We start from the raw sequence: 57671 nt of genomic DNA, 5'->3' as shown, positions 1-57671 counted from the left end.
AGGGAGAGATCGTCCGTTGCTTCCACACCGGGCTTGTCCGGCTCAGGAACCTTCCGGTGATGACGCTGGGCGGCCTGCAGCTCGGACGCGTATCCGATGTTTATTTTCACCAGGATGAGGGTACACCTATAGTAGGCTATGAATTAACGGATGGTTTTATTTCGGATCTTAGGGAAGGGCGCAGGTGGCTGCGAATTGCAGCGTACCCCGATCAAGTCACGCTCGGCGAGGATGCGATTCTCGTACCGGCGCGCGCTGAACAAGACCTGGAGCAGGCCACTTCGAATCGGTGATTAGGGAGAAATGCAAATGAGATGTCCAAATTGCAACTCAAAGGATATCGGCAAAATTGGATCCCATCAATTTTATTGCTGGGGCTGCTTTATCGAACTGAACGTCAGCGGCGAGAAAATGTCGGTCTACCAAGTGGAAGAGGACGGCACCCTCAGCTCGCTGGACGATTTGTTTTTTGAGGAAGAAATGCAGCACATCCAAGCCAACGGGATGTAGCAAAGCGCTAGACGGCCCTTTCATGGGCCGTTTTTTTTTGCACGCGCGAGCGGATCAAAAAATAGAGGCTCAGGCATCAAAAATTGAACATGCACGGCCGTTTGCAATCGGGTATCCTTAAGAAAGGAAACGGTTGCAGAAGGGGGGGGCTCGCCTTGCGTACGAAGCGCTCGGTATTCGCACAATTTTTCATCAGCTATTTTCTGCTGTTTCTCGTGCCGGTTATCGTCGTAGGCATCTTTACTTACGTCTATCTGACGCGCGCCGCCGAACAGGAGGCCGAAGCTTCGGCCTCGCAATGGCTGACCCATTATGCCGAATCGGTGGATGAGCAGTTGGCGCTGCTGCAGGAAGATATGATTCAGACGGTTGAATCCGCGTCGATCGGCACGTATTTGCGGCTGGCGCGGGAAGGCGACCTGGCGCGCAACCCGGACCGCGTGCCGCTGCTGCAGGAGCTGATGCGTCAGCTCTATCAGACCTACGACGACAAGCCGGCGATCGGACATGCCTATTTGTTGTTTGCTTCGACGGGCAAGGTGCTCGATGCCAACGGGTACTACGAGGCGGAAGCCTACTTTCGTACCCACAATCGCATCGAGGATGCGTCTGGCGAATTTGGCGATCCGATGTCGTCTGACACGGCGAAGCAAGCGCTATTTACCGGCAGACGGTTGCAGTATATTTTGCCTGCGACGGAGATCGGCGTCTATGACGCGTTTTTGGGTACTCTCCAAAGCCGCGAGCGCCGTGTCATGGTGATAACCGGATTCCCGCTGCATGCACGCGATCCGGACGGCTATCTGGTCGTGAACCTGCGCGAGGACAAGCTGCGGGAAGGGATGCTGCCGGTGGAGCAGGCCTCGCGCCACATAGTGGTGCTGGGGGAGGACGGTCAGATTATCACGCAAGGCGGTGCGCTCGGCGAGGCGGCGGCAGCGCTGCTCCGCAACAACGTCAATCGCGAGCTGACGGACTTGCTCGGCCAACCGGGCGAGATTGAGCTGGACGGCCGGTTGTATCGCTTGCAGTCCATCGCCTCCGGCTACAATGGCTGGACCTACGCCAGTCTGCTCGATCTGGAAGCGCTGCATTATCCGATGACCGTCATCACGCGGGTATTCGGCGGGCTGCTGCTGTTGTTTTTGATCGCCGGGCTGCTGATCGCGTACGGCTTCAGCCGGAGGATGTATCGTCCGATTCGCACGATTCGTCAGAGGTTGGATCATTTACCGGGCTCTCCAGTTGGAGAGGGGGACAATGATTACGATGTCATCACTGAGCGCTCGCAGGCGCTGATCACGAACAACCGGTCCATGCATCAGCAGATCGACGGCATGCGCCCGATGATCCAGGAGCATTTTTTGAGCCGGGTGCTGCTCGGCGAGTACAAGGATGATCTGGCTATCTCGATCTATGCGCGCGAGATCGGACTGCGACTGCCGGAGCGGACGCGGCACGAGGTTCTGGCGGTGGAGCTTCGCTATCACGGTGACGCCGCCGCTTCCCTCTCCGAGACGGCGAAGGCGTTTCAGATCATTGAGCTCAAGCACGCCATCCTGCGCATGCTCGCCGGGGCGGGCTGGGTCTGTCAGGTCGAGCCGCGTCGGCTGGCGGTGATCGCCGAGCCATGCAGCTCCGACGCGGACGGGAGCGAACAGAGCGGCGGGCGTAGCGTATGGGGAACAAGATTGCTTCAAGCTGCCGAGGCTTTTCAACCTTACTTCAAGGCGACCATTGCCGAGAGCGGTGCGGCAGTGCGTCCGGCGTTGCTGTCGCGGGCATATGACGAGGCGTCCAAGCTGCTGGAGAAGCGGCGCTTGGGACGTCTGCACGAGAGGATCGCGCCAAGTGACGGCGACTCGGATCACGGATCGCGCGAGAGCTGCCTGACGCAGAGCGAGGTTAACCGGGTGGCGCTCAGCGTCCAGGGCCGGGATGCGAGCGCTACGGCTGCTCTCGTCGCGCAGTTGCTGGACGAAGCGCTGCTGCGCGGTCTGAGCGCGCCCGAGGCGCAGTCCTGGGGACTGGATTGCATCAACACGCTGATTCGCAGCTGCGGAGGCGCGCAGCGGGCAGACTTCGCGCTGGAGCGCTGCCGCTTGTGGTATGATCGGCTCCAGCAATGCGGCGATCAGTCGGAGCTTGCTTCCCTTCTGAAAGAGGTATGCCAGGCGCTGGTTCGTTCACCGCAGGACGACGCGGCGCGACCTGGCATGTTCGATGAGGTGCTGACACATATTCACGCGAACTACGACAAGGACCTGACGCTGGAGCATTACGCTGCGCAATACGGCATGTCCATGGGGCATTTCAGCCGCTCCTTCAAGGAGGCGGTCGGCGAGAAATACATTGACTATCTCACGCGCTACCGGTTGCGTAAGGCCAAGGATATGCTGCTGAGCACGGATATGCGCATCGACGACATCTCCGCAGCGGTCGGCTATGTCGGACGCAATTCGTTCATCAATCTGTTCAAGAAATTCGAGGGCCTCACGCCCGGCAAATACCGTAGCCTGCACCAGGGCGGCAAGCCGGGGACAGCGGGCCAGGCAGAGCGGTCTGCCTGGCGAAATGGAGGGGAAACATACGATGGCGCCTAACAAAGACAAAAAGCCGGCAAGAGCGCTGCACGACGACATCGACTACAACCCGCGCTGGAACGCCGCCGTATCGGCCCGTCTGAGCGACAGCCCGATCTACGTGCAGAGCGATCGCCTGGCAGATCGCAGCAAGCGGCGGCTGCACCGCCAGCCGGGCATCGAAATTCATTTGACGCATCGGGGCGAAGCGGTGTTCGTCACCCCGGGCGGCATGATCCGACAGGCGGCGCGGCAAGTCATGCTTGTCGGCGACCGGGTGCCGCATCAGGCCATCGCCGACCCGGCGAGCGATTATCGGCGCACCGTCGTCTGTGCGGCATGGACAGCAGCTACGGCCGGTACGGAAGGACCGGACGTGGGATGGCTCCCGGCGGAGCCGTGGGAGAGTCTAATGCTGACGCCGGAGGCGTATTCGGAGGCGGCGTCGCTCTGCCGCCGTATGGAGCGCGAGCAGCAGATTCGCAGGCCGGGCTGGGAGCGCATGCTGCTGGGGTTGTTCCTGGAACTCACCGTATTGCTCGAGCGCAGTCGCGCCGCGCGGGATGCGGACGTCGCAGGGCTGGACAAGACGACGCAGCGCCCCGTCACGGAGCTGATTGCGGCTTGCGCCGCTTATGTGGAAGAGCGTCTGCACGAGGACCTGTCACTACGCGCCACGGCCGAGCACTTCGGCGTCAGCTCCGAGCACTTGACGCGCTCGTTTCAGAAGGAGCTGCACCTTAGCTATTATCAGTACGTGCTGTTGCAGCGCGTGCTCCGCGCCAAGCAGGAGCTGCGCGAGCAACCGCGCGCTTCGATTACGGAAATCGGCCTGATGTGCGGATTCTCCTCGTCCTCGCATTTCAGCCGCGTCTTCCGCGAGCTCACCGGCCAGGCGCCGCGCGACTATCGTCGCGAAGCATCCGGCCAAGAGGTCAACTAATCGCATCCCCGCAGTCAAGGAATCGCAAGCCTTTCCCCCCATAGCCCCGCTATACTGGAGCTATCCCGGCCCGCGCTAGACGCGAGCACATCTAACCAAGGAGAGGATAGCGAAATGCACACTTCACCCAACCCCCAGGAGACCCTCCATGAACAGGAGCGCGCGCTCGACGTCACGGCGCACTATGACGTCATCGTCTGCGGCGCCGGCCCGGCCGGCATCGCCGCAGCACTGGCCGCCGCACGCAGCGGGGCGCGTACTTGCCTGATCGAGCTGCACGGCTGCCTCGGCGGCATCTGGACAGCCGGGCAGCTCGCCTATATCATCGACGGCGCCAATAAGACGGGGCTATTGCCGGAGCTGCTGGCACGGCTGGAGCGGCACGATGCACGACAAGGCTTCGTCTGCGACGTGGAGGCGCTCAAGCTCGAGCTCGAAGCGATGTGCGCCGAGGCAGGCGTCACCGTGCGGCTCCATACCCGCGTCGCGGCGGCGCATTGCGATGCGGCCAAGCGGCTCACGCACATCGTGACCGAATCCAAGTCGGGCCGCGAGGCATGGCGAGCCGAGGTATTCGTCGATGCGACCGGCGACGGCGATCTCGCCGCCCAGGCCGGCTGCGGCTACAGCCTCGGTGAGGAGCACAGCGGGGCGATGCAGCCGATGAGCCTGATTGCGCTCGTCGCCGGCGTCGATCCCGAGGCGAGCCGGCCGTATACGCTCATCGAGCGCGCCTCGCGGCTGCGTCTGCTCGCCGATATCGAGCGCGGCGGCTATTCCCCCTCGTATCGCAGCCCGGGACTCTGGCATATCCGCGACGAACTGTACATGCTCATGGCCAATCACCAATATGGCCGTTCCGGATTGAATGCGGACGATCTGACCGCTGCGACGCTGCAGGCACGTCGTGAAGTGAATGAGGTCGTGGCGGCGCTGCGCGGGATCGGCGGCATCTGGGAGCGGCTGCGACTCGTCTCGACAGCCTCGCAGATCGGCGTGCGCGAGGGGCGCCGCATTCACGGCTTGTACACTGTGACCAAGGAAGACTTGCTCAGCGGCGTGCGGCATCCGGACGCCGTCTGCCGCGTCACGTTCAAGGTGGACGTCCATGCCCTGCACGGCGCCGGCTCCAAGAGCTTCGAATCGGCGAATCAGGAATATCGGGAGCGGGCGCAACCCTACGATATCCCGCTGCGGGCGCTGGTGGCACGCGACGTCGGCGGGCTCGTGCTGGCCGGTCGCTGCATTAGCGGCGACTTCCTGGCGCACTCGAGCTACCGCGTCACCGGCAACGCGGTGCAGACCGGACAGGCGGCCGGCGTGCTGGCGGCGACCTCGGCTGCGCAGGGCGTGCTGCCCGAGCGGACGGACTGGCCTGCGGTGAAGTCCGGGCTGGAGCGACTGCTGGCCGCTTCGACCGCATCCGCTGCCGCCGGCGGCTGAGTCGCGGCGACCCACACATGCAGAAAAAAGTAGTGATCGACGAAAAAATGCGCACGAGCGGCCGTTGCTTGGCCTCGGTTACCATTCCGGTACGGAACGGGCATGGTCTGCAGACGCAGCTTTGTGGCTGTGCATCACGCTTGCAACAATGAGTGATCGCGGAAAATATGAGGGCTGGCGCCGAGCGGCGCCGGCCCTTAGCATGGAAAGCGTAGGTACGGACGTCCGAAGCCGCGAAGTCGGTGCACGCTTCGCGCGATTGGCAAGGAAACGGAGGGTTAGCAGCATGAGAAAGGAGCATTGGCGCGCGCTGCGCCGCGATCAGGCGCTGTATTGGCTGATGCTGCCGGGCATTTTGTTTTATATTGTATTCAAGTATGTCCCGATGTACGGGGTGCTGATCAGCTTTCAGAACTATTCGATCGGCAAGGGCATCTGGGGAAGCGAGTGGGTCGGCTTCAAGCATTTCATCGATTTTTTCACGCGAACGCCGGACGCCTGGCAACTGATCCGCAACACGCTGCTTCTTAATGTATACGAGCTGCTGTTTGCATTTCCGGCGCCGATCCTGTTGGCGCTGCTGCTCAACGAGCTGCGGGTCGTGCTGTTCCGCCGCTTCATTCAGACGGTCAGCTACTTGCCGCACTTCCTGTCCACAGTCGTCATCGTCGGCATGGTGGTCAACTTCCTGTCCCCGTCCTCAGGCATCGTCAATCATGTGCTGGTCATGCTGGGGATCGAGCCGATCATGTTCATGGCCGAGCCGGGCTGGTTCCGTACGATCTATGTGGCCTCGGAGATCTGGCAGACGCTCGGCTGGGGCACGATCCTGTATCTGGCTGCCATCGCGGGCGTCGATCCGACGCTATACGAGGCGGCCCGAATGGATGGGGCGAACCGCTTCCAGCAGATCCGCCATATCACCTTCGTCGGCATGCTGCCGGTCGTGATCATCCTGCTCGTGCTCAATCTGGGCAAGATGATGGAGATCGGTTATCAGAAAATCATCCTGCTGTACAATCCGACGCTCTACGACACCGCCGATGTCATCAACACATTCGTCTACCGGCGCGGACTGATCAACGCGGACTTCAGCTTCGCCGCCGCGGTCGGACTGTTCCAGGCGGTCATCGGGTTCGTGCTGGTCGTCGCCGCCAACAAGCTGGCGCGCAAGACGGCGCACGGCAGTCTATGGTAGGAGGAGGCGCGCTGTGAAAATCAAAACAAGTATGGCCTCGCGCGTTTTCGACGCCTTCAATGTGACGCTGATGCTGATCCTGGCGGCTGTCATGTTGTATCCGATCGTCTACGTCGCCTCGGCCTCGATCAGCAATGTCGGCCTGGTCGTGAACGGTACGGTCAAGCTGTGGCCGCGGGACCTTACCTTCATCGCCTACGAGCGAGTCTTCGCCGATCCGTTCATCTGGCTGAGCTACGGCAATACGATTCGCTACACGGTGATCCAGACGGCGGCGACGCTGCTCGTGACCTCGATGATGGCGTATCCGCTGGCGAAGCGCCGCCTTCTGGGCAGGCGGACGATCCTGCTGTTCGCGGCGGCGACGATGCTGTTCAACGGCGGGCTGATCCCGACCTTCCTCGTCGTCAAGCAGCTCGGCCTGATCGACACGATCTGGGCGGTCATCGTGCCGACGCTGATCAATACGTGGTACCTGTTCATCATGCGGACGTTTTTCGAGCAGCTGCCGGAGGAGCTGGAGGAGGCGGCGCGCATCGACGGCTGCGGCGTGATGGGCACGCTGCTGCGCATTGTGATGCCGCTCTCGAAGCCGGTGCTGATGACGATCGGCTTGTTCACCGCGGTGACGCAATGGAATTCATTCTTTGACGCATTGATCTATCTGAATCAGAAGGAGCTCTATCCGCTGCAGATTCATCTGCGCAATATCGTGATCGCCGGCACGGCGGCCGCGCAATCGCAGGGCTCGGCGGGCGACGACGAGATCATGCTGCTGGAGACGGTCAAGTATTCGACGATCATGGTAGCAGCGTTGCCGATCCTGTGCGTATACCCGTTCATACAGAAATACTTCGTGCAGGGAACGATGATCGGCGGCATCAAGGGTTAGCAAGTAGAGCTTAAACCATCAAGGGGGACGATCGACATGAAAAAAATGAAAGCGGTCTATCAGAGCCGGACCCTGCGTCTGGTCGGGGGGGTGACGATGGCGGTCATGCTGGCCGCCTGCACCCAGAACGGCGGGGGGACGAACACGACGAGCAAGGAAGCTGTCGACGGCGGAAATTCGACGCCGCCTGCAAGCGCTATCGAATACGACCCGGCCCGCACCGGCGGCCTCGAGCTGCCGCTGTCGGCGGAGCCGATCACGTACAGCTTTTTTATCGCCGAGCGCGCCGACGCGGCGGTCAGCAGCGATTGGCCGATCTTCCGCGCGATGGCGGAGCGGACGGGCGTCGACATTCGCTTCGAGCCCGCGCCCGGCGCAGGCTTCGAGGAGAAGCGCATGCTGCTGCTCGCCACGCAGTCGGTGACCGACTTCTTCGGCTCGCTGACCGGCTCGCTGGCGCGCCAGTATGGCCCGGACGGGGTCTTCCTCGATCTCAAGCCGTACATGGACGAGGGACTGATGCCGAACATCAAGGCCTGGTACGAGAAGTACCCCGACGCCACGGTGGTCTCGACGGCAGCCGACGGCGGCATCTACAGCGTGCCGACGTTCTCGGAGGAGAATTACATCAGCTTCTCCTGGATGGCGCGCGGAGACGTCATGGACGAGCTCGGAATCGAGCAGCCCGGGAACACGGATGAATTCTACGACATGCTCAAGCAGATGAAGGCCGCTTATCCCGACGCATATCCATTCCTGCCGATCAGCACGGCTCCGATCGGACGCATCGGGCTGTACCGCGACTTCGCGCAGATGTTCACCGGCATCGACGGCATGCTCGGCTACGACCGCGAGGCGGACGAATATCGCTTTGCGGCGGAGGACGCGCGCTTCGTCGATATGCTCACCTACCTGCATCGGCTGTACGAGGAGGGGCTGATGGACCCGGAATTCGCGTTGCTGCAGTCCAATCAATTCGACGAGCGCATGCTGAGCGGCAAGTCGCTGGTGACCCATCACTTCAAGGGGCGGGTGTCGCAGTTCAATTCCAAGGCGAGACAGGCCGATGCCTCGACCGATTATCGGCTCGTGCCGATGGCGCCGTTCGCCGCCGAAGGGGTGAAGCCGTTCCAGTTCATCAAGCCGGTCGTCTTCGACGCCCAGAGTATCGCGCTGGCCGCCGATGTGAAGCAGCCGGAGATCGCTGTCCAATTCCTCGATTACCTGTATAGCGACGAGGGTACGGACTACACGAATTATGGCATCGCGGGCAAGAATTACGAGGTGAATGGCGGCGAGGTGCGCTATCTGGAGGAAGAGCCGGACCTGCTCGTGCCGAATCTGCGCAAGGAAGGCGTGCTCTACGACAGCATCCGGATGGCGGCCTTCGACAAGTCGCGGCAGGCGCGCGTCCTGTCGCCGGAGGATGCGGCGATCGACGAGCTGCAGCAGCCGTATATCGTCGATTCGGTGCCGCTGATGGTGGCGACGGAGGAGGAGGCCGAGCTGGAGAAGGAGAGGCTCGCCAATCTGACCAAGCATCTGGAGCAGAAGCTGACGGAATTCGTCATGGGCAAAACGGCGATCAACGACGAGTCGATCTCGCAATTCGTGCGCGAGGCGAATCAACTCGGCGCAGCGGAGCTGGTCGAGATGTATAATACGCAACTGGAGCGAGCAGGAGAGTAAGGCGTACCGCTTGAACCAGAGCAGGCTTGCCGGTGAGGAGGTATGATAGGCAGGCCTGCTCTGTAAGGGCATGGCCCTCGGAGCCGCAAACAGGCTTCAAAACGCAGATAAGCAGGATACACGGTCTACCATGTATAAATTGAGGAGGCGAATGATAGATGCGAAGACAACTCAGTACTTGGCTGGCCGCGCTGATGGTGATCGGCTGCTGGCCCTGGACGGGATTGCCTGCGCTCCCCGGGGAGCGCGCTTCGGCGGAGCCGACCGTCGCGGAGGAGACGTATTACCCGCTGCAGCAAACGGTCGTGAACCGGCTGCTGCCCGGCCTGATCGGCGGCGTGGGTATGCTGGCCAAGTACGATGACGAGGGGCCGGAGAGCGTCCGAATTCGGCGCACGACGACGCCCGCAAGCACGGAGCCCTTCGCGCCGATTACGCTGGCGCGCGTGTTCGGCCCGGATGGCGAACTGCTCGCGGTGGAGGAGCTGACCGACCAGTCGGCCGGTACGACGGAGACGATCATCGCGCTGCCGCCGGGCGGCGAGCCGGGCATCTACCGCGTGTCGCTCTCGGGCGGCCGCTCCGGCGACGTGCTGGAGATCGGCCTGCCGGATACGCCGATCTGGGGCGTGCGCGGCGAGATGGCGCTCTCGCTCGGGAGTACGCTGCCCTCGCCGGCGTACGTGTACTTGCCGCGCACGACCGAGGCAGTCGTGCTGGAGGCGCTGGGCGGCGCCACGGTCGAGCTGTTCGACGCGCTCGGTCAGTCGCTCGGCTCGCCCGCGGCGTCCGGGAGCCGGCGCCTGCTGACGGTAGAGCCCGCGGCCGCGGACGAGGTGTGGCGGCTGGAGCTGAACGCGCCGCGCAAGGGCGCCATCGTCTTCGACGGCGTGCCGGGTCTGCTCACGCCGTCTCCGGCGGCGGCGCTGGCGCTCAAGGGCGGGACGGCGGAGGCCGACGGCCTGCTCGTCGCCGGTCCGCTGCAGGCGCGGGTGCGCGAGGCGATGGTGGACCTGGCTACCGAACCGCTAGCGGTCAACCTGGACTTTTTTGACGAGGTGCCGGACGACCTGGAGCATCCAATTTTGGAAGCGCTACATTACGGCAAGTACGGGTTCATCATGGGCTCGGCTTCGCCGCTCAGCCGGCAGGTGCTCGATCCGAGCAATCCGTATTACGGTGCGATCACGCCTTGGGACCCGGACAATCCAGGGCAGCCGCGTCCCTTGCCGCCGACATGGGAGAGCTCCCTGTATCCCAAGATCTTCTCCACCTGGGACCCTCTCAATATGGCGGCGGCCGTCTCGATTCCGGGCGAGCTGAATCCGGCCTATGATCACGAGGGCTTGCGCAATCGGGCCACGCTGGGCGCGTTGCATCGGCTCGTCATGATGCAGGGCGACGACTATATTCGCGAGAACGACCTGCGCAGCACGGCCAATCCGTTGACGCACGCGTTCTTCGCCTACTATACGGTTGCGCATACCTACTACCTGTTGCACGACAGCCTGGACCCGGCGGTGGATGCGGTATTCCGCGAGGCGCTGATCGCAGCGGGCGATCGGATGGGCGATTACAAGGGGTACCAGAGCAACCAGTGGCTGCATACGATCGAAGGGCATCTGTTCACGTACATGGCGACCGGCGAGCCACGCTTCCTCGGCTACTTCGAGCGGATGATCACGTCCTATGTCGACGGCACGCACGGCGCCGCCTCCAAGTTCGGCCAGCATCCGGCAGGCTATTATCTGGAGGAGTACGGGGCGGACGGTCACTACGGCGCGATGAACGATACGATGATGCTCAGCATCTACTATCGCTACCGCGAGCTGCCCGGCGCCGACCCGGTGCTGACCGCCAAGCTGTACGATTCGATCGAGCGGGCGCTGGAGTTCCAGCAATACTACTGGCTGCCACAGCCGTCGGGCACGGCCAACAACAGCGCCATGGCGCCATCGGCGATGAGTACGCGCACCCAATCGCGGCTGGGCATCGCCTCGTATCCGGGCATGTACATGGCGCACCCGGACTTCCCGCTCGGGCGGGCGAAGTACGAGATGATCAACGATCCGCTCACCGGACCGGGCGACGCGATGACCTTCGCCCATCTGATCAACAACGACGATTGGGCGCTGCGCCTGCTGGAGTGGGCGCTGCCGCTGGAGGACCAGCAGTTCGCCGAGAGCAACACGAGCGGCGGCTGGATCAGCAATCTGTACCATATCTATTCGCAGTCGCAGCAGGCCCAAGCGGCGACGCTGCCGGTCTATGAGCAAGAGGGCACCTGGACGCTGCCCGGGCACGTCGCCTGGAAGCGGGGCGGGCTGTACGGCGTCGTCTTCTACGAGGTGGAGGGCGCGTCCAGCATCCGTCCGCAGTCCAAGGTGGGCGGCGGCCCGTCGGCATTCTGGAGCGAGGGTACCGGGGCTGCGCTGCTGTCCACCAAAAACCGCAAGAGCGGCACGGTGACGACGCCGGCGGATATGACGCATTCGGCGATCTACGGCGAGCTCACTGGCGGCGCCATGTTCCACACCGGACGCGAGCGCTCGACCTTCCACTGGATCGTCCAGGACGAGATCTTCGAGATTCGCAGCACGCTGACCAGCCCGGCCGGCACGCTCGTCTGGCGCTATGCGCTCGGCGACGAGCAGACGGACGTGACGGTGACGCTGGACAGCCCGGACGTCGCGGAGGCGTATCTCAATCTGCCGCTGTTCATGCGCGAGCCGGACGCGGAGATCGTCGGGCCGGCGAACGGCCAGGCCGCCTTCGTGTTGGACGATCACGCCATTGTGTTTGAGTGGCCGACTACGGTGAATGCATCGCTGCGAGCGCCGATCGACACGTTCGCAGGCGACATCGAGCCGCTGACGCTCGCCATTCCGTCCGACGGGACGTCGATCACGTTCAGCGTCTATGCCGCTGACGCCTGCGAGCTGACCTTTGTAGAGTAGGGCATGGAGAGCATGGAGGAATAAGTAAGCCAGAGGCGATTGGTCGATCAAGGTACCGGCTTGTTGCTAAGGGGAACAGATTCGATCATTCATAGAGAAAGCCCAAAAAAGCGCGATCGCTTTTATGGGTTTTCTTTTTTTGATCCAAATTAAATGAAATTTAGCATTGATTAATACCCATATTCGGCAACGGTGGCCGGCAGCACCTATGATGCCGCTCCCCAAAGCAGCGTAACAAAAAGCGTATACGGCATGTTGTCCGTTGACCAGTTATTGTGGAAACTCGACACCATGCTTGCAGAAGATCAAACCTATGAGAAACAACGGTATATCGTTCGCTTGCATGCTGCCACTGATATGAGTGAGCAAGCCGGCATGAATCGAAGTACATATCGCGCAGAGCCGCTGGACAGATTACGCGCACTCGCGCTAGATCTGGCCCCGGAACAAGTGAACATGCTGCTCCAGCAGAAGCTCGTCGCTTCGGTAGAACCGGATCGACCGATTGAAATCTCCGAATCGAACAAGGAGCCAATCGTCGATGCCGACATCAAAGAAAATTCCCAAACCATTCCATGGGGCATCCATTCAATATTGATCTCTGCGTAAACCTGAAGTGATTCGAACAATACTGCATAATCATGAGTGGAGATATTTTTGTAGCTGATTAAACCTTGTAGTACCGAGCAAATTTTTGTACGCTCGACTTGATAGACTTTTTCAAGCACATACACAACTTCTGCGAGAACTTCATTTGGGATATAAATCACGAAGCGTTCCATCTTTTCAGTGGCTTGTTCGATGAACGGTTCGGCATCCTGTAGAAGATACCTTAGGATAATATTTGCATCAAGCTCCTGGAGGAAAACAGATGTTTTTATTTGGACGACTCAATTAAGCATGATTCTCGTCCATCAACGCCTCATACATAACGTGACATAGGATTGGCGACCGATTATCCAGGTTTTCGCTATTTATTTCCGCTGGAATGCCCCCGATTATTCAAGGCTTGGACGAAAAAATCCGTCGGCAGCAGCAGCCCCAGGCTGGCCTCGATCAGCGCGAAAAAACGCGCGTTTCCAACCGGTACCAGATCGCCGTATCGAAAGAATGGTGACACCGCTAAAGTACAAATACGTCCAAAAGCTGTCTTGTGCCGGATCGCCCGTATGGTCAGCTACACGCAGTACAACTTGATTGAACGCCAACACATAATAGATGACTGCGAAGCTCAATGTGATGCTGGTTAAAACAAAAAAGAGCTTGTAAAATAGCGCCATGTTGACGTAGCTTTTTTTGTGCTGATGGCTGGTGAAAAAGTAGATCAAGGTGCCGATGATATACAGCCTGTCAATCCGACAAGTCCATTGGTTAAAATAGGATCGCCTCCAATCTTACAATTTGGCCAAGCCTTCAATATGGAGTAGCCTGATTGAATTGCAACGTTCCGCCCCTTCCTTCATCTACCCGCAATGAACCTAACGGTTGCCACAGCGGCTAATAGGCCTAAAATAACGCCGATCAAATTGTAACGGTTGTCACAGGTCTTAATATCGTGAAATCACTAAAAAAGAGACGATTGGGACCAAATAAGCGCTACAGCAACCGTTAGCCTAAAAAACGCCTGAAATGGATCGAAATAAGCGCTGCGGCAACCGTTAGCCTGCAATAGTCGGCTAGCCCTAGCTCAGCAGCGTCCGTTCGCTCATCCGTTCGCTCAAAGGACGGGGAGGTTCAGATGAACAATTGGCACGCATTTCGACGGTGCCCAATGCTGGAACCAAAAAGCTTTCTTTTTATATACCCGCCTCGCCCAAATCAAAAAAGGCAGCTGCCCGATCGAGAATCGGGACGGCTGCCTTCCCACCGGCGAGCCGCTATTGGCGGCGGATGGAGTGCAGGAGCGCAGCCTGTCACTGCCCGCCCGCCGATACCGGCACCGCGTCGTAGTACTCCTCGAGTGTGATGCCGCGCTCCGCGACCTCGGCCGCGATCGACTCGCCGACGTAGCGCACATGCCACGGCTCGTACTTGTAGCCGGTGATCGCCTGCTCGTCCTCGCCATAGCGCACGATGAAGCCATATGCATCGGCATGCTCGGCGATCCACTCCGCTTCCGGCGTGCCCGCGAAGCAGCTCGAGGCGGCGCAGGCGCCGTCGGTTCCGGAGATGTCCATCGCCAGCCCGCTCTGATGCTCGCTCGTGCCCGGCTCCGCGCTGTACGTGCGTGCCGCCGCTTCGCCGTCGCGCTCCACATACGCGTCGAACAGCTCCTGCTGTCGCGCGTACGAGCGATAGCCCGAGACGCCGGCCAGCGCCACGCCGTCATCCTTCGCAGCAGCGAACATGCGCTCCAGCGCCGCCGCCGCATCCTTGCGCAGCATGCGCTTGTCGATGTATTCGCCGAAGATGAACGGCACGTCGGGATAGACGAGGTCGTCCGGCGCGTAGTCGGCGGGCAGCTTGTTGTGCTTGTTGATCAGCGCATCCGGCGCCGACGGCTCGGCGATGGCCTCCACGCTGTCCCCGGTATTGTAGGCGGGACGTTCCTCGTCCTTGCCATCGCCCGCATTGGACGCTACGCCCGCTTCCCCCTGGCCAGGATTGCCCGAATTTGAATTCGACTCCGACCCAGCCTCTGACTCTGGCTTGTCCGGCTCTGCGTCTGCCGCGGATCCTTCCGAGCTCTCACTGGCGGGGGCCTCTTCATTCGCCTCGTCCTGGCCGTCCGCTGCCGCCTCGTCTCCGACCTGCCCGCCTTGCGGATCGTCCGCATCGGGATCGGCTTGTTCCATAGGCTCGTCAGTTGCCACATCAGGCTCGTCAGTTGCGCCGCCAGGTACGTCAGTTGGCCCGTCGGGTTCACCAGTGGCAGCGTCATCGGCACCGTCGGCTTCATCCTGCGCCTGGTTGTCGTCCCGGCTCTGCTCGTCCGAATCGTGATGGGCCTGGGCGTGACCAGGCTCTCCGTTCGGGGCAGCATCCGGGGCAGCGGTGTCGGCCACTTCCTCGTGCTGCCCGGCGTGCGACGGCAGATGGGCCGCGCCGATCCCGCCAATTACCAGTATGATGATTGCCAGTGTGGCCAAGAAGGTTCTCATGTCGCTCACTCCTGCCGGTCTTTGTCTTAGGGTATCAGATTAACAGCCGGTTGTTTCGCATGTATGGCCTATTGTTTCGAAATTGTAACGTTTGTGCCGCGCTGTCAGACAAGTATGGCGTTCAGTCAGACAAGCAAGGATGTTTTGTCCGCTCCGGGCATATACTGTTTACGGAAGGGAGCGCGTGCCATGGACAAATTTACAAGCCGCAAGCCGTTTGCCGTATTGGTCTATACGATACTTGGCCTGCTCGCGCTGTATTTGCTGCTGCTCGTCAAGCCGATTATTGTGCATGTCTATGATTTTTTGAAGGCGGTGCTTGCGCCGTTTGCGATTGCCATGATTATTTCGTATGTGCTGCACCCCGTCGTCAACATTCTGGCGAGCCGTCGCGTGCCGCGGGCGATTGCGGTGCTGCTGATTTATGCCGTGTTTTGCGGCGCGGTAACCGTACTGCTGATGAATATGATTCCTATGTTTATTACCCAGATCGAGGAACTTAACAAGCACGCCCCGGAGCTGACGATGCGCGCGCAGAATCTCGTCAACGACTTCAACAACTCGTTTTTGCCCGAGAGCGTCCGCACCGCGATCAGCCATGCGCTGCAGGCGTTGGAGAAGCGGGTCAGCACGGCGGCGGTGTCGTTTTTGAACAACATCGGCGCGATGCTGAGCGTGGTGTTCATCGCGTTTATTATTCCGTTTTTGGCCTTCTATATTTTGAAGGACTTCGAATTGTTCGAGCGGGCGGTCATCGCCTACGTGCCGCGCTCCCATCGCAAGAGCGCGGTGCGGCTGCTCAAGGACATCGACGAAGCGCTCGGCAATTACATTCGCGGCCAGTTCCTGGTCTGTCTTATCGTCGGCATCCTCGCCTATCTCGGCTATTGGATCATCGGCATGCCGTATGCGCTGCTGCTGGCGTCGCTGGTGGCGGTATTCAATATCATTCCGTACCTGGGACCGTTTTTCGGCGCGGCGCCGGCGCTGCTCATGGCGTCGACGGTGTCGCCGAAAATGATGATACTCGTCATCGTCGTCAATACGGCTTGCCAGATTCTCGAAGGCAATGTGATCTCGCCGCAGGTCGTCGGCCGCACGCTGCACATGCACCCGCTGGTCATCATTTTTGCGCTGCTCGTCGGCGGCCAGGTGGCCGGCATCGTCGGCATGATTTTGGCCGTGCCGATCTTCGCCGCGCTCAAGGTCGTATTGCAGCATGTATTCGCCTACTATGTAAGGCGCAAGACCATTTGACACCGGTCGACCTCTGACGCTATACTGTGGCTATATGCATGCATAGCAAGCAAAGCTGTGACGGAACAGGAGTAAGCCGCAGCACCGCCGATCAGAGATTGCGCCTCGTCCGGAGAGCCCCTAATGGGCGGCAGGGACGGCTGAGAGGGCGCGGGGGCGAAGGGCGGCCGAACGCTGGTTCCGGAGCGCGGATGCCAAGTCCGCCGGGAGGACCCGTTACCGTCCGCCAGAGGCGATTGCGCCGCCGCCCGCAGTTCGGAAAGCGGCCATTAACCAGGGTGGTACCGCGAAATGCTTCGATTTCGTCCCTGCACATTGCAGGGGCGTTTTTTGCGTCTTGGCCGGCACGCAGCCGCGACAAGCGGTGCGCGGAACAGGACAACCGGAGCGCCGAACGCGTCTCCGGCACATTCAAAAAGGGGAAGATGAACATGAAAGCAAGTGAAATTCGCGCCAAATGGCTCGCTTTTTTCGAGAGCAAGGGTCACGCCATCGAGCCGAGCGCGCCGCTCGTGCCGCACAATGATCCCTCGCTGCTGTGGATCAACGCCGGGATGGCGCCGCTCAAGGCCTACTTCGACGGCCGCGTCGCGCCGGACAACCCGCGCATCGCCAATTCCCAGAAGTGCATTCGGACGAACGACATCGAAAACGTCGGCAAAACGCGCCGGCACCATACGTTTTTCGAAATGCTCGGCAATTTCTCGATCGGCGATTATTTCAAGGAAGAAGCCATCGTCTGGGCATGGGAGTTCCTGACCGATCCGCAGTGGATCGGCTTCGACCCGGAGCGCCTGCACGTCACGGTCTATCCCGACGATACGGAGGCGTTCGATTACTGGAACAAGAAGGTCGGGCTGCCGGAGGAGCGCATCGTCAAGCTGGAGGACAATTTCTGGGACATCGGCGAGGGCCCGTGCGGCCCGTGCACCGAGATATTTTATGACCGGGGCGATCAATACGGCGACCTGAGCGATCCGGAGTGCTACGCCGGCGGCGAGAACGAGCGCTTCCTCGAGGTATGGAATCTCGTGTTCTCGCAATTCAATCACAACAAGGACGGCTCGCGCACGCCGCTGCCGAACAAAAACATCGATACCGGCGCCGGCCTGGAGCGCTTCGCGTCGATCCTGCAAAACGTCGACTCCAACTTCGACACTGATCTGTTCCAGCCGATCATCAAGCGCACCTGCGACCTCGCAGGCGTCACCTACGGCGCCGACGCCGCGCAGGACGTAGCGCTCAAGGTCATCGCCGACCATATCCGCACCGTGGTCTTCTCCGTCGGCGACGGCGTGCTGCCGTCCAACGAGGGCCGCGGCTACGTCATTCGCCGCCTGCTGCGCCGCGCCGTGCGCTACGGCAAGACGCTCGGCGTCGACCGGCCGTTCCTGTACGAGCTGACCGCCGTCGTCGGCGAAGTGATGGGGGTCTACTACAGCGAGGTGGTCGACAAGCAGGAATTCATCGCGCGCATCATCCGCATGGAGGAGGAGCGCTTCCACGAGACGCTTTCCGACGGCCTGGCCATGCTGGGCGAGCTGGCCCGCGAGGCTGCTGCCGTCGGCAAGACCGAGATCGGCGGCGCCAGCGCGTTCAAGCTGTACGACACCTATGGCTTCCCGCTCGATCTGACCGAGGATTACGCCTTGGAGCAGGGCCTGACGGTCGACCGCGCCGGCTTCGACGCGGCGATGGAGGAGCAGCGGGCGCGCGCGCGGGCTGCGCGTCAGGACGGAGGCAGCATGAAGGTGCAGGGCGGGCCGCTCGCCGAGCTGGCGGTTAAAAGCACCTTCGTTGGTTATAATGAGCTGGTGACGGAAGCCAAGATTGCCGCGATTATCCACGAGGATCAGATCGTCGACATCGTCGGCGAAGGCGCGCACTGCCTCGTCGTGCTCGACCGCACGCCGTTCTACGCCGAGAGCGGCGGACAGGTCAGCGACCGCGGCGCGCTGAGCGGCGAAGGCGGCGTGCGGGCCGCGGTCGAGGACGTCAGCAAGGCGCCGCAAGGCCAGCACGTGCATCAGGTCACGGTGCAGGCAGGCAGCCTGCGCACCGGCGACCGGGTGCGGGCCGAGGTGTTGCGCGGCGCGCGCGAGGACATCGTGCGCAACCATACGGCGACGCATCTGCTGCACAAGGCGCTCAAGGAGGTGCTCGGCGAGCATGTCAATCAGGCCGGGTCGCTCGTAGAGGCCGAGCGGCTGCGCTTCGACTTCTCCCACTTCGGGTCCGTGACCGCCGAGGAGCTGGAGACGATCGAGCGCAAGGTCAACGAGCAGATCTGGATCGGTACGCCGGTGGCGATCGAATCCAAGCCGATCGCTGAAGCGAAGGCAATGGGCGCGATGGCGCTGTTCGGCGAGAAATACGGCGACGTCGTGCGCGTCGTGCAGGTCGGCGATTACAGCATCGAGCTGTGCGGCGGCTGCCACGTCGGCAACACCGCCCAGATCGGACTGTTCCGCCTGCTCGGCGAATCGGGCATCGGCTCGGGCGTGCGCCGCATCGAAGCGGTGACCGGGCGCCACGCCTACGCGCACATGGATGCGCAGCTGCAGACGCTCCGCGCAGCGGCGGAGCTGCTCAAGACGTCCGTGGGCGAGGTGCCGCGCCGCATCGAAGGGCTCGGCGCGCAGCTGCGCGAGCTGGCGCGCGATAACGAGTCGCTGCAGGCGAAGCTGAGCCGCATCGAGGCCGGCGAGCTGTCCGGCGCGGCCAAGGAGGTCGGCGGCGTCACGCTGCTGGCGCGCCAGGTCGATGCCGGCGGGATGGACGCGCTGCGCGGCATGGCCGACGAGCTCAAGGCCAAGCTGGAATCGGCAATTATCGTGCTCGGCGCCGTGCAGGAGGGCAAGGTCAACCTGATCGTCAGCGTGTCGCCGGATCTGGTCAAGCGCGGCTTCCACGCCGGCAAGCTGATCAAGGAGCTGGCCGCTCGCTGCGGCGGCGGCGGCGGCGGCCGTCCGGATATGGCCCAGGCCGGCGGCAAGCAGCCGGAAAAGCTGGCGGAGGCGCTAAACCTTGCGGAAGAACTGGTTCAAAGCCACCAAAATGTGATATGATAGAAGCAGGTAACTGCTTTACGTCGAAAGTGAGGTGCTGGCGATGAGTTCCATGGATAAGACGATGAAGTTCGATGTGAACCCGGATGAGCTGAAGACCTCCTCGGAGGAAATTCTGCTGAAGGTGTACGACGCGCTGAAGGAGAAGGATTACAATCCGATCAATCAGATTGTCGGCTATCTGCTGTCCGGAGATCCGGCCTACATCCCGCGCCACAACAACGCCAGGAGTCTGATCCGCAAAAAAGAACGCGACGAGCTGATCGAGGAGCTCGTACGCAGCTATCTCAGTCAGCACAGAACCTAGCATACAAGCGGAAATGAGGACGGACCAGGCATGCGAATCATGGGACTGGATTACGGCGACCGCAGAATTGGCGTGGCAGTCAGCGACGAGCTGGGATGGACCGCCCAAGGCGTCGGCGTCGTCGAGACGTCGCGCAGCGGTCGCGAGTTCGACCGGCTGGCTGATCTGGCCCGAGAGCACGAAGCCACCGAAATCGTTGTTGGCCTGCCGAAAAATATGAATGGCACGGTGGGCCCGCGTGGCGAAATTTGCATCGCCTTCGCGCAGACGTTGCGCGAAAAATTACAATTGCCCGTTCACCTTTGGGATGAACGGCTGACGACCGTGTCCGCCGAGCGCACGCTGCTCGAAGCGGATGTCAGCCGCAAGAAAAGAAAGCTGGTCATTGACAAAATGGCGGCTGCGCTCATTTTGCAAAATTACCTGGACGCAAAATCAAAAAGGTGAGGGTGACGACGATGACAAATGACGACATGCAGTTCGAAGAGCCGGAAATCATTTATATTCCGGATGAGGAAGGCAACGAGGAAGAATTCGAAGTCATCATGAAATTCGAAGTGGACGAGTCCGATCAGAAATACATGATGGTCGTGCCGCTCAATGTGGAGGAAGTCGAAGACGAAGACGCCGACGAGGTCTATGCCTTCCGCTATGAGGAGGACGGCGACGATCTGAAGCTGTATACGATCGACGACGAGGAAGAGTGGAATATGGTGGAGGAGACCTTCAACACCCTGCTCGGCGAAATGGACCACGAAGACTGAGCAGCAGGCAAGGAGGCGGGCAAAATGCACCAGGCCGTCAAGCGCATTCGCGTTTTGGCCGAGCAATACGGCAAGGAAGTCCTGCTCGTCGACGAGCAGGGCGCCGAGGAAGCGTACCGGATCGCGGCTGAATTCGAGTACGAGGGAACGGCCTATGCCGGCCTGCAGACAAAAGCGATGCGCAAAGCCGATGAAATCGCGTTTTTTCGAATCGGCCGTTCGCCCGAAGGACAGCCGGAGCTGCTGCCGCTGGCGAGTGACGACGAATGGGAAAACGTGTCCGAGGCCTACGACGATCTGGTCTTCGGCGGCGAGGATACGCCGTAGCCGGCGGCATGCGGCTGCGCCGGGAAAGAGCAACCTTATAGAGGACTTGCGCAAAAGGGCGGTGCCTTACCGCCCTTTTGCGGCGCAGTGGGATGTCACGGATAATCTTCAGAGTTGAAAGGTTGGTTGCAGCTTGGGCAAACCGGTAAGCAAGGCCAGAATTACGCTATATGTCATTACATCGCTGCTCGGCATCATGGCGCTAGCGGTGGGCGGCGCGGCATTTTATGTATGGAACGGCTTGCGTCCGGCGCCGGCCGGACCGCCTGTCACCTTCGAGATCGCTTCGGGAACGTCGCCGTATCGCGTAGCGGATCATCTGGAGCGCGAGGGCATTATTCGCAATGCTTTTTTATTCAAGTACTATGTTCGACTCACTGAAGAGGGCGCCCGTTTCCAAGCGGGCACCTACGAGCTGGCTCCGGGTATGGGGCGCGACGCCATCATTGCCAAGCTGAACAGCGGCGATACCATTGCGCCGAATACAGTGCGCTTTACGATTCCCGAGGGCTTTACCGTGACGCAGATCGCGGACAAGCTGGCGGCGGAGGGTGTCGTGGACCGCGCGAAATTTGTCGAGCTGGCCAATAATCCGACGCTGCTGGCGCACTCGGAATCCGCGCTCAAAATTCCGAAGGACGAGGCGAACCTTCAATTTTTGCTCGAGGGCTATCTGTTCCCCGAAACCTACGAGATCGAGGTGGACAGCACGGTACAGGACGTCATCGTCCGTATGCTGCACGAGCTCGACCGCAAGCTGGAGCAGCTGCCGGAAGGGTGGGGCGATACGCTGGCGGAGCGGGGGCTGTCGTTCCACGAGATGATGACGATCGCATCGCTGATCGAGCGCGAGGTCGTCGTCGACGAGGAGCGCGCGCTCGTCTCGGGCGTGATCCGCAATCGGCTGGACGACAACATGCCGCTGCAGATCGACGCGTCGGTGCAGTATGCGCTGGAGACGCCCAAGGAGCGGCTGCTGGAAGCGGATCTCGAGGTCGACAGCCCATACAATACGTATCAAGTCCAAGGGCTGCCGCCCGGGCCGATCGCAAGTCCCAGCTATGCTTCGATTGAAGCGGCGATCTACCCCGAGGCGACGGATTACCTGTTCTATGTGACCAAAAAGGACGGCTCGCAAACGCATCTGTTCGCCGAGACCTACAACGGGCATCTGCGCAACATCGAGGAGAGCAACCGCAATACGGGAGGAGAGTGAAAGCCGTGAGTACGCATACTGGCGCCTATCGTCCCGAGCTGCTGGCGACAGCGGGCTCGCTGGCGGAGCTGGAGCGGCTGATCGACGCCGGCGCCGACGCCTTCGTGCTCGGTGAGCCGCGCTATGCGATGCGCCTGCCGGGCGCGTTCGATCCGCAGGCGATGGCCGATGCATGCCGGCTGGCACATGCGCGCGGCGTGCGCATCTATGCCGCCGTCAACAACCTGATCGACAACAAGGCGGCCGATGCGCTCGATGCGTACATCAGCGGTGTGGCCAGAGCCGGCGTCGACGCGATCGTCTTCGGCGATCCGGCTGTGCTCGTCCAGGCGAAGGCGCAGGCGCCGCAGCTGGCGCTGCACTGGAGCGCCGAGATGACGTCGACCAATTATGCGACTGCGGACTTCTGGGGCAGACGTGGGGCGACACGCGTCGTGGCGGCGCGCGAGCTCAATATGGAGGAACTGCTGGAGCTGAAGCGCAAGAGCGCGCTGCAGGTCGAGGTGCAAGTGCACGGCATGACCAACATCTATCATTCCAAGCGCAGCCTGCTGAGCAGCTATGCCGATTACCGCAGCCGAGCCGGACACGGCGCGGCGCAGCTGGAGACCGGCAGCGAGCGCGGGCTATATCTGATCGAGCCGGAGCGGCCGGAGGAGCGCTTCCCGATCTATGAGGACGCCGGAGGCACGCATATTATGAGCGCGGACGATATCTGTCTGCTGGAATGCCTCGACGAGCTGCTGGAAGGCGGCATCGATAGCTTCAAGATCGACGGATTGCTCCACTCCGAAGCCTACAACGAAGCGGTCGTCAGGGCGTACCGCACGGCGATCGACGCCTACTGCGCTGATCCGGCCGCCTATCGCTTCGACGAGTCGCTGCTCGATGGCATCCGGGCGCTTCAGGACCCGGGGCGCGAGCTGAGCTTCGGCTTCATGTTCAAGGAACAAGTCTACTAGAGGAGGGATCGACGTGGCCACACAAGCCAAGACGCGTCCGCAGGGCAAGCGGCATCGGCTGGAGAGACCGGAGCTGCTGGCGCCGGCGGGCAACCTGGAGAAGCTGAGGTTCGCCGTCCACTACGGGGCGGACGCCGTCTATATCGGCGGCCAAAAATACGGACTGCGATCCAATGCCGACAACTTCACCTTCGAAGAAATGGAAGAAGGGGTGCGATTCGCGGCGCAATACGGCGCAAAGGTATTCGTGGCGACGAATATTTATGCGCATAATGAGGATCTGGACGGCCTGGAGACGTATCTTCGCCGACTGGAGCAAGCGGGCGTGGCGGCGATCATCGCGGCCGACCCGATCATCGTCGAGACGGCGATGCGCGTCGCGCCCAAGCTGGAGGTGCATCTGAGTACCCAGCAATCGACCTTGAATTGGCAAGCGGTGCAATTCTGGAAGGAGGAGGGCCTTCCCCGGGTTGTGCTGGCGAGAGAGACCTCAATCGAGGAAATTGCGGAGATCAAGGCGCATGTCGATATCGAGATCGAGCAGTTCATTCACGGCGCCATGTGCTCTTCCTATTCCGGACGCTGCGTACTCTCGAATCACTTTACCGATCGGGACTCGAATCGCGGCGGTTGCTGCCAGTCGTGCCGCTGGAAGTACGATCTGTTCGTGGAGGACGAGCCGCTCGGACAGCAGGAGCAGGACAAGTTCACGATGGGCTCGAAGGATCTGTGCATGATCGAGCATCTGCCCGCCCTGATCGAAGCCGGGGTGGACAGCTTCAAGATTGAGGGACGGATGAAAAGCCTGCATTACGTCGCGACCGTTGTCAATGCCTACCGCCAGGCCATTGACGCGTACTTCGAAGATCCGCAGGGCTACCGGGTCAAGCCGGAATGGCTCGACGAGATCAACAAGGCCGCCAATCGGCCGTTGAATTCCGGATTTTTCTTTGGCACGCCGGGCGCAGGCGAGCATATATACGAGCCCGAGGAAAAGGCGGCGCCCTACGATTTTGCCGGCGTCGTACTCGATTATGACGAAGTTGCTTGTATCGCCACGATCCAGCAGCGTAATCATTTCAAGCCCGGCCAAGAGGTTGAGTTTTTCGGACCGGGCGGCACGTTTTTCAGACAGCCGGTAGGGGAGCTGCTCGACGAGGAAGGGCAGCAGCTCGACGCGGCCAGGCATCCGCTGCAGCACGTGCGCATGCGGACCGAACAACCGGTCAAGGCGATGGACATGATGCGCAAGCGCATCGGCGGGCGATGACGCTGCGCTGTTCCCTTTGTTCGAAATTGTCGAACAAAGGGTTTTTTCTTGCAAAATTTTATTTATTTTGAATGTTGCTGTTCATTTTTTAGTCAATTTGACCGATAATTTGTATAGAAAAGTCCCCCTACATACCTAATGATTTCAGAAATGGCCTCGCTGGCCTGCTGGTCAACCGCAAGGTCGGCCCATTTGCGGGGTTGAAACGATGCAGCGGACAACTATGAACAGGTGGTGTCAAGTCAATGAAATGGCTGGATAAGGTAAAGGAAGGCGCGGACAAATGGAAGAAGCAGGATTCCGGCCGCGAACATGAAAGTGGTAAAGGAGGGAGTTCAGATTTTGCCGTTTCGAGCGCCAAAAAGGGAAATCTTTTGACCCGCTCGGTAGGCATCAAGCTGTTCGTCATGATTTTTTTCAGTATTCTTGTTTGCGTGCTGGCGGTAGGTATTTTTTCCTACAACACCTCAAAGGATATTATTGAGGACAAAGTGGCCCAATCGACGGAGCAAACGATCGATCAATCGGCAGGAAAGCTGAATATCATGTTCCAAAATTACGAGGATCTGACGCTGCAGCTGCTGTTCGACAACGAGATTCAATCCCAAATGGGGGTCATGCGCAAGGAAACGGAGGCCTTCGCCAGATTCGAGGCCACCAAAACGATGGAGTCCAAATTCCAGTCGCTGATCATGAGCAATCAGACGATCGCCGCGGGTCATCTGATCCCGCTGCTTCCCAATTATACCGGCATCAGCGCAGGTGGAACAACATTGAATTACGAGACGATCAAGGAAGAGGAATGGTTCCAGCAGGTAGTGGAGCAAGAGGGCAAGACGCTCTGGCTGCCGACGCAGTCGGGCGGATTCGCTTCCAGTGGCAGCGAAAAAACCTACGGATTGGCCAGGCTGGTGAAAAGTGTATCGACGAACGAATCGGTATACGTGCTGCTGCTTGAAATCAAATACAGTCAGCTCGAGGAGCAGTTGACCGGCTTGGCCCTGGGGAACGGCGGCAGCGTTCGAATCGTCGATTCGGAGGGCGCCATCCTCTATTCGGAGCGCGACGAAGAGCTCGGCGCCGCTAACGGGGTTGTCCTGCCCGCCGAAATTAAGACGACGGATCCGAACTCGTTCCGCACGAAGAACAGCGAGGGAACGCAGGTATTGGCCGTCTATAAAAAGTTTAATCTGATGGATTGGCGTCTGGTCGGGGAAATTCCGGTCAATGAGCTCGTGTCCGATGCGAAGCAAATCCGCGATATTACGGTGATCGCAGCCATCCTGGCCGCGCTGCTCGCAATCGGGATCGGCTATCTCGTCTTGCGAACCATTGCGGTGCCGCTCATGCGGCTGCGCAATCTGATGAATGAAGGGGAACGGGGCAATCTCGCGGTACGCTCCAACATTCGCAGATCGGATGAAATCGGGCAGTTGGCCAACAGCTTCAACCAGATGATGGGGCAGATCACGATCCTCGTCAATCAGACGAACCAGTCCGCGCAGCTGGTGCTGGGCACCGCCGGGGAATTGACGGAAGCCTCCGGCAAAACTGCGGTAGCCGCCAAAGAAATCGCCGTAGCGACAGAAGAGATCGCCACCGGCGCCACCAGCCTGGCTATGGAAGCGGAGAAAGGCGCCGATCTTACCGCCAATATCGCGACTCAAATGGGCAGCGTAAAAGCCTCCAGCGGACAGATGGTCACGTCGGCGGGAGAGGTCGAGCAAGCGAGCCAGCGCGGAACGGAATACATGTCGGTGTTGATCGAAAAGACCGGTATGACCGAGGAAATGACGCGCTCGATGGTGGAAAAGGTCGACAAGCTGAAGGAAAGCACAGGTTCAATTCGTAAAATACTGGAAGTGCTCAACAACTTGACCAAGCAAACGAACATCCTGTCCCTCAACGCGACAATTGAGGCCGCTCGGGCAGGCGCGGCAGGCAAGGGCTTCATGGTCGTCGCAGATGAAATTCGCAAGCTGGCGGATCAGTCGCGTCAATCCATCGACGTCGTCGGGCAAATCACGGAGTCGATTCAGCGGGAAATCGACGAGACGGTGGGCGTGCTGTCCGAGGCCTATCCGATCTTCCAGGAGCAGATCGAGTCGGTCAAGGAAGCTAATCAGCTGTTCTATTCCGTACGCAACCAGATGACGCAATTCGTCAACCATCTCGGCTCGGTGACCGATTCCATCACCCAGCTCGATCAATCGCAGTCCGTCCTGAGCGAAGCGATGGAGAACGTGAGCGGGGTTGCCGAGGAATCCTCTGCTACCTCGGAGGAAGTTGCCTCGCTGAGCAACGAGCAACTGAACATCAGCGACGGTCTCGTCCGTCTCTCGAGCAAGCTGGAAGAGGTATCGCAGGAGCTGCGCAACTCGCTCTCACGATTCACAACCTAAGTCGGCGGCCTTGGTTCGCCTTCCTACATGTCCAGGACTGGTTTGGCGTTCAAGTGCCAAGCCAGTCCTGTTTGGTCGTAAATGGATGCCTAACAGGCGATCCGGTCATAATGACTAGAGGACCTACCAAAAGCCGCATTGACGACCGGGAGGGCATATGGAAAAAGCAGGCGACGCGAGAAGAGGCAAACGAATATATCGGGCTGGAGTGGCGTTGACGCTCGGGCTCGGCCTGCTGGTGCTGAGGCTGGCCTGGCTGCAGTGGCTTCCTCATCTGCCGGCAGCAGCAGATGCCGACCATTATCGGAGCGCTTCGGTTCGGCAACGCGAGCAAGTGCTTGAACTGGACAGCGGACGCGCGGATTTCGAGGATCGATCCGGCAGAGCCTGGACAGGTATGACGATTACGGCGTTGGCGGCATTTCCGGTAACGGACCGATCCCACAGCATGCGGCCGGAAGTGCTTGAGCGCCTGGCGGATGTACTGGCAGCAGATCCGGATCGCTTGCGCGTGTGGCTTGCGCAGTTGCGCGAGCCGGCTTTTTGGCGCGCGAATGCCAAACGCCCGCACGCCCTGACACAAGCGCAAGCTGACGGGATAAACAAGCTCGGCATCGAGGGCGTCGCGGCAGTGCCCTACCGGGAACGTTATCGCGACGACCATCTCGCGCAGCATGTGCTGGGCTACATCAGTCAGCATCCGGAGCGTCTGGAAGCCGACTATTCGCTCGAGCTCAGTCGCGGCAGCAGACATCGGAACGATCTGATCGGCGGAGCCGGGCTGGAAAAGTCGCTCGATTCGCTCATTCGCGGCCTGGGCGCGACGCGCATCCACCGCTATACCGACGGCGGTAGACGCAAGTCGCTGCACGGCCCGGCGAACCGGCTGGACAAGCCGGACAATCCATACTATCCGCTCAAGGTCCGGACGACGCTTGACCTTGGCTTGCAAGCCTCGCTGGAAAAATATATTGACCAACAGGGCTTGCGGGAAGGGGCGGTTGTCGTGCTCGACGCGGCGACCGGCGACATTGCGGCAATGCTCTCCAGGCCGTCCTATGATCCTGCGCATATCGGCGCCGGGGGAAGCGATACCCGCAATCACGCGCTGGCCGCAGCGGCGCCGGGCTCGATTTTCAAGCTGGTGACCGAGGCGGCGGCTTTGGAGGCCGGTGTGGTCGAGCCGGACGAGCATTTTACATGCAACGGCGAATATGGGCGTTACGGGCTGAGCTGCTGGAAACGAGGGGGGCATGGCGTACTGACGCTGGAAGAAGGGCTGGCACAGTCTTGCAATGTTGTATTCGCCACGCTAGGCGAGCGGCTCTCTGCGCGGCAGCTTCAGTCGACCGCCGACCAGCTCGGCTTGGGGCGGCGCATCGGCTGGGCGGACCCGGACGGCGTTGGCCCGCTCAAAGCGCGATTGCGTTTGCTCGGCGAGGAAGAAGCAGGAAGCGTGTTCAGTGCGCTGCCAGCTCAGCGGGACGGCGGTCTGCTCGCACAGACGGCAATCGGCCAGCGCGATGTGCGTCTCTCGCCGTTGCAGGCTGCGAACCTGATGGTCACGCTGCTTCATGACGGGCGCGTCAGCGCACCGCGGATCGTGACGGATATCCGTTATGCCAACGGGCAGCGTCTAGCTCGCTTCCCCGCTCGGACGGGGTCCTCAGCCTACGGCCAGATCTCGGCCAAGACGGCGCGCACGCTGCTGCGAGGCATGGAAGCGGTCGTGCGCAGCGGCACCGGACGTTCGATCCGAACGGCATGGCCGGCTGCGGGCAAGTCCGGGACGGCAGAGACGCTGGTCGCCGGGAAGCCTCGTGTCAATCAATGGTTCGTCGGCTATGGGCCGGCACTTCGCCCGAGGTATGCGGTCGCCGTACTGGCCGAGAACCGGCCGCCGGACAGCAACCACCTAGCGACTCAATTGTTCGCAGGTGTGCTCGAGAGAGTCGCAGCGCAGGAGGGGAAATAAATGCCCTAATTTCAAGGGGGTATGGTACAATAATAAAGTCGGCGTTTCAACCGGCTTTACAATCAGATGCTATGCAAGAATCGATGCAAGTATAGATAGATAGCGGGGAATGGCGTGATGGAAAATTTGCTGCTCTGGAGCTTCTACATTTTGACGTTTTACGCTTTTTTGCCCGGCATTATCAGCCGCACCTTTGGGTTTCGCGTGTTCAAAAAGGGTGTGGCCAAGCGCGAAATTGCCTTGACATTTGACGATGGTCCCGATCCGGTCTATACGCGACAGCTCCTCGATCTGCTCGCCGAATATAAGGCAAAGGCTACTTTTTTCGTCGTTGGCGCCAACGCTGAGCGTCATCCCGAGCTGCTACAGCGGATGCATCAAGAAGGCCATACGATCGGCATTCACAATTACGTGCACAAATCGAATTGGTTGATGCGCCCCAAAACGGTGCGCAAGCAAATCCATCGCACGGCGGCGGTCATTCGAAAGGCAACCGGGCTTCATCCGATCTACTACCGACCGCCATGGGGCATCGTCAATCTGTTTGACTTTTCCAACCTGGGTTACTTGCAAATCATTCTATGGTCCTCGATGTTCAATGACTGGCGGAAGCGTGTAGGGGTAGGCCGCTTGACCAAGCGCATGCTGCGCAAGCTGCGGCCCGGCGAAGTCCTGCTGCTGCATGATTGCGGAAGCACGCTGGGCGCGGATGCCGACGCCCCGCAAAACATGCTTGCCGCACTGCGCATTTATTTGCAGGAAGGCGACAAGCGCGGCTTTCGCTTTGTGACCATCAAGGAGATGATTGCCGCAACTGACAAGGCGAGAGAAGCGAAGGGGCCCAGTGTCTTTCAGCGCATGCTTGTGGCGCTTTGGCTGGGCTGGGAAAAGCTGTTTCATCTCCTCTTTCGGCTGCAGGCGGTGGATGGCGGTGAAGCCATCTTTTATTACCGCGTGCGTCCGTACAAAGGGCCAACGCTTCAATTGGCCAACGGGCTGACCGTCCGACCGTCCGACCCGGTTATCGAGCTGCATTTCGACAATAGCCGGCTGCTCGACATCATGCGGCGCTCCAGATCGATCGTGCAGGTCGCGCTGCTTGTCATTCGCGAAGTGGAGCAAGCCTTGCCTAAGCTAGGCGCTCACCTGGCCGGTAGGCCCGAGTACCGCGACATTCGCGCATTGTACGGGATCAGCATGATCAATCGCGGCTCCGAAGCGTTCGGATTCAAGGTAATCGATCTTCCGGGGGGGCTATTCAGCCGCTTGACCGGCGTATACCTTAAGCTGTTGTTGCGCATCCTTCATCCCTCCGGTCGCCGCAGATTGAACGGCAAATCCGATTCGCTTGCGCCGAAAATTATTGCAATGGGTATCGATGAATTCAGGTCCCGCTACGAACCGGGCGCGCGCGGTTCGGGCGGCGCGTCGTCGATCGATCCGGCGGTGTCTTCAAGAACCGATGCCAAAATCAAATCGTCCGCCCGATACGAGAACGAGAAAGCCGCCAGGGGAATGACGCCCTGAGCGGTTTTTTGCGCGTTCAGGACCCTGCGACGTTTCGCCTACGATGCACTAGGTTAATGAGATATAACGTGAAATGCCGCCGGTTGGATCACCAAAATTGCATTAAAAATAATTAAGCGTAAAGCTCGTGCGGGGGAATGGACAATGATGAGTGGGCACGCTATGATTGAAACTAAAGAGAACCGGACGCTCAGAGGAGGACTTGCCTTGCAGGACCCGGCTGGAGACGAACGTCTGATGCGCCGTATCGCTGGACGTGACAACGAGGCGTTGGAAGCACTGTACGACCGATACGAGCGGCCGGTGTATTCCTTTGTGTTCCGTATGGTCAAGGATCCGATGGCTGCTGAAGAAGTGGTTCAGGAACTGTTCATGCGGATCTGGCATTCGGCCGAACGCGTACATACGGGTGGCAGTCAGGGCAAAGTCAGCACCTGGATGTTTGCAGTAGCACGGAACCTGGCGATTGACTGGCTTCGCAAAAAGGGGAGAAGGCCTCAGGAGACCCAGGAGGAGGCAGCCTGGGAGCGCGTCGCCGACGGCGTTTCGACCGAGCAGGCGGTGGAACGCCGGATGCTGGGCGAGGAGATGCAGCAGGCAATTGGCGATCTGAACGAGGATCAGCAGCAGGTGCTGAATTGGATTTATTTTCTCGGGTATACGCAACAGGAGGTCGCCAGCAGAGAAAACATCCCTCTCGGAACGGTGAAAAGCCGGGTGCGACTCGCTTTGAAGCAACTGAGAAAGCGGTTCGATCATGGGCGAAAGGAGGGAGCCTGGCAATGATGGCGCAGCACAATCGTTGCGAAGATGTAGAATTATACGTGCTCGGCGGGTTGGAGCAAGAAGATCGCCTCGCATTCGAAGCGCATTTGGCAAGTTGCGTGCATTGCAAAAAAGAAGTGGACGAACTGATGCCGTTGCTGGATACGCTCCCGCTTGCCGTACAGCAGGTTGACCCGCCCGAAGGCATGAAGGATCGGGTTATGGCGCGCGTCTTTGACAACTCGAAGCCCGAGCTGGGCACAGTCGCTAAGCGGCGCATTCAGGAGGCGGAAGAACCGCCTTCACGAGATGGTGAACCGGCGCCGACTCGATTTAGATGGCTGACTGGCGGATTGGTCGCAATGATTGCCGGCTTAGCCGTATTTTCGGGAGCAATGGTATCGGAGGTACGAAAAATGGACGATCAAAACGCGCAGTTGAACGCTCAGGTCGCGGATCTCAAGCAGCAGCTCGCCATCTCGGCTCCAACTGACGCTACAGGTCCGCTTCAGGTCGAGAATGTCGTCTCGCTTGACGCAGGCACAGCGGACATTGTCGCACGCGGACTGGCTACAATCGTCATTGACAGTGCGGGGACCCATCTGATCATTCAAGCCGAGCAACTTCCGGCTCTGCAAAACGAAGAAGCCTTTCAGGTTTGGCTTCTTAAGGACGGACAGCCTGCCAGTGCGGGCACGTTTTTGACGCATGACGGCACCGGCGCGCTGTATCATACGATTGCCGCTGCTGAGAGCGAATATGATACGATTGCCATTACGCTCGAGCCGGACGCGCAAGGTAACGAACCGCGCGGTCCGATCGTGCTTAGCGCCCCGCTCACGTCTGCTTGAGCACAAAGCCTTTTGTCAACCTATTACACAAAAATGGCATAAATGAAACGTAGGCGACACAGTCTGGCTGTCTTTTTATGGCCAGGCCTAGGATCTCCAATTAAGTCCTAAAATAAAAAGGGACGGACCAGAAAATCAGTGAAAACTGATCGCTGGTCCGTCCCTTATACTTAATTTCGCTAAAGCCTGTCCAACCGTCGGGACAGATCTGCTTATACTTTCATGACACCGCCGGTGCTGGCCGAGGTGACGAGCTTGGAATAGCGGGAAAGGTATCCGGTTTTGACTTTGGATTCAAAGCCCTTCCAGTTCGCGCGCCGGGCGCTGAATTCTTCTTCGCTGATCAACAGCTCGATCTTGCGATTTTCGAGATCGAGCTCGATCTCGTCGCCGTCTTCGACAAACGCGATCGGTCCGCCCTCCGCCGCTTCCGGCGAGATATGTCCGATGCTGATGCCGCGAGAGGCTCCGGAAAAACGTCCGTCCGTGATCAGGCCGACTTTGGCGCCCAGGCCCATACCGACGATCTGCGAGGTCGGGGCGAGCATCTCGGGCATGCCTGGTCCGCCCTTGGGTCCTTCGTAACGAATGACAACGACGTGGCCTTCCTTCACTTTGCCGTTGGCAATGCCGTACAGTGCTTCTTCCTGAGACTCGAAGCAGATGGCCGGCCCCTTGTGATAGCCGCCGACGGAAGGATCGACCGCACCGACCTTGATGATCGCGCCGTCCGGCGCCAGATTGCCGAACAGGACGGCCAATCCGCCGCGGGCGCTATGCGGATTGGCGATTGTATGGATGACGTCCGTGTCGACGATCTCATGGCCCATTGCGTTTTCGCGGAGTGTTTTGCCGGTGACGGTGATGCAATCGCCATTGAGCGTGCCTTCTTTTTTGAACAGCTCGTTGAGGATGGCAGTGACGCCGCCGGCATTGTGCACGTCCTCGATATGATAGTCCGATGCGGGCGCGATTTTGGCCAGATGCGGCACGCGCTCGGCGACTTCATTGATGCGTTGGACCGGATACTCGAAGCCGGCCTCATGCGCCAGTGCCAGCGTATGCAGCACCGTGTTGGTGGAGCCGCCCATGGCCATGTCGAGCGCAAAGGCATTGTCGATCGCTTCGATCGTGACGATGTCGCGCGGCTTGATGTCCTGCTCGATCAGCGACATCAGCTGCGCGGCCGAACGCTTTACGAATTCCCTGCGCTCCGGCGCGACCGCGAGAATCGTGCCGTTGCCCGGGAGCGCCAGGCCGAGGCCTTCGGCCAGACAGTTCATCGAGTTGGCGGTGAACATGCCGGAGCAGGAGCCGCAGGTCGGGCAGCCGAACTGCTCCAGCTCGGTCAGCCCTTTTTCGTCGAGGTTGCCGGATTGAAAAGCGCCGACGCCTTCGAATACGCTCGAGAGCGAGATGGAGCGTCCGTCCGAGGTTTTGCCGGCCTTCATCGGCCCGCCGCTGACAAATACGGTCGGAATATTGACGCGCAGCGCGCCCATCATCATGCCCGGCGTAATCTTGTCGCAGTTCGGGATGCAGACCATGCCGTCGAACCAATGCGCCGAGACGACCGTCTCCAGCGAGTCGGCGATGATCTCGCGGCTCGGCAGGGAATAGCGCATGCCGATATGTCCCATTGCGATGCCGTCGTCAACGCCGATCGTGTTGAATTCGAACGGCACGCCGCCTGCCTCGCGAATGGCTTCTTTTACTATTTTTCCAAATTCTTGCAGATGCACGTGACCCGGCACAATATCGATATATGAGTTGCAGACCGCAATGAACGGCTTGCCGAAATCCTCTTCCTTGACGCCGGCCGCACGCAACAGACTGCGGTGCGGTGCGCGGTCAAAGCCTTTTTTAATCATGTCTGACCGCATTTTTTTGGTTGCCATGCCTTGTTCCCTCCTAAGAATAAATAAGCTTGCGCAGAATAATCCAGCGTCTGCGGCGCATTCGTCCGTAACAATCAGTGTAACATACCATACAAGCCCTGACTAGCGGTTAGGAGAAGCTATTCGCTGATACAGGTCTTGGCTTTTGCGCTTTGTTTCTTGCCTTATGTCACCTTATGTGACATTCGGGATTTACTTCAGCGGACGGCATGATTATAATGTAACTACAGAACTGGAAAATAACGAGGTGAAGCTGTTGCAATTGACCGAGCGCGAAAAAGAAAAGCTGCTCATCACCGTAGCCGCCGATCTGGCGAGGCGCCGGCTGGGGCGGGGCGTCAAGCTGAACTATCCCGAAAGCGTCGCCTTGATTACCTCGGAGATCATGGAGGGCGCGCGCGACGGACGCACCGTCGCCGAGCTGATGTCGCAGGGCACGCAGATTCTCAAGGCCGACCAAGTCATGGAGGGCGTGCCGGATATGATTCACGAGGTCCAGGTCGAAGCGACCTTTCCCGACGGGACCAAGCTCGTCACAATCCATCATCCGATTGCCACGTAAATTGTTCTTAATGGAGGTGAAGTCACGCGCATGATTCCTGGAGAATATCGGACAGGCCCGGGCGAGATCGCGCTCAGCCCGGGGCGTCGAAGATCGGAATTGATCGTCGTCAATACAGGCGACCGACCGGTCCAGGTCGGATCGCATTATCATTTTTTTGAAGTCAACCGGGCGCTGGACTTCGACCGCGAGGCGGCGTTTGGCATGCGGCTGGATATCCCGGCGGGCACGGCCGTCCGCTTCGAGCCCGGGGAGGAGAAGCCGGTCCGGCTCGTCGCGCTGGGCGGCACACGGCAAGCGTACGGGCTCAATAATCTGACGCAAGGACCGGTGGGTGACGGCCCGCTGCCAGCCGAGGTGCGCCAGCGGCTCGAGCGCTGGCAGGAGGCGGGCCGATGAGCCGAATGGATCGCGCCAGCTATGCGCAAATGTTCGGCCCGACAGCCGGCGACGCCGTGCGGCTCGCCGATACCGAGCTATGGGCCGAGGTTGAGAAGGACTACACCGTCTACGGCGACGAATGCAAATTCGGCGGCGGCAAGGTCATCCGCGACGGCATGGGCCAGTCGGGCAGCGCCGTGCGCGCCGACGGCGTGCTGGATACGCTGATTACGAATGCGGTCATCATCGACCATTGGGGCATCGTCAAGGCGGATATCGGCCTTAGGGACGGCCAGATCGTGGGCATCGGCAAGGGCGGCAATCCGGAAATCATGGACGGCGTCGACGCCAACATGATCGTCGGCGCAGGTACAGAGGTCATTGCAGCCGAGGGCAAAATCGTGACGGCGGGCGGCATCGACGCCCATATTCACTTCATCTGCCCACAGCAGATCGAGACGGCGCTGGCCTCCGGCGTGACGACGATGATCGGCGGCGGCACGGGACCCGCGACCGGCACCAACGCCACCACCTGTACGCCCGGCGCCTGGCATATGCGGCGCATGCTGGAAGCTGCGGAAGCTTTTCCGATGAATATCGGCTTCACCGGCAAGGGCAACGCTTCCGCTACAGCGCCGCTGATCGAACAGATCGAAGCTGGTGCGATCGGACTCAAGCTGCACGAGGACTGGGGCACGACCCCGGCTGCGATCGACGCTTGTCTGCAGGCCGCAGACCAATACGACGTGCAGGTCGCGATTCATACGGATACGCTCAACGAAGCGGGCTTCCTAGAGGATACGCTGCGCGCCATCGGCACGCGCACGATTCACACGTATCATACGGAAGGCGCCGGCGGCGGACATGCCCCGGATATTATCCGCGCGGCGGCGGAGCCGAACGTGCTGCCCTCCTCGACGAATCCGACCCGCCCGTTCACAGTCAATACGATCGAGGAGCATCTGGATATGCTGATGGTGTGCCATCACCTCGACAGCCGCATTCCCGAGGACGTCGCGTTCGCCGATTCGCGTATCCGGCCGGAGACGATCGCCGCCGAGGATATCCTGCACGACATGGGTGTCTTCAGCATGATCAGCTCCGATTCCCAGGCGATGGGACGCGTCGGAGAGGTCATCATGCGCACCTGGCAGACGGCGGACAAGATGAAGCGCCAGCGCGGTCCGCTCGCGCCCGACCAGGAGAGCGACAACTTCCGGATCAAGCGCTATGTTGCCAAGTACACGATCAATCCGGCGCTGACACACGGCATCTCGCATCTCGTCGGATCTGTCGAGCCGGGCAAGTTCGCCGATTTGGTGCTGTGGAATCCGATGTTTTTCGGCGTCAAGCCGGACCTGGTGCTCAAGGGCGGCAGCATCGCCTACGCTCAGATGGGCGATCCCAATGCCTCGATCCCGACGCCCCAGCCGGTATACGGCCGGCCGATGTTCGCAGCCTACGGCAAATCGGTGCAGCAAAGCAGCATTACCTTCGTCTCGCAGGCCGCGCATGCGCGCGGCATCGCCTCCGAGCTGGGGCTGCAAAAGCGCGTTGAGCCGGTGAAGGGCTGCCGCACCGTCGGCAAGAAGGACATGATTCATAACAGCGAGACCCCGCGCATCGAGGTCGATCCGGAAACATACAAGGTGAGCGTGGACGGGGAGCATGTGACGTGCGAGCCGTCCAGCGTGGTGCCGATGGCACAGCGCTACTTCCTGTTCTGATGGCACGCGAGGAAGGTGGCCAGGACGGCGCATGGGCGTGGCTGAGGCTGCAGCAGCTGCTCGATTCGGCTCTGCCGATCGGCGGGTTCGCGCATTCCTTCGGCCTGGAAGCGCTGGCGCAGCGCGGACGCGTCGTCACGAGCGCACAGCTGGAGCGCTATGCCGAAGCGATGCTCGATCAGTCGTGGGCGCCGGCGGATGCGATGGTGCTCAAGGCGGTCTACCGCGATGCCGGGCGTGAGGACCTGTCGCGTATCTGGGCGGTCGAGCGGCTCGTGCACGCGCAGCGGCTCGGGCTGGAGACGCGATCGGGGGTGGAGAAGATGGGACGGCGGCTGCTGCAGCTGTACGATGCGATCTACCCGGAATTGCCGCTGCCGCGGCTGCATGCGGCGATGCGCGCAGGGCGCTGCGACGGCACCCATCCGCTCGTGCTCGGCTGGATCTGCCACAGGCTCGGCGTGCCGCTAGACCAAGCGGTGCAGGGCTATCTGTACAGCAATCTCGTCACCTGCGTCAACAGCGCGCTGCGGCTGATCCGGATGGGCCAGACCGAGGGTCAGGCGATCGTAGCGCGGCTGCTGCCGGCCGCGGCGGCGGCCTGGCGCGCGGTCGAGGACCAGGAGCCGGAGGACGCCTGGATGAATATGCCCGAGGCGGAGCAAGCGACGATGCAGCACGAAGCATTGGATGCGCGGTTGTTCATGTCATAAAAAAGACCATACGAAACGGAGGCGTCAACCATGTGTCAAGGACAAGGCGGAGCACATCATCATCACGGCTGGGAGCAGCCGCAGCCGCAGGGGAACCGGCCGATGCGGATCGGCATCGGCGGGCCCGTCGGCTCGGGCAAGACGGCGCTGCTCGAACGCATCGCAGGGGCGCTGAGCGAAAAATTCAGCATCGGGGTCATCACGAACGATATCTATACGAAAGAGGATGCCCAGATTTTGCTGCGCACCGGCGTGCTGCCGGAGGAACGCATCATCGGCGTCGAGACCGGCGGCTGCCCGCATACGGCCATTCGCGAGGACGTTTCGATGAACTTTGAGGCGGTCGAGGAGCTGGAGCGCCGCTTCCAGCCGCTGGATGTCATCTTCATCGAAAGCGGCGGCGACAACCTGGCGGCGGCTTTCAGTCCGGAGCTGGTCGACCGGTTCATCTATATTATCGACGTGGCGCAGGGCGAGAAGCTGCCGCGCAAAGGCGGACCGGGCATCATGCGCTCGGATCTGCTGCTCGTTAACAAAATCGATCTGGCGCCGCATGTCGGAGCCAGCCTGGACGTCATGAAGTCCGATACGGCGCGGGTGCGCGGCGAGCTGCCGTACGTCTTCTCCAATCTGCACGGCGGCGAAGGGGTAGACGACATCATCTCCTGGATCGAGCATGAGCTGGCCCATGCCAAAGGCATCGAACATAGCCACGCCTGAGTCGGCGAAGCCGGCGGCGGTCGGCTTGACCGCGCGGCTGCGCGCCCGCTTCGTCCGGCACGGCGAACGCACGGCCTTGGCCGAGCGTTACCATAGCGCGCCGCTCAAGATCGCCAAAAGCTTCCCGCTGCGCGAGCGGCAGCTCGGCGTCATCGTCATGGACGTCTCCCCCGGCATGCTGGCCGGGGATCGCTATGAGCTGGAATGGGTGTGCGAAGCCGGCACGCACGCGTATGTGACGAATCAGAGCTATACCAAGGTGCATCCGAGCGAGCCTGCGCATCCTGCGATGCTGCGGCAGCGCTATGTGCTCGGCCCGGACGCCGTCTGCGAAGCGATGATGGAGCCGCTCATGCTGTACCGGGAGGCGGCGCTCGACAATCGGACGGAGGTGCGGCTCGCACCGGGCGCAGTCTGGATGCAGAGCGAGGTGCTCTGCCCGGGGCGGGCGCTGCGCGGCGAGCGCTTTGCGTACCGGCGCCTCGACAATCGGCTGCGCGTGCAGCTCGGCGAGGAGCTGATTTTTGCCCAGCGCCAACTAATCGTGCCGCAGGAGCAGCGGCTCGGCGCGCCTGGCGCGTGGGGAGACGCGACGCATGCCGGTATGTTCTATTGCATGGGCGACCGCGTGCAGCCGAATCATGCCGGCGCGGTCAGACAAGCGCTCGGCGAGCTGCCCGTTCGCGACCGGTCGCTGCGATGGGGCGTGTCGCCGGCCTACCGGCACGGCCTGACGGTCTCGGTGCTGGGCGATTCGGCCTGGGCGGTTCAAGAGGCGCTCCATCGCGCCTGGTCCGCGGCGCGCGCGGCGCTCCTGGAGCTAACGCCGCTGCAATTTCGCAAGTAGAACCCGCAGCCTCGGGAGGCTGCGGGTTTTAAGAGCTGAAATGCTGCGCGATGATCGTCAACTCGAGATCCTGCCAGTTGAGCAACGCGACCGGTTCTTCACGCGACCCATCAGGCGTTCTCCGACAAACGAATGATCCGGCGATAAAACGTGTGATCGCCGCCGATGTCCAGCTTGTATTCTTTCAGCATATTGTCGTCCGGCCAGCAGCGAAAGGCAGTGGCGACAGGCAAATATCCCATAGCCACTCCAAGCCCGCCGCAAATGTTGCTGCCGCCGTCGCCGCCCTTCAGCAGACACGGCGCGTCCACGACCTCATACCGGTATGGATCATAGGCAATGCTCAGGCCAAACTGGTTGGGCAGCTCCAGCTCGTATGGCTTGCCCGCCAACTCAGGGTCATCGAAATGACGGATGCGCATCCCGTAATCGAAGCTGTCCCCCCAACGCCATAGCGTGCGACTGCCGCCGCCGCACAAGTATTCCCATTCGTCCTCCGTGGGCAAAGCAAAGCAATCCCGCCTCAATCCGTGAAGCAGTTGCTCATAGGACCGCGGTTCGTAAAGTTCAATCAGCGTGCCGCCGTCGGTTCGGGTCAGCCGCAATGACTTGTGGATGGTCAGCATACGGCCGGAGCGGGATTGAAACTTTTCTATGGCTTCCTGTTGACGTGGTGTCAATTTCGGACTGTCGGCAGCTACAGTGTGCCAGCCGATCTCGCGCAGCCGGCATTCCGCCAGCATCGGTCCGACGGTTGCCGTACGCTCAGGCGACAACGTGTCAGCCAGCAACGAGAGCAGCTCGCCCGCTCCGTATTCGGCCAACGTATCCTCGAATTCACGGCTTGTTTTCTCATCCGGTCCGACAGCGAAAGAAGACCAGCCCAACGTAACGCTGTCGCCCGGCACAAATACAAATTCGCTGCCTTCCAGTTCATAGATAGCGGTATCCGTCCGCATGCCGAACCGCTCAAAACAGGCGAACCGTTTGAACTTCAAATTAGGATGGAGAGCTGTGAGAGACTCCAGCAAGGATTGGCGTTGATAAGAATTTAACCGCACATAAGCTGTTCGATCGTATTGGTTCATGTCAGTTCCTCGCAGTCCGACAGCCTGAACGGCCGGCTGTCTGTATGTGGTCCATGTCCTATTGCCGTATTCTTAAAGATTGACGAAAATTAGTTTACGTGATAAAATATTTAAAACTAAAATAAGTGGCGGAAGGAGGGCTGGGCAGTGCGCACTCGAGAAGAGCAAGAGCGCCATTGGCAGCATCTGAATCGGCTCGACGAAGCCTTCCGGCAGCTGCGCAAGCTCCTGCTGACGGAATGGAACAAGCGCGGCGTCGCCGGACTCGGCGTCACCCAAGCGAAGCTGCTGTTCAAGCTGTCAGCGCAAGGCGCGCAAAAAGTGTCGGCGCTCGCGGAGATGCTGGCCGTAACCTCGGGAGCGGTCACGGGCATGGCCGACCAGCTGATCGAGCAGGGGCTCGTCAGCCGGGAGCGCAGCGAGACGGATCGGCGCATCGTGATGCTGGATATTACGGAGGAAGGGCGCAAGCTGGTCGAGGATATCAACAGCCGGAAGCTGGAAATCATGGAGCTGTTGACTGTCGGATTGGAGGAGGGAGAGCTGCAGGAGCTGTCCCGCCTCATGGGCAAGCTGGTCGATGCGCACGCTCAACGGGACTAGCGCGCGCACAACGGCTCACGCATAGCGCAGCGACACGCTGCGTGCCTTGGCGTGCGCGGGGTACCATTTGGGCGGACCGTGCTTGGCCAAGTAGCCGAGCGTATTGACCAGATCGTCGACTGGCGCTTCTTCGTTCAACCGCTTCAGCAGCTCCCAGCAGGCCAGCACGTCGTAATCGGCGCGGTGGGCCTGATCGAGCGCAATGCCGTAGCGCGCGCACATGTCCTTGAGAGTGTGCGGATAGGGCTGGCGCAGCCGGCTGATCGTAAGCGTGTCGATGAAGTCGTTGGTAAACGAGCGCCCGGCCAGTCGAAGCAGCGTGTGATGCAAGAAGCTAAGATCGAATGCGGCGTTATGCGCAACGATCGTATTCGACCCGATCATGCGGTTCAGCATCCGAAAAGCCGTCTCCTCGTCCATGCCGCCTACGAGCATGTCGGACGTAATGCCCGTCAGCTCGGTGATTTTTGGCGCGAGCGTGCCTTTGAATTGAATCAGCGTGCTGAAATGACCGACAATCTCGCCGTCGTGGCAACGAATGGCGCAGAGCTCGATGACCCGGTCGCGCTGCGGATTCAGACCGCTGGTCTCAAAGTCCAGAACCGTAATGTCATCCAATTGCATGGGCTCACCTCAAGTTGTGTCCTTCGTCAAGCTTGGTAAAATATGCTGTTGTCTCTAATCGAATTATACTATAATTTGGGTGAGAAATGGACCAGCAATGAAAGAAAGAATAGGAGAAAGCAGGGGGAGAGCAAATGAAACGACCGTTCATTGCGATAGCGGGGAGCTTGAATATGGATCTGGTGGTGTCGGCTGATCGCCAGCCCAAGCTCGGCGAGACAATCCAGGGCAGCTCGATCGATCAGGTCCCTGGAGGCAAGGGGGCCAATCAGGCCGTCGGCTGCGCCAGACTCGGCGCACATGCCGCCATGATCGGCTGCGTGGGGAACGACGACTTTGGCGTGCGGATGCTGGATAATCTGACGCATAATGGCGTCGACAGCCAAGCGATCGCGGTGCTGGAGGATGTCCCGTCGGGGATCGCCTCGATCACGCGCACGCCCGAGGACAACTGCATCATCGTCGTGGATGGCGCCAACGGCCGCTGCGACGGGGCCGCTGTCAACCGGCATGCCGGCGTGCTGGAACGGGCGGACGTGCTGCTCGTGCAGTTGGAGATTCCGCTGGAAGGGGTAAGAACGGCGATGGGCCTCGCCAGCGGTGGCGATGCGACGGTTATTCTCAATCCGGCGCCCGCGCAGGCGCTCCCGGAGGATCTGCTCCGGCTGGCCGATTATATCACGCCCAATGAATCGGAGTGGGAGCTGCTGAGCGGGACGCGTGTCCGTGACGACGAGGCGCTGCGCACTTCGATGCTGGAGTGGGAGCGCAGGCTGGGCAGCAAGGTCGTCGTCACGCGAGGCAAAGATGGCTGCTCGTATCTCGAGGAGGAGCGGCTCGTGACCGTCCCCGCCCCGGCGACCGAGGTGGTCGACACGACCGGCGCTGGCGATACGTTCAATGCGGCGCTCGCGTATGCGCTCGGCAGCGGCACGTCGCTCGCTGCGGCCGTAGAGCTGGCGATCCGCTGTGCGTCGCTGTCGGTACGGCGCTTTGGCGCGCAAGGCGGTATGCCCACCGGCGAGGAGGCGGGGCTGGCGTAGCGCCCGCCGCGTCAGGACCGGATGGACCGGCCTGCACGCACAATCAAGAGCCCGGGGCTTACGCCTCGGGCTCTTTTGCCGCGGAATTGGACCGGAGCCAGCGCAGCCGGTAGCAGTTCATGCCGACCTCGCCCAATTCCTCCAGCAGGCCGTAGTTGGCCCAGGCGCCGACGACCGCGCCGATCCCCGGCAGGAGCTGCAGCATTTTGCGCAAGTCAATCGTGTCGCGGTATTCCTGCTGGAGCTGCCGCCAGTCAATCGCAGCGGGCGAGGGCTCCGATTCCTCGGCGTCGGACGAGGCTGGCCATCGCTTGATTGTGTCGAGCAGGGCGGGGCGTTTGTCCGCACCGGAGAAGGCGAGCTGGAAGACATGCAGAATGAACATGCGCTCTTGCAGCCGTGATGAACGGTAGCCGTACACATGCGCCAGCTTGAACAAAAATTTCATTTTGATGCCGAGCAAAAGCGGGAAATCAGCCAAGCCGAGGCACCATGCCTTTTACAGCCGTCGTCACGCCCTGGTGCACGCGCTCGGGGATGGCGCGATTGACCCGGTTTTGCTTACGCATCCGTACCCGAAACGTCTCACCAAATTGCCGCGGCGGCTTGTCCAGACTAGACAGCATCAGTTTTGCGAGCTGCTATAGTGCGGAAAAAAAGAAAAATGGCCGCTCATGGTATGTTCCGCTGCCGTCTCGAGGCGTATGCTGTCAATCCCGACTACTGTAAATGCGACGGAATCACCGCTCCTGACCATCAGTTCCATGACCAAAAATTCGCGAAAGCGAAAGCTGACGCGCACCGCCGCTCCGCTTGCGGCGACCGGTTCGCAGGCAAGCATGCCGGAGCCGTAGACCAGCGTGTTCGCAGCATAAAGCAGAATACCGCTCTTCCCCTGCCCGGGCGCATCTGGCAGTGCGGTCCAATCCGATTGCACGCACTGGACCGGCGATAAATGCGCCTCATGGCGTGCGGACATTGTCGTATGGCATGACAAAGCTGCCACCTCCCCGTAGAATACGCTTCTCTTATCCAAACATTGCTATACGATATGCGCCTGCACGGAGAGGCGCACCCGCCAAAGCGGGCAGGAGCCCGATTATGCAGAAAATCAGCGGATGACCACGGCAAAACGCCCGGTGCACCCATACACTTGGAGTAGAGATGTCGATAGGGAGCTGGAAGGATGAGCAAACGACGATGTGCTGACGCCCGGCTGCGACGACGACGAAAAAGGCCGCGTCATCGGCGGAGCTGTGCAAAGTCCGCTTGCTGCAGGCGCCAAAAGCGAAGCCGCGTAAAGAAAACGGCTCTGTCTGTGTGTAGCTGTATCGTAGTTGGAGGACGAATATGCCGACGATGCCGACGCAGGATGAACAAGCGCGCGAAGCGCTGCGGCAACCGCCGGATCATGTCCCTGCCCCGCCCGTTCCCGGTCGTCGTACGATGTGCGCCGGCCCATTCGGTGCGGGAGCGCTGCTATGCGACCGATGAAGCGCAGGGGCGCATCTTCCAGCCGTGCGACGGGACGGAGACCATATATTATCGAGCTGCGATCCCGCCGGATGCGGCATTGGTGCTAGTAGGCAATGACTCGGCCTGCAGCATGCAGATTGAGCTGGTCATGGCCGACGGCAGCCTGCTCACAGGTACGGTCAATCAAGGTCAACAAATCAGCTATGATGTCCAGGGTCTGCAGGTGTTGCGAATACGCTGCACTGGAGAAGGCGGTATAGGACGGGGCACCTATCAGATTCAACTGCGCCGCGAGCTCTGAAGGTCTGCGCGAGATTGAGGAGAGTCAGGAGGAATGTGTGATGGACGAGGCGACAAGCGATCCGTGCAAGGCGCGCCTGCAACGCGCGCTGGAGCTGTGGTATGCGGCGGTGTCGCAAGCGGACGCAGCACGGTTCACACTAGAGGAAGAGCAGCGGATGCATGCTGCAGTGAGCCGACTAGCCCAGACGAGCGCTTTTATCGGCGAGAGTGCGATTGTCAAGGCCGACTGGTTCGAGGAGATTGGCGCCGCGCTGCTGCTCAGACGGTTGCAGGAGGGGAATTATGACTGTTACGAATAAGCGGGATGACGTAATCCGGCACATCGAGGCAGCGTGCCTGGCCTGGCGGCGCGGCGACGACAGCCGGGCATTGGCAATGCTGCAGCAAGGGATTGTGCATTGGCTGGTGCAGCTGCAAGGGGAGACGTTTTTGGCAGCCGAGCAGCGCGGCTGGCTGTCGGCAACGCGCGGCTGTATTTTGCGGATTGCCGTGCTGCAGCGCCGCGGCGATTGGGAGCGCGCCGCCGATGAATTGGACATCCGGCTACTGCCGCTTTTGCGCCAAGCCGAGACTGACCGGCAAGGTGACGCCGATGCGCAATGAGGACATCCGGCAGCGCAACCTGGCTGCGTTGCCCGCCTATCTGTTAGCCGATGTCGAGACGCCGGTGCCAGGCGACGCTACCGGTGAGATTGAAATGCTGAACGCCGCGGACGGCTCGGTCGTGTCGGCTGTCCGAACCGGAGGTCATGTGCTACCGACGGCCAGCTTGATCGATCCGCTCGGAGAAGCAGCCGACTGGGCGCGAACGCTGGAGGTGGACAACGTTCGGCTCTGCTTTATCTATGGCTGCGGCTCCGGCTATCCGCTGCTCGCGTACCAGGCGCGCAAAAAGCCGGATACGCTAACGATTATTTTCGAGCGTCGGCCGGCCTTGTTTCGCGCGCTGCTGGATGGTGTCGATCTGTCCCCGCTGCTGGCGGATCCTTCGGTGCGATGGGTCATCGGCGACCACGCTCAGATGCTCGAGCGGATCGGCGATGCGCTCGGCGGGGAGGTGCTGCTGCATTGCACCCGGCTTGCCGTCCATTTCACGCCGCCGGCGCATCGCGTCGACAAGGCCTTCTACCTCAAGCTGCATGAATGGCTGCTGGATCGACTGACGATGCTAACCCAATCGATTGGCAATTCGGTGCATGATACGCTGTTCGGGCTGCATAATTCACTCGATAACGCGCGTTCCATCCAAGAAAGTATGCCGTTGTCCGAGCTGAAAGGCGTGTACGCCGGCATGCCGGCTTTTGTCGTGGCGAGCGGCCCCTCGCTGGATCGCAATCTCGATCGGCTCGCTGGCATGGATCGCCACGCGCTGATCCTGACGGCCGAATCGGCGCTGCTGCCCTGTCTCAAACGAGGCGTCAAGCCGCATGCGATCTGCGTGACCGAGCGCTCTCCTGATGTTTATCACTACCATTTCGCCCCTGCGACGCTGCCCGAAGGCGTAGCGCTGGTCGGACTGAGTTCGCTCGATCCGCGTATTCCGGCTTCAATGCCGGGGCCCTGGCTACCGGTTTTTCGAATCGGCGAATCGTCGACGGCCTGGCTGCGCGAGGCGCTCGAGCCGGCCTCGGCAGGCTTGCAGGGCGGCATGTCCTCGGCCCATCTTGCCTTTGAGCTGGCGTTGTATTGCGGCGCCGACCCGATCATTTTTGTCGGTCAGGATCTCGCCTTCGCCGATGATGGCCGCACGACGCACAGCGATGCGTCGCTGTATGCCACCAGCGTGCTTGCGGAGCAGGTGCAGCGGCTCCGCTCCGAGCCGCCCTTGACGGTCATGGGGAGCGCTGGCCGCCCGGTTCGGACCACGCGGCTGTGGCTGGACTTCAAGACCTGGTTCGAGCATCAGATCGGCAGGCATCCCGGTGTCTCCTTCATCAACGCGACAGAGGGCGGAGCGCATATTGAGGGGACCAAGGTGATGACGCTGGCGGATGCGCTCGACCATGTCCCGCGTGCGCATCCGGTGCCGCGCCTGAGCGAGCTGCTCGCGTATCGCCGCGCACCTGTTCCCTGGGAAAAGACAGCAGCGCGTCTGGGCTCTGCGCTCGCTCATTTGGTTCGCAAGACGGGCGAGTTGCAGTCGGAATGCCGGGCTGATCTGGCGCGCTGCGGCTTTCTTTTGGAAGCGTGCCGGCTGCACCGGTCTCATCCCGGTCCCGCGCTGCCGGGCTGGCTGGGCGAACGCTTCTCCGAGCTGGGCGAGCGCTTCCGGCGCTACACGGACGACCCGCATGTGTCCATTTATATTCAGCCGCTTGTCTATAGCTATTTGCGGCGGCTCGGCCGCTCGGCCGCGCTCGACACGCTGACTGCCGTGGAGGAGGACGTGCGGCTGCATGAGCAGCTGTTCGCTCGCTTGCAACGTGTCCTGGCGCTGATGCAGCGCCAATTCGAGGCCGCGCTCCTTCGATTGGAGAAGCAGGGCAAACGCACAAATGAATAAAAATGGAAAACTGTCCATATTGGGCACCCCTTCTTGTTCATAGCTTATAGTACCCCATGCATAAGGAGGAGTTTGATCCATGAGTTGTTCGTCTTCCACTAGCTCATGCTGCCAAAAGCCGCTTGTCAGTGTTTGTTTACCCCAGCAAACCTTTCCGGTGAGCAGCACGGGCAGCACGCTGTTCGGGCCCAACCCGACTTCGATCGCCGCTTCTGGTGTAATTAGCAACGATTCAATTACCACTGCTGTGCTGGATGTTACCTTCTATCGCGGCAGTGCGGTCGTCGCCACGCTCAGCGCCATCGCGCCCGGCCAATCGCGCGCCTTCACCGTTGGCGGGTTCACCACGATCAGCGCGACGCCGACCTCGTCGGCTGCAGGCATCACGAACCTGTGCATGACTGAATTTTTCCGGCCTGCCGTCTAGACGTCCCTGAGCCGCCCCGCGCCGTCCGCGATTCGCGGCTGGCGCGGGGCGGCTCGCTTCATGAAAGGAGAGGACGAAATGAATGGGGATGACTGGCCCGTATTGTCTCGGCTGACGCCGATCGGCCAAGCGATCGAAGTGCTGAATCGTTCGTCGGCGGCCGGCTTGCAAGTGGAATCTGCCAATGGAGAGGCCCCGGCGCTGCTGACCGATTACGACCTTCGGCGAGCGTTGCTGAGCGGGCACGGCTCCGAAGTGGCCGTCGGACGGATTCCGAGCTGCGCGGTCGAGCCCTTGCCGGCGCCGTCTACCGCTGAAGCGACAGTCTTGCTCATGGCAGGCGGGCGCGGGAGTCGCCTGGCGCCGCTGACGGACCGTTGCCCGAAGCCGATGCTGCCGGTCGGAGATCGACCGTTGCTGGAGCATACGCTGGTGCGACTGAGCGCCGCCGGCTTGCGTACCTGCTATATCGCCGTCCATTACAAGGCCGAGATGATCGAGCGCTACTTCGGCTCCGGCGAACGCTGGGGGTTGCGAATTCGGTATGTGCGCGAGGGCCGTCCGCTCGGCACCGCCGGGGCGCTCACGCTGCTGCCCGAAGACGCGCCCGGACCGGTGCTGGTCATCAACGGCGATCTGCTCACCGACCTCCGCTATGATCGTCTGCTCGACTATCATGCGCGCTGCGGACGCGGTGCAACGGTCGCAGTGGCGGAATACCGGCACCAGGTGCCGTACGGCGTCGTGACGCTGCGCGAAGGGCAATATGAGGGGATGCGCGAAAAGCCGCTCGTGCGCGCGGACATCAGTGCCGGAATCTACGTGCTGGAGCGCGAAATACTGGCAGGGCTCGGCCGCGACCGCCGACTCGATATGCCCGAAGTGCTGGAACGCTTGACGGCGCGACATCGGCAGCCGGCTGTCTATCCGATCCGCGAGCATTGGCACGATATCGGGCGTATCGAAGACTATGAGCGGGCACGCCAAGCATATGGCGACGGTCGGGAGTGCGCGTCATGCGCGCCCTTGTGATCGGGCTGGGCTCAATCGGTCGGCGACATGCCCGTATACTCGCTCGTATAGGCTGCGACGTAGCGGCGGTGAGCCGAAGCCAAGCCGGCACGCCCGGCGTATACGGCAATATCGGCGCGGCGATGCGCTACTGGGCCCCGGCGTATGCGGTAGTGGCGACGCCTACAAGCGCGCATGGATCGGCGCTGCGGGAGCTGCGCGAGGCCGGATACGACGGCCCGGTCCTGGTCGAGAAGCCGCTGTTCGCACAGCCGGGGGAGCTGCCTCCCGAGCAGTTGGAGGGAGTACACGTGGGCTACAACTTGCGGTTCCACCCGCTGCTGCGGCAGCTGCGCTGGAGGCTGCGGCATCAGCGGGTGCTGACTGCGACGCTCTATGTCGGGCAACACTTGCCGCACTGGCGAGAGCGCGATTACCGCACGTGCTATTCTGCCTCCCGTGCGCAGGGCGGAGGCGTGCTGCGCGATCTGAGCCACGAGCTGGATTATGCATGCTGGCTATTCGGGCCATGGCGCGCCCTGACGGCGCGTGGCGGACACTACAGCGGGCTGGAGATCGACAGCGACGATGTGTACGGCTTGATGGCGGAGACTGCGCGCTGTCCGCTGCTGCAGCTGCACTTGAATTACCTCGATCGCCGCGCCAGACGGTTCCTCCTCGTGCATACCGAGGCGCATACGTATGCGCTCGATCTCATTCGGGGCGAGCTGCAGATCGACCGTGACGCGACGATCAACTGCGGGGGGACGGGCACGATGGAGGGCACGTACGCCGCGCAGCATCGCGCGATGCTGCGCGGCGGCAGAGGTGTATGCACGGCTGCTCAGGCAGCCGAGACGGTGCACATGATCGAGGCGGCGGAGCGTGCCGCTGCCGAACGAAGGTGGGTGAAGCGATGAAAAACGGCCGACTCTGCACCATTTGCGCCCGCGGCGGCTCGACCGGCGTACCGGGCAAAAATCTGCGCCCGCTCGGCGGCGTGCCGCTGCTGCTCCATACCCTGACCCAGGCGCAGGACAGCGGCCTGTTCGCCGCCATTGCCGTGAGCAGCGACAGTGCGGCCATACTGGAGACGGCCAGCCGATACGGCGCGGATTGCACGATCGCGCGCCCTGCGGCGCTGGCTACGGCCACCGCCCCCAAGCTGCCCGCCATTCGGCACTGCGCATCGGAGACGGCGCGGGTACTGGGAGGTAGCTGGGATACGGTTGTCGATCTTGATGTTACGGCCCCGCTGCGCCTTCCGGAGGATATCGCAGGCGCGGTGCGCTTGTTGGAGGAGGATGAACGGGCAGGTAATGTCATTACGGCGGCGCCGTCGCGCCGATCGCCCTATTTCAATATGGTGGAGCTGGGTCCGGACGGCGCTCCGCGGCTCGTCAAGACGCCGTCCGTGGCAGTGGCGAGGCGACAGGACACGCCGCCGACCTACGATATGAATGCCTCGATCTATGTATGGCGCTGGTCGCGTCTGATGGCCGGAGGCCGGCTGCTGGACGCGGCTACCCGGCTCTATGTGATGCCGCCGGAACGTTCGCTGGATATCGATACGGAGCTGGATTGGGAGCTGGTGGCAGCGATTCTGGAGAGGGGGCGGCGAGACAATGCATGAGCCAGGAGCAGGAGCCGCCGGTCTGCTCGATCTGAGCGGACGCTGCGCAATTGTGACAGGCGGGGCGGGCATTCTGGGCCGCCGGATCTGCGCAGGTCTGGCGGAGCACGGCGCCCGGGTGGCCGTCGTCGACGTGCGCGGCGACGCGGCCCGTGCGCTCGCCTCGGAGCTGGAGTCGCAGTGGGGCGCGCCCAGTATCGGCATAGCCTGCGATGTGACCGAGCCGGCTTCGGTGCAAGCGATGGTCGAGCAGGCGGCTGCGCTCGGGGAGCTCCGCATTCTGTTCAATCACGCGGCCGGCAAAAGCGACGATCCGGAGGCGTTTTTTGCCCCGTTCGAGACGTACTCGACGGCGATGTGGCGACAGATTATGGCAGTCAATCTGGATGGTATGTTCCTCGTCGCCCGGGAGGCGGGTCGCCGCATGATCGCACAGCGCACGGGCGGATCGGTTATCTTTACCTCCTCCATCTACGGCATGCTGGCTCCGGATGACCGGATCTATGACGGGGCGCGCTATATGGATGCCGCGATCAATACGCCGGCGGTCTACGCGGCGTCCAAGGCGGGGGTCAATGGACTGTCCGCCTACCTGGCAGCCCGCTGGGCCCGGCATGGAATCCGGGTCAATACGCTGACGCCGGGCGGCGTCGAGAGCGGCCAGAATGCGCGCTTTCAATCGCGCTATGCGGAGCGGGTGCCGCTCGGGCGGATGGGAAGCGCCGACGAGCTGGTCGGGGCGGCGCTCTATCTGGCCTCCGACGCCTCCTCGTATGTGACCGGGCACAATCTGGTGGTGGACGGGGGATTGAGCGTGTGGTGACGACGGGCGCATGAGCACGTGGGGAGCGCATGTCGTCCTTGTTCGGCGGCGAGAGGGACGGGTCTCAGCGTGCAGGCACGCCCTTGACGACAGCGCCGTCAGGGACGTCGCGCGTCACGACCGCTCCGGCGCCGACGACTGCACGCGCGCCGATACGGCGGGGCCGTGCAGAGGTGCCCTGCAATACGGTAGCCCCGGCGCCGATCGTGGCAGCTGCCTGAAGATGGACGTTGCCGCAGATATGCGCGCCCGGACCTACAGTGACGCAGTCCCCGACAAGGCAATCGTGTCCGATCGTGCAATTGGCGCCGTAGACGGCGAAGCTGCCGCAGCGCACGGAGCTGCTCAGCCGCGCCCCGGCCAGAATGACGCTGCCTCGGCATGCGGCAACTGCCTCCGCCTGACCACGCGCGAGCGTGGCGTGCGGGTGAATCAGATTCACATAGGGAAGCTCGGGATAGCGCTCCGCCACGGCGCGCCGCAGCGCGGATGCGCCGATGGCGATGGCGAACCGCCAGTCGTCCGCTGCCAGCGTGTGCACTGTGGACTCATCCAGCACCGCGAAGCCGTCCACGGTCTGGGGTGAGGTCGCATTGGCCCGCCCCGTCGATCGGCGCAGCAAGGCGATGCGCGCGCAGCCGAGCTCCAGCGCAAGGTGGCCCAGCTCCCGGGCAAAATCGGACGCGCCGAACAGGGCCAGCTTCATTCGATCCGCTCGTCGGCGGCGTAGGCGCGAGTCGCGGATGTGCCGATTAAGCGCCAGAAGTGAGCGCCGGCGAGGCCGCCTCCCGGTCGTTTGAGCGCAAGATTATCCGACGTGAAGCGCTCGCCCGCGGCGATCGGACGCGCGGCTACAATGCTGCGCCGCGCGACGGCGGCCGTGTCCAGCTCGGCCGGGCAAGGCACCTTGCGACCGCTGCCGAGCGCCTGCTCGACCTCGCGGATCGCCGCCGTCATGGCGGCGAATTCGGCCGGCTCCAGCGAAGCGGCATGGTCGACGCCGGGGGCCGTGCGATCCAGCGTCAAGTGCTTCTCGATCATGCAGGCGCCCCGTGCAGCGGCGGCGATGGGAATGGCGATGCCGGTCGAGTGATCGGACAAGCCGGTCGGCAGGCCGAACGCGGCGGCCAGCGTATCGAGCGCCCGCAGGTTCGTCGTCTCGGCCGGCGCAGGGTAGAGGGATACCGCATGCAGCAGGACGACGCGTTCGGCGAGCAGACGCCCCCCTTCCGACGAGAGCAGGGCTCGCCGCGGCGCAGCGGGTCCCGGACGGGCGGACGGGTCAGCGATGAAGCCCCACGCCAGCACGCCGAGCGCATGCTCGATCTCGGCCAGCGTGCTCATGCCGGTCGAGAGCAACAGCTGGCAGCCGCTGCGCGCCAACTGCACGAGCAGCGGATCGTTGGTGAGCTCGCCCGAGGCGATCTTGATGCGGCGCGCGCCGAGCTCGCCGGCGAGAAAGGCCGCGCTGGCGGCATCGAACGGGCTGGCCGTGAATTCGACGCCGCGCTCCCGCGCGCGCTGTGCCAGCGCGCGCACATCGGCGGGCGCGAGCTGGAGCCGACGCAGCAGCTCGCGCTGCGTGCCTGTCGCGTGCGCGCGCTGCTGATATGCAGCCAGCGGGGCTTGTTCGGCAGCCAGCTGCTCGGCGTCGAAAAGCTGCAGCTTGACGATGTCGGCGCCGGCTGAGGCGGCAGCATCGATCAGAGTGGCGGCGCGGTCAGGCGAACCGTCGTGATTGACGCCGATTTCGGCAATGATGCGGATCGCTCCATGGCTCATGAAGGATTGACCTCCTCGAAGATTTTGGCGGACGTGCGGCCGGCGGATCGACGCAGCAGTATCTTCACCATTCGGTCGGCGCTGCCGCCGTGCCCGTACGGACTGATGAGCGCGCGGCAGTCCAGGCGCCACGCGCGCCGGATCGCCGCCGCTACGGCCGTCCCGTCCGCCTCGCAGCGAATGACGCTGGGCCCGCACAATCTTCCGCGTTGGCGGGCTCCGATGTCGACGCTCGGCTTGCCCAGCGCAGGCACCTCGCAGATGCCGCTGGATGAGTTGCCGACGACGGCGTCGCACGCCCGGACGGCGCTGAAATAGACGAGCTGGCCGAGCGTGCCGCTGAGGTGCACATGCGGACGCTGCGCCGCATAGCGCTTGATCGTTGCGTGCATGCGCCGACCGGCCGGGTCGCTGTTGGGCTGCGTGAAGAGTACGCCGACGTCGGAGCCGAGCTCGTCGAGTCCGCGCAGCAGCGCCTCCAGCTCGTCGTCGGCGCTGCGCTCGCCCAGTGTGGCCGGGTGATGCGTGACGAGGACATTGCGCGGCCGGAGCGCGAAGCCGAGTGTCCGTTCGAGCTCGCTGCGAGCGAGTAGCGGCAGCTCGAGGATCCGGTCGATGCCGGGGTGCCCGACATTGAAAATGCTGCGCTCGGTCTCGCCCAGTTGCCTGACAATGCGTGCGGCTCTCGCATTGGTCACGAAATGCAAATCGGCCATCTTGGTGATGGCGTGGCGATACGCCTCGTCCAGCGCGCCCTCGGTAATGTCGCCGCCGCCAATATGGGCGATCGGAATGCGCGCGGTATAGGCCGCCGTCGCTGCGGCAAAAATCTCGAAGCGGTCCCCCAGAAGGACGACCCGATGTGGCCGCAGCCGCTCGAAGAGATCGGCGAAGCCGATTACGCCAAGCCCGATCGACTTGGCCGCGCCGACCGCCGAATCGCTGGAGAGCAGCATCTCCACGCGTCCGTCGGGCGTAAAACCGTCGGCTGCAAGCGCGCTCCCGGTCGATCCGTATTCCGGCGCCAGGTGCGAGCCGGTCACGGCGATCTGCAGGCACAGTCTGGGTTCCGCCGCGATGCGCTGCATCAGGGTGTGCAGCAGACCGTACTCTGCCCGGCTCCCGGTGACCATGCATATACGCGTCGCACTCACGGCGTTGGCTCCTCTCCGGCTAAGAAGTAACTGCTGGGCAAGTGCACCGCCCGGCACCAGAGGCGATCGGTCTCGGGCAGCGGCATGCGCGGATGGCGCCGGTACATCGGCAGCCGGTGCAGCGGCGTCCAGAGCGGTCGCGCGCCGAGACCGGCCGCGTGAAGGGCGTCCAGCACCGCCTCGCGAAGCCGGGGATGGGGGCGGCTCAGCAGCAGGGTATTCAGCCAATAATTGCTCTCCGCATGAGGGGGTTCCTCCAGCAGCTCCACCTCGGTCAGCTCTCGAAAGGCGTCGCGGTAGCGCGAGGCCAAGCTACGCTTGGCCGCGAGCAGTACAGGCAGCCTGGCCAGCTGGGCCCGGCCCAGTGCGGCGCTCAAGGCAGGCATGCGGTAATTGTAGCCGAGCCTGTCATGCCGCGATGCCCAGCGATGGGGCAGCTTGGCGGTGGACGATACGTGCCGGGCTGTCTGCGCCAGACGGCTGTCAGAGGTCAGGATGGCGCCGCCGCCGCCGGTCGTGACCAGCTTGTTGCCGTTGAAGCTGATCGCCGCCAGCCGGCTGGCCGATCCGACAGGGCGCCCGTACAGGCGCGAGCCGAGTGCCGCCGCGGCATCCTCTACGAGCGCCAGCCCATACCGGCGGCAGAGCGCCTCGTAGGGAGCGGTATCGACCGGATGGCCGAGCGGATGGACGAGCACGAGCGCGCGCATCGGGCGCCCGCTGACCCGATTGCGGTAGCCATCGCCGCAAGGGACGGCGATCTGTTCGAGCCAGGCTGCGAGGCGATGCGAATCGAGCGCGAGCGAGTGCGGACTGCAATCGGCAAAATGCGGCATTGCGCCGCAGTAGGCGGCTGCATTGGCCGTGGCGACAAAGGTGAGCGACGGCATGAGTACCTCATCGCCCGGCTCGACTCCGCTCAGCAGCAGAGCGAGATGAAGCGCGGCCGTCCCGCTGGATAGCGCAACGGCGTGATGCGCGCCTGCGGCCGCGGCGAGCTCGCGTTCGAATGCCTTGACCTCCGTACCTGCGGATGAGACATAATTGGCCGCCAGCGCCGCCAGCACTGCGGCGTGCTCGCCCGGTCCGAAGCGCGGCTCGTGAAGCTGGACGTTGCCGCAATCGCGGGGCAGACTGCGACGGACGGCCTCGACGATTCGCCCGGCGGTCTGTGCAGCGTCCGACCTCATATGCGATACTCGGAATCGGGAGCTGCTGTTCCGCGCTGCCGCTGCGGAGCGGTGAACCATTGGATCGTCTGCTCGAGTCCGCGTCTGAGGCCATCCGCTCCGGTGTAGAGCGGTTTCCATCCAAGCAAACGCTCCGCTTTGGCATTGTTAGCCCATAGCCGCTCGACCTCGCTGGATGGCGGGCGCAAGCGCGCCTTCTCTTCGACCAGCTCGACCCCCGGCGCGCCCATTTGCGACGCAATCTGTCGCGCCAGCTCGCCGATTCCGAGCTCGTAGCCGCTGCCGAAGTGAACGGTGTCGCCGATCGCCTCGTCCGTCTCAGCAGCGGCTACGAGAGCTGCTGTCGTGTCGTCCACGAAGGTAAAGTCCCGGGTAGGATGCGTGGCGCCGATTTGAATATGCGTGGCGCCCGAGGCCAGCTGCTCGATGATTGCAGGGATAACGGCTCTGGGGGATTGCCGGGGGCCGTATGTATTGAACGGTCGAGCAATGACCACCGGTGTGCCGAAGGCCTGGTGGAAGGAGCGGGCGAGCTGGTCGGCTCCGATTTTGGTCGCAGCATACGGCGATTGCGCCTGCAGGGGATGCGTTTCGACAATCGGCACAGCCTCCGGCGTGCCGTATACCTCGCTCGTGGACATTTGCACGAGACGGCGGGTCTGCAGCGCGCGCGCCGCCTGCAGCACGTTGAGCGTCCCTTTGATATTGGTCTCCACATACGCATCGGCGGCAAAATACGAATAAGGAATGCCAATTAGTGCGGCTAGATGAAAAACGACGTCGGAGCCGCGCATGGCCGCGGCGACCGCATGATAATCGCGAATATCGGCGCGGACGATTTCGAGATCCGAACGGATCGATTCGGGCAGTGTGTCCAACCAGCCCAGACTGCCGCTGGACCGGTAATGCACAAGTCCTCTCACCCGGGCGCCGGCGCGAACCAATCGCTCCGTCAGGTGAGAGCCGATGAACCCGCCTGCTCCGGTTACAAGCACTTTGCTGGTTGCCATATTCATGAGGCTTCTCCTTCCTGGGCGTAGACCGCGGATTCCCGCGGCCGGCAAACGTGCCGGTCAATGCCATTTTATGACGAATGCCTAGGCACGATGCGTTGACGAGCTGCGAACATTTGAGAGGATTTCAGATTTAGGGCCCGTTACTCAGCAAGAGTACTGTCAAATGATGGGATGTCCACATTATATAGAATAGGGAGTCGTTCGGATTAAACGTCGGAGGTGAAGACAACGTGGGGACATGGCGGTCACAAGGCGTAAATGAAAATGTCGTATATGGCGCATGTCAATCCTGCAACCAGTCTTACCTCCAGAGCGCTTGTTGCTGTCCGGAAGGCCCGCCGGGCCCGCCCGGCCCGCCCGGCCCGCCGGGAGCGACCGGAGCAACCGGGGCGACCGGGGCGACCGGAGCAACCGGAGCAACCGGAGCGACCGGAGCGACCGGGGCGACCGGAGCGACCGGGGCGACCGGAGCGACCGGAGCAACCGGAGTAACCGGGGCGACCGGGGCGACCGGAGCAACCGGAGCAACCGGAGTAACCGGGGCGACCGGGGCGACCGGAGCAACCGGAGCAACCGGAGCAACCGGGGCGACCGGAGCGACCGGAGCGACCGGAGCAACCGGGGCGACCGGAGCAACCGGGGCGACCGGAGCAACCGGGGCGACCGGAGCAACCGGCACAGCGCCGACTACATCTGGCTCTGCGGCGAATACGTCGGGTGCGACCTTGGCCCTGCTCATCGGCGTTCCTGTTCCAGTCCCTTTTCCAAACGCGCAAAATTTGTCAGCAGACATTACGGTCAACGGGGCTAGCACACTATTTACGATCAATACGACTGGCAGATACTTGATTACGTACGTGCTATACCCCACCTTATCGTTACTGACAACTTTTCAGCTTCGACTTAATGGGACCGGCGTCAACGGCACGCAGGTGAGCGCGGCGGTCGGCATTGGAATTGTACAAAATCAGGTCATCATTAATGTTACCGCTGGCAATACAATTAGCGTGACCGCCACTGCCGCTCTGGCAGGGTCGGTGACTTTAGCCGCAGGATCAACTGCAGCTACAATTTCAATGGTCCGGGTCGGATGACCCCGAGTCTAATTTCCCAGGAAATATAAAAATGGCCCGACACGATCCAGGCATCCGGAAAGGACAATCGGGATCCGGGCAAGGGAAACGTCTGGTCGCGCAAACATGTCATTAAAGCCGACTTTCCTTCCGTACAGGCACAAATAGGCGTACACCCACATACACTACAGAACAGACTTCAATGTTCGACCAAAGGCAACAAAAGCTTATGTTTGGCTTGCGCGGCTTTTGGCAATTCAGCGTGGGGGTGGCCGATTACATGCCAGGATTGATAGCGGCGGCGGCGCTGCTGATCAAGCAGCTGACGCTGCTTGTCTCGTATGTGAAGAACAACGCTTTTCCGCAGCCGCTGCAGGAGGAAGAAGAAGCCAGACACCTGCGGCTGTTTGCGGAGGGCGATCCGCATTCCCGGAATGTGCTGATCGAGCACAACCTGCGGCTCGTTGCCCATATTGTCAAAAAGTTCGACAACACCGGCGAAGACTTGGAGGATCTCATTTCGATCGGCACGATTGGATTGATCAAGGCCATTGAAAGCTTTCAGACCGGCAAAGGCACAAAGCTGGCGACCTTCGCCGCTCGCTGTATCGAGAACGAAATTTTGATGCATTTGCGTTCGCTTAAAAAAACGCGCAAGGATGTCTCGCTGCATGACCCGATCGGAACGGATAAAGAAGGCAATGAGATCACACTGATCGACATACTCGGCACCGAGGCAGACGACGTCGTCGATAAAGTGCAATTAAAAATCGAAAAAAGTAAAATTTATAAAAATCTCGGCATCCTCGACGAGCGGGAGAAGGAGGTCGTAATCGGCCGCTTTGGCCTGGAAGCGGGTACCGATGAGCGCACGCAGCGCGAAATTGCCAAGGAGCTCGGGATCTCGCGCAGCTATGTGTCGCGAATCGAGAAAAGGGCGCTCATGAAGCTATATCATGAGTTTTATAAGGCGAAAAAGTAATAATCAAGAATTGAGGATAAGCACCTATTGTAAGGGGGTGCTTATTTTTTCATGCTCGTCTGAATGGCAAGCTGTTCGGCCGTGGG

At 61.4% G+C, this 57671-nt stretch carries 55 protein-coding genes and 2 pseudogenes (2 of these 57 only partly in view); 44 read left to right on the top strand and 13 right to left on the bottom strand.

Annotation, left to right across the window (positions count from 1 at the left end; translation table 11 throughout):
• The 10 genes from IDH44_RS05110 to IDH44_RS27105 all read left to right on the top strand — a co-directional run.
• A protein-coding gene (locus IDH44_RS05110; RefSeq protein WP_190915334.1) for a PRC-barrel domain-containing protein crosses the window boundary here: on the top strand, positions 1–293 show its 3' portion. The gene continues 235 nt to the left of window position 1, outside the view; the window shows 293 of its 528 coding nt (coding positions 236–528); its start codon lies off the left edge, out of view; its stop codon occupies positions 291–293.
• A gap of 16 nt (positions 294–309) precedes the next feature.
• Entirely contained in the window at positions 310–510 is a 201-nt protein-coding gene (locus IDH44_RS05105) for a hypothetical protein (RefSeq protein WP_190915332.1), read from the top strand.
• Positions 511–665: 155 nt separating this feature from the next.
• Positions 666–3113, top strand: coding sequence for a helix-turn-helix transcriptional regulator (locus IDH44_RS05100; RefSeq protein ID WP_190915330.1), 2448 nt, complete (start codon positions 666–668; stop codon positions 3111–3113).
• Positions 3103–4035: a helix-turn-helix transcriptional regulator gene (locus IDH44_RS05095; protein WP_190915328.1), complete on the top strand. Its 933-nt coding sequence runs from the start codon at positions 3103–3105 to the stop codon at positions 4033–4035. Before IDH44_RS05100 ends, IDH44_RS05095 begins: the two co-directional genes overlap by 11 nt.
• Positions 4036–4149: 114 nt before the next feature.
• Positions 4150–5478, top strand: coding sequence for an FAD-dependent oxidoreductase (locus IDH44_RS05090; protein WP_190915326.1), 1329 nt, complete (start codon positions 4150–4152; stop codon positions 5476–5478).
• Positions 5479–5764: 286 nt separating this feature from the next.
• Entirely contained in the window at positions 5765–6676 is a 912-nt protein-coding gene (locus tag IDH44_RS05085; protein WP_223869381.1) for an ABC transporter permease, read from the top strand.
• A gap of 13 nt (positions 6677–6689) precedes the next feature.
• Positions 6690–7568, top strand: a complete 879-nt coding sequence (locus tag IDH44_RS05080) for a carbohydrate ABC transporter permease (RefSeq protein WP_190915324.1) — start codon at positions 6690–6692, stop codon at positions 7566–7568.
• Between the two features lie 36 nt (positions 7569–7604).
• Positions 7605–9257 carry an extracellular solute-binding protein gene (locus tag IDH44_RS05075; RefSeq protein ID WP_190915322.1) on the top strand — a complete coding sequence of 551 codons (1653 nt, stop codon included), beginning with the start codon at positions 7605–7607 and terminating at the stop codon, positions 9255–9257.
• A gap of 158 nt (positions 9258–9415) precedes the next feature.
• The gene (locus IDH44_RS05070) at positions 9416–12214 is read left to right on the top strand and encodes a hypothetical protein (protein WP_190915320.1); all 2799 of its coding nucleotides are present in this window, start codon (positions 9416–9418) and stop codon (positions 12212–12214) included.
• Positions 12215–12406: 192 nt separating this feature from the next.
• Positions 12407–12823, top strand: coding sequence for a hypothetical protein (locus IDH44_RS27105; RefSeq protein ID WP_317890115.1), 417 nt, complete (start codon positions 12407–12409; stop codon positions 12821–12823).
• Between the two features lie 101 nt (positions 12824–12924).
• Here the strand turns inward: IDH44_RS27105 and IDH44_RS27100 are convergent.
• The 3 genes and pseudogenes from IDH44_RS27100 to IDH44_RS05055 form a co-directional block, all read right to left on the bottom strand.
• Positions 12925–13056 (bottom strand): annotated as a pseudogene (locus tag IDH44_RS27100) (PIN domain-containing protein); the annotation flags it as partial.
• Between the two features lie 156 nt (positions 13057–13212).
• Positions 13213–13494, bottom strand: a complete 282-nt coding sequence (locus IDH44_RS05060; RefSeq protein ID WP_223869380.1) for a hypothetical protein — start codon at positions 13492–13494, stop codon at positions 13213–13215.
• 633 nt (positions 13495–14127) lie between these two features.
• Positions 14128–15315 carry a M15 family metallopeptidase gene (locus IDH44_RS05055; RefSeq protein WP_223869379.1) on the bottom strand — a complete coding sequence of 396 codons (1188 nt, stop codon included), beginning with the start codon at positions 15313–15315 and terminating at the stop codon, positions 14128–14130.
• A 189-nt stretch (positions 15316–15504) separates the two neighbouring features.
• On the opposite strand from IDH44_RS05055, the gene IDH44_RS05050 reads away from it, so the two are divergent.
• The 14 genes from IDH44_RS05050 (at position 15505) to IDH44_RS26410 (ending at position 32006) form a co-directional block, all read left to right on the top strand.
• Positions 15505–16572 carry an AI-2E family transporter gene (locus IDH44_RS05050; RefSeq protein WP_190915318.1) on the top strand — a complete coding sequence of 356 codons (1068 nt, stop codon included), beginning with the start codon at positions 15505–15507 and terminating at the stop codon, positions 16570–16572.
• 431 nt (positions 16573–17003) lie between these two features.
• Positions 17004–19640, top strand: a complete 2637-nt coding sequence (gene alaS / locus IDH44_RS05045) for an alanine--tRNA ligase (RefSeq protein ID WP_190915316.1) — start codon at positions 17004–17006, stop codon at positions 19638–19640.
• Positions 19641–19683: 43 nt separating this feature from the next.
• A complete protein-coding gene (locus tag IDH44_RS05040) occupies positions 19684–19947 on the top strand; it encodes an IreB family regulatory phosphoprotein (protein ID WP_190915314.1) in 264 nt (87 codons plus the stop codon).
• 30 nt (positions 19948–19977) lie between these two features.
• Positions 19978–20394, top strand: a complete 417-nt coding sequence (gene ruvX / locus IDH44_RS05035) for a Holliday junction resolvase RuvX (RefSeq protein ID WP_190915312.1) — start codon at positions 19978–19980, stop codon at positions 20392–20394.
• An 11-nt stretch (positions 20395–20405) separates the two neighbouring features.
• The gene (locus IDH44_RS05030; RefSeq protein WP_190915310.1) at positions 20406–20711 is read left to right on the top strand and encodes a DUF1292 domain-containing protein; all 306 of its coding nucleotides are present in this window, start codon (positions 20406–20408) and stop codon (positions 20709–20711) included.
• Positions 20712–20735: 24 nt separating this feature from the next.
• Positions 20736–21038, top strand: a complete 303-nt coding sequence (locus tag IDH44_RS05025) for a DUF1292 domain-containing protein (protein WP_190915308.1) — start codon at positions 20736–20738, stop codon at positions 21036–21038.
• Positions 21039–21171: 133 nt separating this feature from the next.
• Positions 21172–22254, top strand: a complete 1083-nt coding sequence (mltG, locus tag IDH44_RS05020) for an endolytic transglycosylase MltG (RefSeq protein ID WP_223869378.1) — start codon at positions 21172–21174, stop codon at positions 22252–22254.
• A gap of 5 nt (positions 22255–22259) precedes the next feature.
• Entirely contained in the window at positions 22260–23216 is a 957-nt protein-coding gene (locus IDH44_RS05015) for a peptidase U32 family protein (protein ID WP_190915306.1), read from the top strand.
• 13 nt (positions 23217–23229) lie between these two features.
• A complete protein-coding gene (locus IDH44_RS05010) occupies positions 23230–24486 on the top strand; it encodes a peptidase U32 family protein (RefSeq protein ID WP_190915304.1) in 1257 nt (418 codons plus the stop codon).
• A gap of 374 nt (positions 24487–24860) precedes the next feature.
• Positions 24861–26888 carry a methyl-accepting chemotaxis protein gene (locus tag IDH44_RS05005; protein WP_223869377.1) on the top strand — a complete coding sequence of 676 codons (2028 nt, stop codon included), beginning with the start codon at positions 24861–24863 and terminating at the stop codon, positions 26886–26888.
• A 157-nt stretch (positions 26889–27045) separates the two neighbouring features.
• Entirely contained in the window at positions 27046–28863 is a 1818-nt protein-coding gene (locus IDH44_RS05000; protein WP_190915300.1) for a peptidoglycan D,D-transpeptidase FtsI family protein, read from the top strand.
• A 117-nt stretch (positions 28864–28980) separates the two neighbouring features.
• Positions 28981–30390, top strand: a complete 1410-nt coding sequence (locus IDH44_RS04995) for a polysaccharide deacetylase family protein (protein WP_190915298.1) — start codon at positions 28981–28983, stop codon at positions 30388–30390.
• Between the two features lie 162 nt (positions 30391–30552).
• Positions 30553–31176 (top strand): RNA polymerase sigma factor, encoded by a 624-nt coding sequence (locus tag IDH44_RS04990; RefSeq protein ID WP_317890114.1) that lies wholly within the window; start codon positions 30553–30555, stop codon positions 31174–31176.
• Positions 31173–32006: an anti-sigma factor gene (locus IDH44_RS26410; protein WP_317890113.1), complete on the top strand. Its 834-nt coding sequence runs from the start codon at positions 31173–31175 to the stop codon at positions 32004–32006. The genes IDH44_RS04990 and IDH44_RS26410 overlap by 4 nt, the downstream gene beginning before the upstream one ends.
• A 212-nt stretch (positions 32007–32218) precedes the next feature.
• Here IDH44_RS26410 and ilvD read toward each other — a convergent pair whose 3' ends face one another.
• Positions 32219–33904, bottom strand: coding sequence for a dihydroxy-acid dehydratase (gene ilvD / locus IDH44_RS04975; RefSeq protein ID WP_190915296.1), 1686 nt, complete (start codon positions 33902–33904; stop codon positions 32219–32221).
• 256 nt (positions 33905–34160) lie between these two features.
• Here ilvD and IDH44_RS04970 point away from each other — a divergent pair, with 256 nt between their 5' ends.
• The 6 genes from IDH44_RS04970 to IDH44_RS04945 are packed head-to-tail and all read left to right on the top strand — an operon-like array spanning position 34161 to position 38854.
• The gene (locus tag IDH44_RS04970; protein ID WP_190915570.1) at positions 34161–34466 is read left to right on the top strand and encodes an urease subunit gamma; all 306 of its coding nucleotides are present in this window, start codon (positions 34161–34163) and stop codon (positions 34464–34466) included.
• 30 nt (positions 34467–34496) lie between these two features.
• Positions 34497–34865 (top strand): urease subunit beta, encoded by a 369-nt coding sequence (locus tag IDH44_RS04965; RefSeq protein ID WP_190915294.1) that lies wholly within the window; start codon positions 34497–34499, stop codon positions 34863–34865.
• Complete coding sequence (gene ureC, locus IDH44_RS04960) at positions 34862–36574, top strand: urease subunit alpha (protein ID WP_190915292.1); 1713 nt, start codon at positions 34862–34864, stop codon at positions 36572–36574. The genes IDH44_RS04965 and ureC overlap by 4 nt, the downstream gene beginning before the upstream one ends.
• Positions 36523–37287 carry an urease accessory protein UreF gene (locus tag IDH44_RS04955; RefSeq protein ID WP_317890112.1) on the top strand — a complete coding sequence of 255 codons (765 nt, stop codon included), beginning with the start codon at positions 36523–36525 and terminating at the stop codon, positions 37285–37287. Before ureC ends, IDH44_RS04955 begins: the two co-directional genes overlap by 52 nt.
• Before the next feature lie 30 nt (positions 37288–37317).
• Entirely contained in the window at positions 37318–38007 is a 690-nt protein-coding gene (gene ureG, locus IDH44_RS04950; protein WP_190915290.1) for an urease accessory protein UreG, read from the top strand.
• Positions 37976–38854 (top strand): urease accessory protein UreD, encoded by an 879-nt coding sequence (locus IDH44_RS04945; protein WP_190915288.1) that lies wholly within the window; start codon positions 37976–37978, stop codon positions 38852–38854. Before ureG ends, IDH44_RS04945 begins: the two co-directional genes overlap by 32 nt.
• Before the next feature lie 110 nt (positions 38855–38964).
• Here IDH44_RS04945 and IDH44_RS04940 read toward each other — a convergent pair whose 3' ends face one another.
• A complete protein-coding gene (locus IDH44_RS04940; protein ID WP_190915287.1) occupies positions 38965–39942 on the bottom strand; it encodes a hypothetical protein in 978 nt (325 codons plus the stop codon).
• A 147-nt stretch (positions 39943–40089) separates the two neighbouring features.
• On the opposite strand from IDH44_RS04940, the gene IDH44_RS04935 reads away from it, so the two are divergent.
• Positions 40090–40545 (top strand): MarR family winged helix-turn-helix transcriptional regulator, encoded by a 456-nt coding sequence (locus IDH44_RS04935; protein ID WP_190915285.1) that lies wholly within the window; start codon positions 40090–40092, stop codon positions 40543–40545.
• 15 nt (positions 40546–40560) lie between these two features.
• Here the strand turns inward: IDH44_RS04935 and IDH44_RS04930 are convergent, their stop codons facing one another.
• On the bottom strand, positions 40561–41169 hold the full coding sequence (locus tag IDH44_RS04930; RefSeq protein WP_190915282.1) for a 3'-5' exonuclease: 609 nt from the start codon (positions 41167–41169) through the stop codon (positions 40561–40563).
• Positions 41170–41303: 134 nt separating this feature from the next.
• Between IDH44_RS04930 and rbsK the strand changes: the two genes are divergently transcribed.
• Positions 41304–42212, top strand: coding sequence for a ribokinase (gene rbsK, locus IDH44_RS04925; protein ID WP_190915280.1), 909 nt, complete (start codon positions 41304–41306; stop codon positions 42210–42212).
• Between the two features lie 58 nt (positions 42213–42270).
• Here the strand turns inward: rbsK and IDH44_RS04920 are convergent.
• A pseudogene (locus tag IDH44_RS04920) lies at positions 42271–42838 on the bottom strand (EcsC family protein).
• Complete coding sequence (locus IDH44_RS04915; protein WP_190915278.1) at positions 42838–43209, bottom strand: S-Ena type endospore appendage; 372 nt, start codon at positions 43207–43209, stop codon at positions 42838–42840. The pseudogene IDH44_RS04920 and the gene IDH44_RS04915 overlap by 1 nt, the downstream one beginning before the upstream one ends.
• 375 nt (positions 43210–43584) lie before the next feature.
• Here IDH44_RS04915 and IDH44_RS04910 point away from each other — a divergent pair, with 375 nt between their 5' ends.
• From IDH44_RS04910 to IDH44_RS04870, 9 genes are all read left to right on the top strand, one after another.
• The gene (locus IDH44_RS04910) at positions 43585–43989 is read left to right on the top strand and encodes an S-Ena type endospore appendage (protein ID WP_190915276.1); all 405 of its coding nucleotides are present in this window, start codon (positions 43585–43587) and stop codon (positions 43987–43989) included.
• Between the two features lie 40 nt (positions 43990–44029).
• Entirely contained in the window at positions 44030–44290 is a 261-nt protein-coding gene (locus IDH44_RS04905) for a hypothetical protein (RefSeq protein WP_190915274.1), read from the top strand.
• A complete protein-coding gene (locus tag IDH44_RS04900; RefSeq protein ID WP_190915272.1) occupies positions 44274–44594 on the top strand; it encodes a hypothetical protein in 321 nt (106 codons plus the stop codon). The genes IDH44_RS04905 and IDH44_RS04900 overlap by 17 nt, the downstream gene beginning before the upstream one ends.
• On the top strand, positions 44518–46494 hold the full coding sequence (locus tag IDH44_RS04895; protein WP_190915270.1) for a motility associated factor glycosyltransferase family protein: 1977 nt from the start codon (positions 44518–44520) through the stop codon (positions 46492–46494). The genes IDH44_RS04900 and IDH44_RS04895 overlap by 77 nt, the downstream gene beginning before the upstream one ends.
• Positions 46495–46573: 79 nt before the next feature.
• Complete coding sequence (locus tag IDH44_RS04890; RefSeq protein ID WP_317890110.1) at positions 46574–46921, top strand: S-Ena type endospore appendage; 348 nt, start codon at positions 46574–46576, stop codon at positions 46919–46921.
• A gap of 78 nt (positions 46922–46999) precedes the next feature.
• Positions 47000–47953, top strand: a complete 954-nt coding sequence (locus IDH44_RS04885) for a nucleotidyltransferase family protein (protein ID WP_190915266.1) — start codon at positions 47000–47002, stop codon at positions 47951–47953.
• Positions 47938–48852 (top strand): Gfo/Idh/MocA family protein, encoded by a 915-nt coding sequence (locus tag IDH44_RS04880; RefSeq protein ID WP_190915264.1) that lies wholly within the window; start codon positions 47938–47940, stop codon positions 48850–48852. The genes IDH44_RS04885 and IDH44_RS04880 overlap by 16 nt, the downstream gene beginning before the upstream one ends.
• Positions 48849–49565, top strand: coding sequence for an acylneuraminate cytidylyltransferase family protein (locus IDH44_RS04875; RefSeq protein WP_190915262.1), 717 nt, complete (start codon positions 48849–48851; stop codon positions 49563–49565). Before IDH44_RS04880 ends, IDH44_RS04875 begins: the two co-directional genes overlap by 4 nt.
• A complete protein-coding gene (locus tag IDH44_RS04870; RefSeq protein WP_190915260.1) occupies positions 49558–50388 on the top strand; it encodes an SDR family oxidoreductase in 831 nt (276 codons plus the stop codon). The genes IDH44_RS04875 and IDH44_RS04870 overlap by 8 nt, the downstream gene beginning before the upstream one ends.
• Before the next feature lie 64 nt (positions 50389–50452).
• Here IDH44_RS04870 and IDH44_RS04865 read toward each other — a convergent pair whose 3' ends face one another.
• Genes IDH44_RS04865 through IDH44_RS04845 form a run of 5 tightly spaced genes read right to left on the bottom strand, consistent with a single transcriptional unit; the run spans position 50453 to position 55530 of the window.
• Positions 50453–51094: an LbetaH domain-containing protein gene (locus IDH44_RS04865; RefSeq protein ID WP_190915258.1), complete on the bottom strand. Its 642-nt coding sequence runs from the start codon at positions 51092–51094 to the stop codon at positions 50453–50455.
• Entirely contained in the window at positions 51091–52170 is a 1080-nt protein-coding gene (locus tag IDH44_RS04860) for an N-acetylneuraminate synthase family protein (RefSeq protein ID WP_190915257.1), read from the bottom strand. Before IDH44_RS04860 ends, IDH44_RS04865 begins: the two co-directional genes overlap by 4 nt.
• Positions 52167–53324, bottom strand: coding sequence for a UDP-N-acetylglucosamine 2-epimerase (neuC, locus tag IDH44_RS04855; RefSeq protein ID WP_190915255.1), 1158 nt, complete (start codon positions 53322–53324; stop codon positions 52167–52169). The genes IDH44_RS04860 and neuC overlap by 4 nt, the downstream gene beginning before the upstream one ends.
• Complete coding sequence (locus IDH44_RS04850) at positions 53321–54514, bottom strand: aminotransferase class I/II-fold pyridoxal phosphate-dependent enzyme (protein ID WP_190915253.1); 1194 nt, start codon at positions 54512–54514, stop codon at positions 53321–53323. The genes neuC and IDH44_RS04850 overlap by 4 nt, the downstream gene beginning before the upstream one ends.
• Positions 54511–55530, bottom strand: coding sequence for an SDR family NAD(P)-dependent oxidoreductase (locus IDH44_RS04845; protein WP_190915250.1), 1020 nt, complete (start codon positions 55528–55530; stop codon positions 54511–54513). Before IDH44_RS04845 ends, IDH44_RS04850 begins: the two co-directional genes overlap by 4 nt.
• A 230-nt stretch (positions 55531–55760) precedes the next feature.
• Between IDH44_RS04845 and IDH44_RS27530 the strand changes: the two genes are divergently transcribed.
• From IDH44_RS27530 to IDH44_RS27340, 3 genes are all read left to right on the top strand, one after another.
• On the top strand, positions 55761–56624 hold the full coding sequence (locus IDH44_RS27530) for a BclA C-terminal domain-containing protein (protein WP_190915248.1): 864 nt from the start codon (positions 55761–55763) through the stop codon (positions 56622–56624).
• A gap of 259 nt (positions 56625–56883) precedes the next feature.
• Entirely contained in the window at positions 56884–57585 is a 702-nt protein-coding gene (sigK, locus tag IDH44_RS04835) for an RNA polymerase sporulation sigma factor SigK (protein WP_190915246.1), read from the top strand.
• A 26-nt stretch (positions 57586–57611) separates the two neighbouring features.
• Positions 57612–57671: the 5' portion of an aldehyde dehydrogenase family protein gene (locus IDH44_RS27340; RefSeq protein ID WP_397326747.1), read on the top strand. Its footprint extends 204 nt past the window's final position; 60 of the gene's 264 nt are visible here — the first part of the coding sequence; its start codon is at positions 57612–57614; the stop codon falls past the right edge of the window.

Source organism: Paenibacillus sabuli, from assembly GCF_014705605.1.
Classification (GTDB): Bacteria; Bacillota; Bacilli; order Paenibacillales; family Paenibacillaceae; genus Paenibacillus_D; species Paenibacillus_D sabuli.
The sequence above is the reverse complement of the archived record's forward strand: the minus strand, read 5'-3'. Positions and strand labels throughout refer to the sequence as shown.

Bases quoted from the DNA above. Each gene is read 5' to 3' on its own strand.
- IDH44_RS05040 (WP_190915314.1), top strand. From the start codon at position 19,684: ATGAGTTCCATGGATAAGACGATGAAGTTCGATGTGAACCCGGATGAG.
- IDH44_RS04850 (WP_190915253.1), bottom strand. From the start codon at position 54,514: ATGAGGTCGGACGCTGCACAGACCGCCGGGCGAATCGTCGAGGCCGTC.
- sigK (WP_190915246.1), top strand. From the start codon at position 56,884: ATGCCAGGATTGATAGCGGCGGCGGCGCTGCTGATCAAGCAGCTGACG.
- IDH44_RS04885 (WP_190915266.1), top strand. From the start codon at position 47,000: ATGAATGGGGATGACTGGCCCGTATTGTCTCGGCTGACGCCGATCGGC.
- IDH44_RS05025 (WP_190915308.1), top strand. From the start codon at position 20,736: ATGCACCAGGCCGTCAAGCGCATTCGCGTTTTGGCCGAGCAATACGGC.
- IDH44_RS05060 (WP_223869380.1), bottom strand. From the start codon at position 13,494: ATGGCGCTATTTTACAAGCTCTTTTTTGTTTTAACCAGCATCACATTG.
- IDH44_RS04890 (WP_317890110.1), top strand. From the start codon at position 46,574: ATGAGTTGTTCGTCTTCCACTAGCTCATGCTGCCAAAAGCCGCTTGTC.
- ruvX (WP_190915312.1), top strand. From the start codon at position 19,978: ATGCGAATCATGGGACTGGATTACGGCGACCGCAGAATTGGCGTGGCA.
- IDH44_RS04895 (WP_190915270.1), top strand. From the start codon at position 44,518: ATGAATTGGACATCCGGCTACTGCCGCTTTTGCGCCAAGCCGAGACTG.
- ureG (WP_190915290.1), top strand. From the start codon at position 37,318: ATGTGTCAAGGACAAGGCGGAGCACATCATCATCACGGCTGGGAGCAG.
- IDH44_RS04845 (WP_190915250.1), bottom strand. From the start codon at position 55,530: ATGAATATGGCAACCAGCAAAGTGCTTGTAACCGGAGCAGGCGGGTTC.
- IDH44_RS04940 (WP_190915287.1), bottom strand. From the start codon at position 39,942: ATGAACCAATACGATCGAACAGCTTATGTGCGGTTAAATTCTTATCAA.
- IDH44_RS04880 (WP_190915264.1), top strand. From the start codon at position 47,938: ATGCGCGCCCTTGTGATCGGGCTGGGCTCAATCGGTCGGCGACATGCC.
- IDH44_RS04930 (WP_190915282.1), bottom strand. From the start codon at position 41,169: ATGCAATTGGATGACATTACGGTTCTGGACTTTGAGACCAGCGGTCTG.
- IDH44_RS04900 (WP_190915272.1), top strand. From the start codon at position 44,274: ATGACTGTTACGAATAAGCGGGATGACGTAATCCGGCACATCGAGGCA.
- IDH44_RS05105 (WP_190915332.1), top strand. From the start codon at position 310: ATGAGATGTCCAAATTGCAACTCAAAGGATATCGGCAAAATTGGATCC.
- IDH44_RS26410 (WP_317890113.1), top strand. From the start codon at position 31,173: ATGATGGCGCAGCACAATCGTTGCGAAGATGTAGAATTATACGTGCTC.
- IDH44_RS05070 (WP_190915320.1), top strand. From the start codon at position 9,416: ATGCGAAGACAACTCAGTACTTGGCTGGCCGCGCTGATGGTGATCGGC.
- IDH44_RS05085 (WP_223869381.1), top strand. From the start codon at position 5,765: ATGAGAAAGGAGCATTGGCGCGCGCTGCGCCGCGATCAGGCGCTGTAT.
- ureC (WP_190915292.1), top strand. From the start codon at position 34,862: ATGAGCCGAATGGATCGCGCCAGCTATGCGCAAATGTTCGGCCCGACA.
- alaS (WP_190915316.1), top strand. From the start codon at position 17,004: ATGAAAGCAAGTGAAATTCGCGCCAAATGGCTCGCTTTTTTCGAGAGC.
- IDH44_RS04870 (WP_190915260.1), top strand. From the start codon at position 49,558: ATGCATGAGCCAGGAGCAGGAGCCGCCGGTCTGCTCGATCTGAGCGGA.
- IDH44_RS05075 (WP_190915322.1), top strand. From the start codon at position 7,605: ATGAAAAAAATGAAAGCGGTCTATCAGAGCCGGACCCTGCGTCTGGTC.
- IDH44_RS05050 (WP_190915318.1), top strand. From the start codon at position 15,505: ATGGACAAATTTACAAGCCGCAAGCCGTTTGCCGTATTGGTCTATACG.
- IDH44_RS04910 (WP_190915276.1), top strand. From the start codon at position 43,585: ATGAACAAGCGCGCGAAGCGCTGCGGCAACCGCCGGATCATGTCCCTG.
- IDH44_RS05095 (WP_190915328.1), top strand. From the start codon at position 3,103: ATGGCGCCTAACAAAGACAAAAAGCCGGCAAGAGCGCTGCACGACGAC.
- IDH44_RS04860 (WP_190915257.1), bottom strand. From the start codon at position 52,170: ATGAGCCATGGAGCGATCCGCATCATTGCCGAAATCGGCGTCAATCAC.
- IDH44_RS05030 (WP_190915310.1), top strand. From the start codon at position 20,406: ATGACAAATGACGACATGCAGTTCGAAGAGCCGGAAATCATTTATATT.
- IDH44_RS04995 (WP_190915298.1), top strand. From the start codon at position 28,981: ATGGAAAATTTGCTGCTCTGGAGCTTCTACATTTTGACGTTTTACGCT.
- IDH44_RS04875 (WP_190915262.1), top strand. From the start codon at position 48,849: ATGAAAAACGGCCGACTCTGCACCATTTGCGCCCGCGGCGGCTCGACC.
- IDH44_RS04945 (WP_190915288.1), top strand. From the start codon at position 37,976: ATGCCAAAGGCATCGAACATAGCCACGCCTGAGTCGGCGAAGCCGGCG.
- IDH44_RS04990 (WP_317890114.1), top strand. From the start codon at position 30,553: ATGATTGAAACTAAAGAGAACCGGACGCTCAGAGGAGGACTTGCCTTG.
- IDH44_RS04905 (WP_190915274.1), top strand. From the start codon at position 44,030: ATGGACGAGGCGACAAGCGATCCGTGCAAGGCGCGCCTGCAACGCGCG.
- IDH44_RS05055 (WP_223869379.1), bottom strand. From the start codon at position 15,315: ATGAGAACCTTCTTGGCCACACTGGCAATCATCATACTGGTAATTGGC.
- IDH44_RS04865 (WP_190915258.1), bottom strand. From the start codon at position 51,094: ATGAAGCTGGCCCTGTTCGGCGCGTCCGATTTTGCCCGGGAGCTGGGC.
- ilvD (WP_190915296.1), bottom strand. From the start codon at position 33,904: ATGGCAACCAAAAAAATGCGGTCAGACATGATTAAAAAAGGCTTTGAC.
- IDH44_RS05090 (WP_190915326.1), top strand. From the start codon at position 4,150: ATGCACACTTCACCCAACCCCCAGGAGACCCTCCATGAACAGGAGCGC.
- rbsK (WP_190915280.1), top strand. From the start codon at position 41,304: ATGAAACGACCGTTCATTGCGATAGCGGGGAGCTTGAATATGGATCTG.
- IDH44_RS05000 (WP_190915300.1), top strand. From the start codon at position 27,046: ATGGAAAAAGCAGGCGACGCGAGAAGAGGCAAACGAATATATCGGGCT.
- IDH44_RS04965 (WP_190915294.1), top strand. From the start codon at position 34,497: ATGATTCCTGGAGAATATCGGACAGGCCCGGGCGAGATCGCGCTCAGC.